The following is a 57,671-nucleotide window of genomic DNA, read 5'->3' on the forward strand; positions in this document are numbered from 1 at the left end:
ACGGCACTGGCCGGCGGCGCTGCCGGTCCGTGGGTGACGGGCATCCTGCATGACATCTGCGGCGACTACACCATCGCCTTCGTCATCGGCATCGCCGTCAGCGCGCTGTCAGCGGCAGGGATCTGGCTTGCGGCGCCCCGCAATGTCCGCGCCGTCGCCGGGCAGATGCACCGGATTCCGAAGCCAGCGTGAGCCCATACTTCCATCGTCAGTCGAGCCCGATCTGCACCGGATAACCTTCGCGCAGCGCGTTGACGATCGACGGCGGCGTCAGCAGCTTTGCATCGGCAAGACTGGCGGAGGCACGGGTGTAACCCGCGAACGACCACAGCCACGCCTCTCCCCTCGCAATCAGATAACTCTCGCCGCCGGACGTGATCATCGCGCCATCGGGCAATTTCAGCGGCGGCGTGTGTAACGCATGCAGCCTTTTCACCCGGCCATCGAGACGCTCACTGTGCAACACGGCGTCCATTTCTGTCGCATACGGCTTGTCGCGCCGGTTGCCTTTGGCCCACGCATCGCGGAACGCCGTTGCATCCTCGCGGCGGCAATAGAAGCAAGGCCGATGCCCCGCCGCGAAGGATGTCGCTTCGTCGAGAAAGAACAATTCGGTCCAGCTTCGCCGGCTCATCACCTTGCGCTTGCGCCCGCGAAACTCGCAGACGCAGGTGATCCAGGCCTTCGAGGACCATCGCCGGTTCAGCAGCGTCCGCGTCGCCGGATCGTGGATGATGCCGCGATTGCCGGTGAAGCGCCCGCGATGCGCGGTCGCGACAATCTCGCCGAACGGCGACACGCGGTTTTGCAGGGGCATGAGTTAGTTCAGCACATCCTGATTGATAACGTTCTCGCGGATCGGCTTGCCGTCGAGCGCGCTTAGCATGTTCTTCGCGGTCTGAAGGCTCATGCGGTCCAGCGCCTCGCGCGTCACGCCCGCCACATGCGGCGCCATGATGACGTTGTCCAGTGCGAACAGCGGATGATCCGGACGCGGCGGCTCCTGCGCGAACACGTCGATGCCCGCGCCCGCGATCTTGCCCGAGGTCAGCGCGGCATAAAGCGCGGCCTCATCGACGATGCCGCCGCGCGCGGTGTTGATGAGATACGCCGTCGGCTTCATCAGCTGCAATTGCGCCGTGCTGAACATGTTGACGGTTTCCGGCGCCTTGGGGCAATGGATCGAAACAAAATCCGCGCGCGGCAGCGCGGTTGCGAGATCGGTCACGCGTTCCGCGCCGACGGCCTCGATCTCGGCCGCGGTCTTGAACGGATCATAGACCAGCACGTTCATTTCCATCGCCACCAGCCGCTTCACCAGCCGCACCCCGATGCGGCCCATGCCGACCACCAGCGCGGTCTTACCCAGCAGGTCGAACGGGATCGCACCAAGACGCTTGGTCCAGTTGCCGCTCTTGACCAGCTTGTCGAGTTCGGCGGCGCGCTTCGCCAGCGCCAGCATCATGAACAGCGCGCATTCGGCGACCGAGGGCGAGTTCGCGATGCCCGTCGTCATCAGCGGAATCTTGTTGGCGCTCAGCGCCTTCACATCGACCGCGTCGTAACCGACGCCGATACGCGTGACGACCATCATTTCGCCCGACGAGACGATCTCGTTCGCGCCGAACGCGGTGCCGCCCAGCGCCACGCCGTTGACCGGCGCATGTTGACGCAACATCTCGTTGAAATCGGGGGCGGAAATCGTATTGGGGAATTCGATGGCCTCGATGTCGCTGCGCTCCCGAAGCAGCGCCCAGCCGCCGGGCGACAGGGTTTCCACGATCAGCAGTTTCTTCTTGTTGGTCGCCATATCATCCCCTGACGTTTTGTTGGTCTTGAAGCGCGCCCATCATCGCCTTGATTCAGCCCGCACCGCAAGCGGGGCCAAGCATACATGAGGCATACGTCCTGATACTTGCCGCCGTCGCAATGCGCAGGCAAACTCGCCAGACGCAGCCGGTCCGGCTCGAACGGCCAACAGAACAACTGGAGATCAACCCGTGACAAATCCCGTTTCCGCGCCCCATCCCGCATCGCTGCTCGAGGCGCTGGCCCGCTGGGACACGCCGACCATCTGCAACGCGCTGGAAGTCGTGGCGCCCGAGCGGCGCCTTACCGGCTTCACCACAAAACCGCTGGTCTGCCCGTTTCCGGACCTGCCTCCGATGGTGGGTTACGCCCGCACCGCAACAATCCGCGCCACGTCGGCCTCCAGCCTGTCGGCGGCGGATGCGCGCGCGCAACGCGTGGCGTATTACGAATATTGCGGCACCGGACACGGCCCGCGCATCAGCGTTATTCAGGATCTCGACGGCGCGAACATCGGCTTCGGCGCGTTCTGGGGCGAGGTCAACAGTTCGGTCCACAAGGCGCTCGGCTGCCTCGGTGTGGTCACTGACGGATCGATCCGCGACATCCCGGCGTGGGCGCCGGGCTTTCAGGCGCTGGCCGGAAGCGTCGGGCCTTCGCACGCCTACGTTCATCTCGACGGCTTTGGCGACGACGTGTGCGTGGCCGGCATGACGGTGCGTTCGGATGATCTCATCCATGCGGACCGCCACGGCGCGGTCGTGATTCCGGCCAATGTTGCCGCGAAACTGCCCGATGCAGCAAAGCTCTGCGAACGCCGCGAGGAGCCTATCCTCGGCATCGCGCGCAGCCCCTCGTTCACGCTGGACAAGCTGAAAGAGGCATTGGCCAAGTCCGCGGAGATTCACTAACGCGCGCAAAAGGCGTAAGCCGGTGCCGTCGATTCACAACGAAAGGTTCGCCGCATGAAAGTCGTTCTCGGTATCATCGTCGGCGTGGTAATCGGCTTCCTCGCCATGACATACTTCAAGACCGGCCATCTGCCGTTCTGATGGTTTTGCAAGGCGATTCGGACTCCTGATGCCTGTCTCTCCCCGCTATCGCGCCTCCACCAGCCATGCAGCGCTGGGTCCGGAGTTCTTCGACGTCGTCGCGGCAGCGGCGTTTCCCGATCACATCCTGCGCTACCGCAACCGGCGCGCGGCGAAGACGGTGGGACTCGACACGCTCACCGACGAGGAATGGATCGCGCATTTCGGACGCTTCGCGCCGCTGGCGGAGAGTTTCACTGAGCCGCTGGCGCTGCGTTATCACGGCCACCAGTTCCGCACCTACAATCCGGAGCTTGGCGACGGACGCGGTTTCCTGTTCGCGCAACTTTACGACGACAAAGGCCGCCTGCTCGACCTCGCCACCAAAGGCAGCGGCAAGACGCCTTGGTCGCGCACTGCCGATGGACGGCTCACGCTCAAGGGCGGCGTACGCGAGGTTCTCGCCACATCGATGCTGGAAGCGTTGGGCGTCGATACGTCCAAGACGTTCAGCCTGATCGAGACCGGCGAAGCGCTGGAGCGCGGCGACGAGCCGTCGCCGACGCGGTCGTCGGTGATGGTGCGGCTCAGCCATTCGCATATCCGCATCGGCTCCTTCCAGCGTCAGGCGTTTCACCGCAACATCGAAAATATCCAGAAGCTGCTCGACTACACCATCAAGACCTACATGCCTGACGTTTGGCGCGACGACGCCCCTGCTCGCGCTGTGGCGTTCCTTGAAGAGGTCTGCCGCCGCGTCGCGCGGGTCGGCGCGCAATGGATGGCCGCGGGATTCGTCCACGGCGTGCTGAACACCGACAACATCAACGTCACCGGCGAAAGTTTCGATTACGGCCCATGGCGCTTCCTGCCGGTGCTTGATCAGTCGTTCACCGCCGCCTACTTCGACGAGACCGGTCTCTACGCCTTCGGCCGGCAGCCCGACGCGCTGTTCTGGAATGTCACGCGGCTGGCGGAATGCCTGTTGCCGATTGCCGACCAGCCGTCACTCGAAAAGGCGCTCGGCGCATTCGAGCCGGCGCTGCGCGCGGAATTCACAAGCGCGATGCTGAGGCGTCTCGGCGTCGCATCGCAGGGCGTCGAGCGCGATGCCGAGTTGACGCGCGCGCTGTGGATCTTCCTGTCGGATAGCAAGGCGCCGTTCGAGCAAACCTTCTTCGACTGGTTCGGCGGGCTGGCCAGCGCGGAGCGCGCCGCCAGAAGCCCGTCAAAAGATCATTACGCAAGCGAGGCGTTCAATCCCGTGCGGCAGGCGCTGAAGGACTTCGCGGCTTTGCCCCACGTCGATCTCAATCGGCCGTTCTTTCAGAACACCGTGGCCTGCACCATGCTGATCGAAGAGGTCGAGGCGATCTGGAAACCGATCGCGGAAAATGACGACTGGTCGGTGTTTCAGGCCAAGCTCGACGCCATTGACGCGATGCGCGAGGCGTATGGGCTGGCGTGAGGACATCCCACACGTCATTCCGGACAGCCCGCGCAGCGGGCTGATCCGGAATCCAGACGAGTTCATCGAAAACAATTCCGGGATTCCGGGTTCGCTCGCGAGTGCTCGCGCCCCGGAATGACCGGCAGTCTTACGCCACCTTCTTGCGCGGCTCGGTCACCGTGTAGGTGCCGTCGAGGAATCCCGCCAGGCGCTTGCGGATAATGAACTCCGCATCCGCCATGATGCGGTCGATCAGTTCCTTGCAGGTCGGGATATCGTTGATCAGGCCGACCATCATGCCGCAGCTCCAGGCGCCCGCGTCCATGTCGCCTTCAAGCATCACCTTCGGGTAGACGCCTGCGACCTGATCCATGATGTCCTGAATCTTCAGGTCCTTGCCCTTTTCATTCTCGATCTCGATCAGCTTCTCGACGTTCTTGTTGTTGAGAACGCGCTCGGTGTTGCGCAGCGCGCGCATCACGAGGCGGGTATCGAGTTCGGTCGCCTTGAGCAGCGCCTGCTTTACGTTGTCATGCACCGGCGCTTCCTTGGTGGCGATGAAGCGCGTGCCCATGTTCATGCCCTGCGCGCCCATGGCGAGCGCTGCAACGAGACTGCGTGCGTCGGCCATGCCGCCCGACGCCACGAATGGAATTCTCAATTCCTCTTCCGCGCGCGGCAGCAGGATCATGTTCGGCATGTCGTCTTCGCCGGGATGACCGCCGCATTCGAAGCCGTCGACGCTGACCGCATCGCAACCGATCGCCTCGGCCTTCAGCGAATGGCGCACCGAGGTGCACTTGTGAATGACCTTGATGCCCGCTGCCTTGAGCGCAGGCATATATTGCTCGGGGCTGCGGCCAGCGGTTTCCACCGCCTTGATGCCAGCTTCCTTGATGGCCGCGATATATTCGGGATACGGAGGCGCCGCGAAGGTCGGCAGGAACGTGAGGTTCACGCCGAACGGCTTGTCGGTCATGTCCTGGCACTTCTTGATTTCCTTCGCCAGCAGTTCGGGCGTCTTCTGCGTGAGACCCGTGATGATACCGAGGCCGCCCGCGTTGGAAACGGCGGACGCAAGTTCCGCGAAGCCAACAAAGTGCATGCCGCCCTGGATGATCGGGTGCTGGATGCCGAACAGTTCCGTAATCGCCGTTTTCATGTGTTCCCTCTCCTGTGTTCTGTCACACCGTTACCGCAGGCTGGCGACGCCCGACAATGGCCGAGCAAGTCATCGCTGCCATGCTATAAGTTCTAAAATAGAACGTATCAGGTTGATTCAAGCCGTCAACCGGTGGCCAAATGCGGAGGCACCGTGTATCAGAGCGGCGATAACTCCATTGTCTCACAACGGAATTTCGCTTGAGCCAGCCGCAGCCAGTTAAACCGTTTCTTGAAGTTCTTGCGGGAAGCCGCCAGCCGGTGCCGCCGGTCTGGATGATGCGGCAGGCCGGGCGCTACTTGCCGGAATATCGCGACTTGCGCGCGAAGGCCGGCGGATTTCTCGATCTTTGCTTCAATCCGGAATGGGCCGCCGAGGTGACGTTGCAGCCGATACGGCGCTTCGGCTTCGATGCCGCGATCATCTTTTCGGACATTCTGGTGATCCCGCACGCCCTCGGGCGTTCCGTGCGTTTCGAGGTGGGCGAAGGTCCCCGCCTCGATCCGCTCGACACGCCTGAGAAGATCAAGACGCTGGCAACAGCCGCCGACTTTTCAAAGCTCGAGCCTGTCTATGAAGCGCTGCGCCGGGTCCGCAGCGCGCTCGATCCGAAGGTGACGCTGATCGGCTTCTGCGGCGCGCCGTGGACGGTGGCGACCTACATGGTCGCGGGCCAAGGGACGCCGGATCAAGCGCCTGCGCGGATGCTTGCCTATCGGGAGCCAGAAGCGTTCGCGAAAATCATCGACGTGCTGGTGGAGAACTCAATTGAATATCTGCTCGGCCAGCTGAAAGCCGGCGCGGATGTCCTGCAGATTTTCGACACCTGGGCGGGCGTATTGCCGCCGCGCGAATTCCAGCGCTGGTCCGTCGAGCCGACGCGACGCATTGTTGAGGGCGTGCGCGCGAAAGCGCCCGGTGCGAAGATCATCGGATTCCCGCGCGGTGCGGGCGCGCAACTTCCGCTGTATGTCGGACGCACCGGCGTGGATGGCGTCAGCATCGACTGGGCGGCTGAGCCGACGCTGATCCGCGAGCGCGTGCAAAGCCATGTCGCCGTGCAGGGTAATCTCGATCCACTGGCGCTAATCGCGGGCGGCGCGGCGCTCGACCGCGCGGTGGATGATGTGCTGGCGAATTACGCGAGCGGCCGGTTCATCTTCAATCTCGGCCATGGCATCCAGCCGGAAACGCCGGTCGCCCATGTCGAGCAGATGCTCAAACGCGTGCGGGCGTATAAAGGCTAGACCGGCCGCGACCGCTCAATAATCTCCGCAGCGCCCTTTGCCAGAAGATCGAACGCCACGGCGCGACCCAGCTCGCGCGGCTTGTCCGCCGGACCGCTGCGCGTGGCTTCCAGCAACTGACCGCCTTCGAGATCGAGCACCGACGCGGTCAGCGTCATGTCGCGGCCGTCGATCGTCGAGAAGCCCGCGATCGGCGAATTGCAATGGCCGTTGAGCACCCACAACACCTCGCGCTCCGCATCGGCGGACAGATGCGCGGCGGGATCATCGATCAGCGACAGATAACGCCGCGTCTGCCAGTCGTTCGCGGCGCATTCCACCGCCACGATGCCCTGTCCTGCCGCCGGCAACATCTCGCGCGTTGTGAACTCATGGGCGACGCGCGCGCCGAGCCCGACGCGCTCCAAACCCGTCCGCGCCATGATCAGCGCATCCGCCGGACCGGCCGCACCGCCATCCGGCAGCCGCTGCAACTCGCCATTGTCGAGTTTGCGCACCCGCGTGTCGGCTGCGCCGCGAAAATGAATCACCTCGATCTCGGGAAACAACCTGCGCACATAAGCCGCACGCCGCACCGCATTGGTGCCGATCTTGAAGCCTTTGCCCTTGGTCCGCTTCAGATCCTCGAACGTCACGCCCGCGCGCAACACCAGCGCATCGGTCGGCGGGTCGCGTTTCAGCGTCGCGCCGATCACAAGACCCGGCGTGTCCTCATTCCCCGGCATATCCTTCAGCGAATGCATCGCCGCTTGCAGATCGCCTGCGGTTATAGCGCTGCGAATCTGATCGACGAACGCCCCGCCCTTGCCGCCGTGCGTCAGCAAAAGACCGGTCTGGTCCGAGTCGCCGCGCGTCTCGAACTTGACGATCTCGACATCCAGATCGGAAACGGCGGCGGACAGCTGGCGCGCGATTTCCCCGGTCTGCACCAGCGCCATCGTGCTTTTGCGCGTGCCGATCCGCATTGAAGTTTTTGCCACGTCCGCTCCGTTGACCGTCATTCGGCGGCACCATACGGCGAGCGGTCCCCGGAATGCAAACGCATTGGAAACGGCGGGAATTAAGGAAAATCAGGTCAAATCTGCCAGAGCGCCCGTGACGTCGGCAGGCTGACCTCGGCCAGACGCGCCGCGTCCTCGTTCTGGTCGAGGGCAACATACTCCCCCTGCCAATAGGTCAGCGCGCCCTTGCCCGACGACACCCGCAAATCGAGCACCCGCCCGATCACGATGGCATGGGAATGGCGCTCGAGGACATGCTCGACCTCGCAGTCGAACGCCGCCAGCGCGCCGGCCAGCAGCGGCACGCCGGATGCGAGACTGATCCACTCGGCGCCGGCGAATCGCGCAGCGCCCTTCAGGCCGCCGATGCCGGAAAACCGTTCGGCGACGTCCACTTGGTCAGCGCCGAGAATGTTGACGCCGAATACGCCATGCTTCTGAAGCAGCGGCCACGACGACGACTGGCGGTTGACGCTGACGATCAGTGTCGCCGGCTCCACCGACAGCGACGACACCGACGTCACGGTCATGCCGGACAGATCGTTGCCCCGCCCGACCGTGATAACGCTCACACCACCCGCAAGCGAGCGCATGGCATTGCGAAAACTGTCGGCCGACGCCGAAGCGTCGATCTTGGTCTCGCGGATGTTCCGGACCAGCGAATTCATGTCAGCCTCACGCGCCAGCGGCTTCGCCGGTCTCTTTCAGCAGTTCGCGCAAAATGGTGCCTTCCAGCGCCGCGAGGTCCGCGGAGCCACGCTGGCGCGGGCGCGCCAGATCGACATTGATATCGTGGGCGATGCGGCCGTCTTCAATGACCAGCACGCGATCCGCCAGGGCCACCGCTTCGGCCACGTCGTGGGTCACCAGAATCGCGGTAAAGCCCTGGTCGTGCCAGACGCTTTCCAGCAGACGCTGCATCGAAATGCGCGTCAGCGCATCGAGCGCACCAAGCGGCTCGTCAAACGCCAGCACGCGCGGATGGCTGACCAGCGCGCGCGCCAGCGCGACGCGCTGCTTCTGTCCGCCCGACAATACCGCGGGCCACTGGTCCCGCTTTTCGTCAAGGCCGACCTCCTTCAACGCATCGTCGGCGCGAATTTTCGCATCCGGCGAATTGCGGTCGCGGCCGAGACCGACTTCGACATTCGACAGCACCCGCGCCCACGGCAGCAGCCGCGGCTCCTGAAACATGACGCGGACGTGGTCACTCGGGCGGCCCTCATGGTCGCCGAACTCGATGGTCCCCGCGCTCGGCTCGTCCAGCCCGCCGATCAGGCGCAGCAGCGTGCTCTTGCCGCAGCCCGATTTGCCGACGATGGCGACGGACTGCCCCGCCGGAATATGAAGATCGATGCCGCGCAGTACTTCATTGTCGCCGAACGATTTGCGAAGGCCGCGAATGGTCAGCGACAGCGCGCGCGAGGAATCGCGCGTTCCGTCCCGCGCCACCTGCGCCTCACGGATCAGATCGGTGGCAGCGTCCAGCACTTTTGCGTCGGCCGGAGCGAATCGAAATGCCTGCGTCATGTTCATTCCCGTTATTTCTGAAAGGCCGGATGCCAGGACAGCGTGAACCGCTCCAGCACGCGCGCGGTGCTATCGGCTAGCTTGCCGAGCAGCGCATAGATCAGGATGCTGAGCACGACGACGTCGATCAGCATGAATTCGCGCGCCTGCATCGCCATGTAGCCGAGGCCCGACGAGGCCGCGATGGTTTCCGCCACGATCAGCGTCAGCCACATGATGCCGAGTGCGAAGCGCAGCCCCACGAAAATCGACGGCAGCGCGCCGGGGAAGATCACGCGGCGAAACAACTCGCTGTTGGTCATGCCGTAGATGCGGCCCATTTCGATCAGCTGCGGGTCCACGGTTTTGATTCCGTGCAGCGTGTTGAGATAGATCGGGAAGAACACGCCGAGCGCCACCAGGAACAGCTTGGCCGACTCGTCGATGCCGAACCACAGGATCACCAGCGGGATCAGCGCCAGATGCGGCACGTTGCGCACCATCTGCAAGGTCGTGTCGGTGAGCTTATTGCTGATCTGCGACAACCCGTTGGCCAGACCGAACGCGGAACCGATCGCGCCGCCGATCAGAAAGCCGACGCTCGCGCGCCAGAAGCTGACCCAGATATTCTTCGCAAGCTCGCCGGACAACGCCAGCTTCCAGCCCGCCACCGCGACGTCGCTCGGCGCAGGCAACACCCGCGCCGACACGAAGCCGGTGACACAGGCGATCTGCCAAACCAGAAGGATGACCAGCGGCACGATCCACTGGGTCAGGCCGTCGGCGCGCGGAATGCGAAACCCGCGCGCGCGGGGCTGCGATACGGTGTCAGCGAGACTCATGACGACGATGCCTGCTTCTGGGGACGATAGTCGTTGCCGATGGTCTCCCCGAACGGGCCGGTGTTGACGCGCAACGGCGCCACATTGGACTGATTGAGGTTGAGCAGCGGGAACACCAGTTCGGCGAAGCGATAAGCTTCCTCGAGATGCGGATAACCCGACATGATGAAAGTATCGACGCCGACGTCCTGATATTCCTTGATGCGCGCCGCAACCGTCTGCGGATCACCGACCAGCGCCGTCCCCGCGCCGCCGCGCACCAGACCGACGCCGGCCCAGAGGTTCGGGCTGATCTCGAGCTTGTCGCGCCGGCCGCCGTGCAATTGCGCCATGCGCTGCTGGCCGACCGAATCCATGCGCGAGAAAATCTTCTGCGCCTGCGCGATGGTGTCGTCGGTGACGTATTGAATCAGTTCGTCCGCCGCGCGCCACGCCGCTTCATTGGTTTCGCGCACGATCACATGCAGACGGATGCCGAAGGAGAGCTTGCGGCCCTTCTTGGCGGCCGCGGCCTTCACGCGCGCGACCTTCTCTGCCACCTGCGCCGGGGGCTCGCCCCATGTCAGATACTTGTCGACCGTATCGACTGCGACATCGATGCCGGCATCCGACGAACCGCCGAAATACAGCGGCGGGCGCGGCGATTGCACTGGCGGAAACAGCAGGCGGCCGTCCTCGATCGAGATGTGCTTGCCCTGCACGTTCACGGTCTTGCCCGAGAGCAGATCGCTGTAGACGTTCAGAAACTCGCGCGTCACGGCATAGCGTTCGTCATGATCGAGGAAAATACCGTCGCCCTTGTTCTCGACGGGATCGCCGCCGGTCACGACGTTGATCAGCAGACGTCCGTTGGACACGCGATCCAGCGTCGCGGTCATGCGTGCGGCAACGCTTGGCGATTGCAACCCGGGACGCACCGCCACGAGATAACGCAGCCGTTCGGTCCATGGCGCCACGGCGGAGGCGACCACCCATGAATCCTCGCAGCTTCGCCCGGTCGGCAGCAGCACACCGAAATAGCCGAGTTGGTCCGCAGCCTGCGCGATCTGCCGCAGGTAGTTGAAGTTCACCTCGCGTCCGCCGGTGGTGGTGCCGAGATAGCGGCTGTCACCGTGTGTCGGCAAAAACCAGAGAACGTTGGCTGGAGTATTCGCGCTCATGATCCGGACTTTCTTGCAACGTCGGAAATCCTGATCGCCTTCGGGATCAGACCGAGCGAAAAGAACGTGTCCGCGACCTGCTGCTGTTCGGCGATCACCGTGTCGTTGATCGGCTTGATGCCGTAAGACTGACGCTTCAGAGCGAGTTCGAGTACCGGCACCGGCAATCCGACCGACGGGCTGAGCTGTTCGGCGACGGCCTTGATGTCTCCCTTCGCCCAGTCGTCAACCTCGCTCAGCTGCGCCAGCACCAGATCGACGATCTTCGGATCGGCGCCCAGAAACTTCTGCGACGAGAAATAGAACTGATAGTTCGACACGATGCCGGTGCCGTCCGCCAGCGTGCGCGCCTCTGTCGCCACTTCGGCCGCCGCCTGGAACGGATCCCAGATCACCCACGCATCGACCGCGCCTTTCTCGAACGCCGCGCGCGCATCGGCGGGCGCAAGGAACACCGGCGTGATCTCGGAATATTTGACACCCGCCTTCTCCAGCGCCTTCACCAAAAGATAGTGAACGTTGGAGCCTTTGTTCAGCGCGACCTTCTTGCCTTTCAGGTCGGCGACGGTCGCGAGCTTGCTGTCTTTCGGGACAAGGATCGCCTCACCTTTCGGCGCGGGCGGCTCGTAGGCGACATATTGAATCGGCGCACCGGCGGCCTGCGCGAAGATCGGCGGGGCTTCGCCCGTGTTGCCGAAGTCGATCGCGCCGACGTTGAGCGCTTCGAGCAGCGGCGGCCCCGACGGAAATTCGGTCCAGACCACGCTGTAACCCAGCGCTTTTAGTTTCGGCTCCAGCGAGCCCTTGCTCTTGAGCAGCACCAGCTTGCCGTATTTCTGGAAGCCGATGCGGACCACTTTCTCCTGCGCCTGCGCTGGAATGATCGATGAAAGCGTCAGCGCCGCTACGGCGGTGATCGCGAACGTGGTCAATGTGCGACGTGTGTGCATGAACGTACCTTTTGATGAAACGGAATAATGAGAATGATGAAGGCATCAGGACTGCGCGGACTTCCAGACGATGTCGCGGACCACGATCTGTCTCGGGATCAGCCCAAGCTTGTGGAAGCGGTCGGCGACGCCCTGCTGGGTCTCGATGATCCCGTCGGTCACGGGACCGATTGCGAACGAGGCGCGGCTCGCGGCCAGCGTCTGAATGTCGAGCGGCACGCCGGTGATCTCATGCAGCGACTTCGCAACCGCGTCGCGGTTGGCTTCCGCCCACGCCGCTGCGGTGGCGAGGCCCGCGATCACTTCGCGCAGCGGCCCCGGCTTCTGGGCGGCGAAATCGCGATTGGCGATGAAGAAGGCGTTGGTCTTCGCAACCTCATGGGCATTGATGAGAATGCGCGCGTTCTGCTTCTTCTCGCCGATGGCGAAATACGGGTCCCACACTGCCCAGGCGTCGATGCTGCCGTTGGCGAAAGCAGGGCCTGCGTCCGGCGGCGTCAGATAGACCGGCGTGATGTCATTATAAGTGAGCCCGGCTTTCTCCAGCGTCTGCACGACAATGTTGTGCGCGCTCGATCCCTTGGTGAAGCCGACGCGCTTGCCCTTCAAGTCTGCGATGCTCTTGATGGATGAACCGGGCGGCACGAGAATGCCCTGCCCGTTGCTGATCGGCGATGCCGCCGCATAAACGATATTGGCATTCGCGGCCTGCGCGAAGATCGGCGGCGAATCCCCAACCGCGCCGAAATCCGCGGCGCCAGTGCTGATGGCTTCCAGCAGCGGCGGGCCGGACGTGAACTCCAACCACTTCACCGACGTGCCGCTCGCCGCGAACCGCTTTTCGATGGTGCCCTGCTGGCGCGCGATCACAAGCACGCCGGTCTTCTGATAACCGATGCGGACTTCCTTCGCGACCGCCTGCGCGCGCGACGCGCCCGACGACGCCGCGACAGCGATGGCCGCCGTGGACAGTTTCAGAAATTCCCGGCGCTTCATGCCATTCTCCTGCAAATCGATCACGCAAACTGATTGCGTTGGTGATTGGAATGATGGCCACGCTCTTCCTGAGTGTCGAGTGCTCCGCAAAAATAGCGATGCCCGCACTGTCACGATGCATACGCTCAACAGGAATGTTTCAGAAAGCGCGCCGATTGCAGGTCGATTTTCTGCACACGTTTTGATCACACCGACGTCAACGATCAAGAATATCGATCTTGGATTCTCGTTCGCTCACGGGCGCGTGAAGCGCAAAGACTCACCATCACGCATTCATTTCGCGTTGTGTCCTGAAATGAGAACAAAGTACGCGCGGGCTATCGGAACTTTGGCAACTCATTATCCGGCTTGTTTCATAGAGTCCGCGCCGAACCGCCGCCAAAGGACAACGACACATGACTCGACACGCCAGACCCATCGCCGGACTGTTCGCCGCCGCATCACTGCTGCTTGCGGCGACGGCATCGTTCGCACAAAGTGACAAGCCGGCCGATCAGATCCGCATCGGATTGCAGAAATCATCGACACTGATCGCCGTGCTGCGCGCCAATGGCGAACTGGACAAGGCCCTCGCCCCGCTCGGCGTGAAGGTGTCGTGGCATGAATTCTCCAGCGGGCTTCCGCTGCTGGAATCGCTTGGCGTCGGCAATCTCGATTTCGGCGCGGACGTCGCCGACACCGTGCCGATCTTCGCGCAGGCCGCCGGTTCCAAACTCGCCTATGTCGCGGAAGAAAGCGCCTCGCCTGCGGCGCAAGCCATTCTCGTTCCGACAAACTCGCCGATCAAGACGCTGGCCGATCTCAAGGGCAAGAAGGTCGCGGTGACCAAGGGCGCGGGCAGTCATTACTTGTTGCTCGCAGCCCTCGGCAAGTCCGGGCTGAACTTCAAGGAGATTTCGCCGGCCTACCTCGCGCCCGCCGATGGCCGCGCCGCGTTCGTCAGCAACAATGTCGACGCCTGGGTGGCGTGGGACCCGTTCCTCACCAGCGCGCAGCGCCAGTCCGGCGCGAAGATTCTGAGCGACGGCAGCGGCGGGCTCGCAAGCTACAAGCGCTACTATCTCGCCTCGGAAACCTTTACCGAGCGCCGCAGCGACGTGCTGAACATCGTGTTCGCCAAATTGCGCGAGACCGGCAAGTGGGTTAAAGCCAATCCGAAGGATGCCGCCACGTTGCTCGCCGGCCTCTGGGGCATCGACGCCGCAACCGTCGAGGAAGCCAACAGCCACCGCAGCTATGGCGTCGGCGCGGTCACGCCCGCGGGTCTCACCGAACAGCAGAAGATCGCCGATGCGTTTCTCGGCGAAGGCCTGATCCCGAAAAAACTGGACACCGCCGCTGTCAAGATCTGGACGCCGAACGCGCCATAAGGTCTTGATGGGTTCATGATCCAGACGGACCGCTCCGCTGCCGGCGATCTTCCGACAATTGTCATTGTCGGCGGCGGGTTCTCGGGCGCGGTGCTGGCGTGGCATCTGCATCGCGCAGCGCCCGGCAGACACAACATCGTCATTGTCGAGCCGCGCGACGAGATCGGGCGCGGCCTCGCCTATGACAGTTTCGATCCGGCGCACCGCATCAACGTGCCCGCGCTGAAGATGAATCTCGATTACGACGAGGAAGGCCATTTCGAGCAATGGCTAGTCGCGTCGGGATACCCGGCGCGCGATCCGGCGGCGCAGTTGCCCGGCGCGCTGTTTCCGACCCGCGCGGCATTCGGCGATTATGTCAACGCGCACGTCAGGCAACTCGGCAGCGCTGTCACGCATCGGAAGACGACCGCGCGCGCCATTGTTCCGCAACCGGGCGGCTACCGCGTCATTACCGATGACGGCGGCGAGATCGACGCCGACGCCGTGGTGCTGGCGGTCTGCCACACGCCGCCGCAGGTGCCATCGTCTCTCGCGCCGCTTCAGGACGATCCGCGATTCATCGCCAATCCGTGGCAGCGCGATGTGTTGCGCGGCATCGCGCCGGACCATCGCGTGCTGATCGTCGGCACCGGCCTCACCATGGCGGACATCGTCGCCTCGCTCGACCGGCAGGGTCATCGCGGGCGCATCCTCGCGGTGTCGCGGCGCGGACGGCGCTCGCAGCCGCACGCCACCGAACAGATGGAGCCGTTCGGAGAGTTCGCGGAGAATCCCGAACGCACCACGCTGTCGCTGCTGCGCCGCGTCCGCCGCGCCATCGCGGAAGCCGCGCGCGAAGGGCTGTCGTGGCATCCGGTGCTGGATCAGTTGCGCCTGCAAGGCGTCGAGATCTGGCGCGCGCTGCCGCTGCACGAACGCGCGCGACTCATTCATCATCTGCGCCCGTTCTGGGACACCTATCGCTTTCGCATCGCGCCGCAGGTCGACGACGTGATCAAACGCCGGATCGCAGACGGCACGTTCGCAATCCAGGCCGGATCGATCCGCGCCAGCGCGGCGCAGGATCGTGACCTTGCTGTCGATCTGCGTCCGCGCCGCAGCCACGCGTGGGAGCACCATGCGTTCGATGCTGTCGTGATCGCGACCGGTCCCGCACACGGCACGGTGTTCGCAAGCAACGCGCTGCTCGGACAGATCGGCGGCGCGGGTCTCGCCCGCCCCGATCCGCTGGGTCTCGGCATCGACGTCGACCTGCAGGGCCGCGCCATCGACCGCGACGGCGCAGCCGCGCAGGCGTTGTTCGTGGCGGGTCCATTGGCGCGCGGCACCTTCGGCGAATTGATGGGCGCGCCCGATCTGGCCCGGCACGCGCGCAATATCGCGGAGACCATTGCGCGCGAACATATCCGCGCGTCACGGTTGCCTCCGCGTCCCGTCCCGGCCTAAAACACGTCAACATGCCGGCCATCGCGGCCGCCCATCAGACAGCCGGAGAAGCCGTCAATGACGCCCGCCCTCGCGCGCATCAGTTTCCTTGCGCCCCTGTTCGTTCCCGCCAACCGTCCCGAGCGCTATCACAAGGCCGCCAATTCCGGCGCGGATGGCGTCATCATCGATCTCGAGGACGCCGTTGCGCCGGGCGACAAGGATGCCGCGCGCGCAACGCTGCTCGGAGCCTCCATTCCGGTCAATTCCATCGTCCGCATCAACGCGGCGGGCACGCGCTGGTACGACGACGATGTGCAGGCTGCGAAGAAGCTCGCCGTCGGCGTCATGCTGCCGAAAGCGGAATCCGCGGACCAGGTGAAAAGCCTGCGCGAAACGCTCGGCGATCGTCCACTCATCGCCCTGATCGAGTCCGCGCAAGGCATTGCGAACGTGCGCGCAATCGCTCACCACGCCGACCGGCTCGCGTTCGGCTATATCGACTTCAGCGCGGATCTTGGTTGCAGCATGGAGCGCGACGCATTGTTGACGGCGCGCGCGGAAATCGTGCTCGCGTCACGGCTCGCGCAAATTCTCCCGGCCCTTGAAGGCGTGACACCATCGTTCGACGACGCGGCTTTGGTGGAAGACGATGCACGCTATGCCGCGTCGATGGGCTTCAGCGGCAAGCTCTGCATTCATCCGAAACAGATCGCCCCGACATTGAAGGGCTTCCGCCCCGCGCAGGCCGACATCGAATGGGCGACAAAGATCGCCAATTCAGGCGACGGCGCGGTTGCCCTTGATGGAATCATGGTCGATGCACCGGTGCGGCTGCGCGCGCAGCGCATTCTCGCGGCAGCTAAAGCCAGCGACGCGGCGGGCGGTTAACCCGCCGCGACCGGCGGCCAGGTCGTCAAAACCATCTCGACGATTTTCTTGAGATCCGCCCGCGTGGTGCCGCCCACGGCCTGCACCGCGATCCCCTGCATCATGGTGGCGAGATAGCGCGCCAGCACCGTGGCATCCGCGCCGGCGGGCAAGTCGCCTTCGGCCTTTGCCCGCTCCAGACGCTGGCGCAGGTTCTCTTCCCATGTCGCGCGGCGCGCCATCAGTTCCTGCTTGATGGATTCAGCGGTGACACCGCCCGTCAGCGCGCCGTTGATGGAGAGACATCCCGCCGGACATTCCGGGTCCGTCACCGCATCGACTTCGCCATAAAGAAGTTTTTCCACAACGCTGCGCGCTGTCGGCTGCTGGAGCGCGAGCTTGGCGTAGCCGGCGGGACCATCGACATAAGAGTCGAACGCCTTGCGGAAAAGTTCTTCCTTGTTGCCGAACGCGGCATAGAGCGACGGCTTGGTGATGCCCATCGCCTCCGTCAGGTCGGCCATCGACGCGCCCTCGTATCCCTTCTCCCAGAAAACGTGCAGCGCGTTTTCCAGAGCCTGATCAAGATCGAATTCCCGGGGTCGCCCGATAGCCACAGTGAGAACCTTTCTGAATTTGTACCTTTCGGTAGATATGGCCCTTGACGGTGAAAGTCCAAGTCCCATTTATACCGAACGTTACAGTTGCGGTGCAGCAATAAAACACTGCGACGCGGGGAAGTTTGGAACTTTTATTCTCTCGTCTCGAGACCATCCCCAGCAACGTATTGAAATAACTGCATTTAGTGCCTGAGCGCAAAATGCAAAAACGGGGCCTTGCGATGAGAAATCTTTCCAAAAGAACAAGCCTGATCGGAGCCGGTGTCGGCGTGGCGCTGCTGGCTGCCGCGGGCACCCTGGTCTTCACGACCTCGAACAACCGCGCCAAGGCCGATGCCGCAGCAGCGCCTCCCCCGGCCACGCCGGTCACGGTGGCCAGCGTCAATGAGCGGGAAACCGCGATCTGGGACGAATTTTCGGGCCGCCTTGAAGCCGTCGAGCAGGTGGAAGTCCGCTCGCGCGTCGCAGGCGCCATTCAGGACATCCGGTTTCGCGAAGGCGCGCTGGTTCAGAAAAACGACGTGCTTGTCGTGATCGACCCCGCGCTCTATGCCGCCGATGTCGCCCGCGCCGAAGCCCAGGTGTCCGCCGCGCAGGCAAAACTCGTCTTCACCAAAAGCGACTACGAGCGCGGCCAGCAACTGAGCGGATCGCAGACGATCTCGCAGCGCGATCAGGACAACCGCATCAACGCCTATCGTGAAGCGGAAGCCAATCTGAAGGCCGCTCAGGCCGCGCTGCAAACCGCGCAACTCAATCTCAGCTACACCGAAGTCCGCGCGCCGGTAACGGGCCGCGTCGGCAAGCGCGAGATCACGGTCGGAAACCTGATCGCTGCGGGTCCCGGCTCGCCGTTGCTGACGACCATCGTCTCGACGACGCCGATCTACGCCAGCTTCAACGCCGACGAGCAGGTGGTGCTGCGCGCGCTCAACTCCCTCGGAGACGACGCCGCGGCATCGAAGACCGGCCGCATTCCCGTGAAGATGGGCACCGCGACCAGCAACGGCCTGCCGTTCGAAGGCCACATGCAGTTGATCGACAATCAGGTTGATCCGCGCAGCGGCACGGTGCGGGTCCGCGCCATCTTCGACAACAAGGACGGCCGCCTGCTTCCCGGACAGTTCGTCCGCCTCGCGATGGGTCAGCCCAAGACCGAGCGCGCCATGATGATCAATGAGCGCGCCGTCGGCACCGACCAGAACAAGAAATACGTGATGGTCATCAACAAGGACAACAAGGCCGAGTACCGCGAGGTTTCGCTCGGCGTCTCTGTCGATGGCCTGCGCATCGTGACCGCCGGCCTGAAGGACGGCGAACAGGTCGTGGTCAAGGGACTGCAACGCATTCGGCCCGGTGCGTCCGTTGCGCCGGAAGTCGTGGCGATGGACGCGAACTGACGCCCCTCGCCTTCCTCAAGCAACGTCATTGCGAGCGAAGCGAAGCAATCCATCGCTGAAAAGAAAAGATGGATCGCTTCGTCGCTACCTCCTCGCAATGACGACATCGGACAGACGACTGCAACAAGACCAATAATGAGATGACGTCATGAATATCTCGAGATTTTTCATCGACCGGCCGATTTTCGCCGGCGTGCTGTCCGCCCTGATTTTCCTCGCGGGCCTGCTCTCGCTTCCAGCACTTCCGATCTCCGAATATCCGGAAGTCGCCCCGCCGGTGGTCACGGTGCGGGCGCTGTATCCCGGCGCCAATCCGAAGGTGATCGCCGAGTCGGTCGCGACCCCGATCGAAGAGCAGATCAACGGCGTCGAGAACATGCTCTACATGAGCAGCCAGGCGACCTCCGACGGCCAGTTGACGCTGAACGTCACATTCCGCCTCGGCACCAATCCCGACCTCGCACAGCAGATGGTGCAGAACCGCGTCTCGCAGGCCGAGCCGCGTCTGCCCGCGGTGACGCGCCAGCTCGGTATCACCACGGTGAAGAGCTCGCCTGACATCACGCTGGTCGTGCATCTGCTCTCGCCGAACGACCGGTATGACATGACGTACTTGCGCAACTACGCCCTGATCAACGTCAAGGATCGCCTCGCGCGCATCCAGGGTGTTGGTCAGGTGCAGATGTGGGGCGCAGGCGACTATTCGATGCGCATCTGGCTCGATCCGCAGAAGGTTGCCGAACGCGGCCTGTCGCCGGGCGACGTGGTGCGGGAAATCCAGGCGCAGAACGTCGAGGCCGCGACCGGCACCGTCGGCGCGTCGCCAAGCCTGCCCGACGTCGAATTGCAGATTCCGGTGAATGCACAGGGCCGCCTCAACACCGAGGAGCAATTCGGCGACATCGTCGTAAAAACGGGCCAGAACGGCGAAATCACCCGTCTGCGTGACATCGCCCGCATCGAACTCGGTTCGTCGGAATACGCGCTGCGCGCGTTGCTCGACAACAAATCCGCGGTCGGCATCGGCATCTTCCAGTCTCCCGGCTCCAACGCGCTGAACATCGCACGTGACGTGCATGCGGCGATGGCGGAGATCAAACAGAACATGCCGGACGGCGTGGACTACCGCATCGCCTATGATCCGACGCGGTTCGTCCGCGCCTCGATCGAGGCCGTGGTGCATACGCTTCTGGAAGCCATCGCGCTGGTGGTGCTCGTGGTCATCCTGTTCCTGCAGACATGGCGGGCGTCAATCATCCCGCTGGTGGCGGTGCCGGTCTCCGTGGTCGGCACCTTCGCGGTGATGTTCCTGCTCGGCTCCTCGATCAACGCGCTCAGCCTGTTCGGCCTCGTGCTGGCCATCGGTATCGTGGTGGACGACGCCATCGTCGTGGTCGAGAACGTCGAGCGCAACATCGAACAGGGACTGACGCCGCGCGAGGCGACCTATCGCGCCATGCGCGAGGTGTCCGGACCCATCGTTGCGATCGCGCTGGTGCTGCTGGCGGTGTTCGTGCCGCTGGCCTTCATCAGTGGCCTCACCGGCCAGTTCTACAAGCAGTTCGCGATGACCATCGCGATCTCGACCGTGATCTCCGCCATCAACTCGCTGACACTGTCGCCCGCGCTCGCCGCCCTGCTGCTGAAGGGCCACGATCAGCCGAAGGACGCGCTCAGCCGCTGGATGGACAAGGCGTTCGGCTGGTTCTTCCGGCGCTTCAACAAGGTGTTCAACCGCGGATCGGATGCCTATAGCGGTGGCGTCAAGCGCGTGATCTCGCGCAAGGCCATTGTCATGGGTGTCTATGTCGCGCTGCTGGCGACGACATTCGGTTTGTTCAAGACCGTGCCCGGCGGCTTCGTGCCCGGTCAGGACAAGCAATATCTGATCGGCTTCGCTCAGCTTCAGGACGGCGCAACGCTGGACCGCACCGAAGACGTGATCCGGCGCATGTCGGAGATCGCGAAGAAAACACCCGGCGTCGAAAACGCCGTGGCGTTCCCGGGCCTGTCGATCAACGGCTTCACCAACTCGTCGAGCGCGGGCATCGTGTTCTCGGTGCTCAAGCCGTTCGAGGAGCGCAAGGACCCTTCACTCAGCGCGGTCGCTATCGCGGCCGAGTTGAACAAGAAATATTCCGCCGAGATCCAGGATGCCTTCGTGGCCATGCTGCCGCCGCCGCCGGTCAACGGCCTCGGCACCACAGGCGGCTTCAAGCTCGAACTCGAAGATCGTGCGGGCCTCGGCTACGAGGCATTGGACGACGCCAAGAAGGCGTTCATGGCAAAGGCCGCCGAGGCGCCCGAGATCATGGGTCTGTTCTCGAGTTATCAGATCAACGTGCCGCAGCTTTACGCCGACATCGACCGCACGCGCGCGCGGCAACTCGACGTACCGATCACCAGCATCTTCGAGACGATGCAGGTCTATCTCGGCTCGCTCTATGTCAACGACTTCAACAAGTTCGGCCGCACCTATTCGGTGCGCGTGCAGGCGGACGCGAAATATCGCGCGCGCTCGGACGATATCGGCCAGTTGAAGGTGCGCTCCAACTCGGGCGAGATGATTCCGCTCTCGGTGCTGCTCAAGGTGAAAACCAGCGCGGGGCCGGAAAGCGCGATGCGCTACAACGGCTTCCTCGCCGCCGACATCAACGGCAATACCAAGCCGGGATTCTCGACCGGACAATCGCAGGCCGCAGTCGCGCGTATCGCCAAGGAGACGCTGCCGAAAGGCATCGACTACGAATGGACGGACCTCACCTATCAGGAGATCATCGCGGGCAACACCTCGCTCTACGTGTTCCCGATCGTGATCCTGCTGGTGTTCCTTGTGCTCGCGGCGCAATACGAAAGCCTGACGCTGCCGCTGGCCATCATCATGATCGTGCCGATGAGCTTGCTGGCCGCCATGTTCGGCGTCTGGATCACCGGCAGCGACAACAACGTGTTCACGCAGATAGGCCTGTTCGTGCTGGTGGGACTATCGGCGAAGAACGCCATTCTGATCGTGGAGTTCGCGCGCGAACTTGAGTTCGCGGGCCGCACGCCGATCGCGGCGGCCATCGAAGCCAGCCGGCTGCGGCTGCGGCCGATCCTGATGACGTCGCTTGCCTTCATCATGGGCGTGGTGCCGCTGGTGACATCCACCGGCGCGGGCGCGGAAATGCGTCATGCCATGGGCGTCGCGGTGTTCTCCGGCATGATCGGCGTCACGGCGTTCGGCATCTTCTTCACGCCGGTGTTCTACGTGCTGCTGCGCGCCCTCACCGGCAACCGGCCGCTGATCCAGCACGGCGAGAGTTCGATCGTCGAGGCTCATCCCGTCCCCGCCGAACAGCACTTCAAGGCGGCCGCGGAGTAACCCGACCGCAGGAATGGCGCAGCGCTGAATGCCCGTGACGCGACGCGCCCGCGACGAAGCAACCCGGTCATTGCCCCTCCAAGAGCCGGGTTGCTTCGCTCGCAACTTTCAAATGCAAAAGAAAATGGCCGGGATTTTCCCGGCCATTTTTGATTCAGATGACGCAGAATTCACCCCAGCGACTTCGCCAGCGCGCGGAATTTCTCAAGCTGGTCGGCCTTGAGCGCGCGGGCCTCGTCGCGCCCGACGAACACCTTGAACATCACGCCGCCATCGACATTGAGAAACGCCGCGAACGCCGACGACTTGCCCATGAACGGCCGCTCGACGAAGGCGATGCCGCCGCAGCGCTCATGGCGCAGATGGCCGTGCATGCCCTTCGGCTTCATGATGTTGTAATAGCCGCGGCCGATCTCGCCGCCGCCGACCGGCTCGGTGACCTCGAAGATACCATCCTCGGTATGGATGATCAGCGTCACCTCGCCCCATGTCGCGATGTCCTGCATCGCGGCCACGAACGCCGATCCTGGCGCGAAGGAACGCATCTCGTCCGGCAACGCCTCGATCACGGCGCGCGCCGTGACGTTCTTCTCGCGCGCGACGTCCTCGATGACGCCGCCCGGATTCTCCGCCATGTGCTTCTTGAGATCGGCGAGATCGGTGCTCAGCATAACTAATCCTTCTCAGGCGGCTGCGCTGGTCTTGCGCTCGGTCTGGATCACCTCGAAGCCCTCGAACTTCGGATGGCCGAGATAGAGGCTCTCGCCGGTCTGGTTGTCGGCACGCGCATGCGCCTTGCGGAACTGCTCCGACTTGGTCCATGCCTCGAACGCCGCCTTGTCGACCCACGTCGTGTGCGTCGAATACAGCGTGTGGTCGTCGGCCTTCGGGCCGCGCAGCAGGTGAAACTCCACGAAGCCCGCGAGTTCGCCGAGATACGACTCGCGCGTCGCCCACACCGTTTCGAACGCCTGTTCCGAGCCGGTCTTCACCTGAAATCTGTTCATTGCGATAAACATTGATCTTCTCCTGTTTGTTTCATTGTAGGCCCACATGGCCGCTTGTTAAAGGGCCGCTGTATCTGCGCTGCGTCAGCAAACGCATCGAGCCGCGCAGAAAAGCTCTGCGCGGCGATTGAAAGCGAAAACTGTTTGTCGTCGTGCCTGTCAGACTCCTCCAAATCGGACCTTGAGACTTGCCTTGTAAACCCGCCCCGGCGCAGATCCCGCCAGCGCGGTATCGGTGCCGTCCGTTCCGCGAAGCGTCGCGAACGGGATGTAGTACCGGTCCAGCAGGTTATCGATTCCGAAGCTTGCGACGATGTCAGGCGTCGGCTGATAGGCGAAGTAGAGATTGACCAGATCGTAGTTCGTCGCCGGATTGTAGAGTGTGCTCAGGCCGGACTGGGAGGTCACCGAGGCCCAGCGCACCGAGGCCGTCAGTTTCTGATCGAAGAAGCGCGCACCGAGCGTCGTGACGATCTTCTGGCCCGGAACGCTCTGCAAATGCTCGCCGGTCGACACGTTGATGCCCTCCATCCACGACCCGGCCACACCCGCGAACCAGAGGCCTGAATCGTAGGTCGATTCCAGTTCGACACCATCGATGCGCGCATTCGCGATGTTCTGGTACTGGACCAGCGAGGTTGTCGTGAACGCGACCGGAAGCCACGGGATCGGAAAGGGACAAAATCCGGGAGGTCCGGGGCAGATCGAAACCATCGCTTGCGGCGGACCGAACGAGACGAGGTCGATATAGTCATCAACGTCGTTGCGGAACACGTTGATCTTCGCACGGATCTTGTCGCCCGCCGAGAACACGTCGTTGAACCGCAGGTTCAAACCGGCTTCCTTGGTCTTTCCGACCTCTGGTTTCAGGGCAAGATTGGGCAGAAGCGTAAACAGCGATCCATACAGGGTTGAGCCCGTGCTGACTCCGACACCCGGGTGAATACCGGAGACGAGCGTTTCGGTCACCGATGGCGCACGGTAGCCTTCGGCATAAGTCGCATACCCGGTCACCCATGGCGCAGGCGTGATGCCGATGGTCGACTTCGGCGAAAAGCGATTACCGCTGGTCTCGAAGCTGCCGCTGTTCAGCGCGTATTCGTCGAACCGCACGGCATTGATGAATTCGAGCATCGCGTAGTTGCTCTTCACCTGGACGAATGCACCGTCCACCCGCCGGTCGCCGTTTGGCGTGGTGTAGGCGGACGCGCCGCCAGGATCGCTTACCTTGACCTTGTCCGAGAAATAATCGCCGCCGTAGGTGATGGCGTGCGCGACCGGACCCGTATCGATGCGCGACGTGTTGTAGATGTCGAAGCCGACGGTATCGACCGTGAACGAGCGCTTGTCGCCAATCTGGCCGGTAATCGGATTTCCCGCGCCGGCATTCTTGATCTGGTCGGTGTCGGTGCCGTTGAAATAGACGCTCGCCTTGTAGTCGAACAGGCGATCTTCCGGCCTCTGGTATTTCCAGCTCAGTGTCGCCGTCTGGTTGCTGGTATTGGTGGCGTAACCCGACGTATTCGGAATCGACGGCTGGCCGGTGTTGTAACGCGCATCGTAGCCGACAAAGCCGAGCTTGACCTCGTGACCGTCAGCGGGCCGGAACGTCAGCTTGGCGAGTCCGGACTGGGTGTCCGACGCGGTATTCGGGACCGTGACGCCGTTACCGTTCTTGTAGTCGGATTGTGCGCGATAGGATCCGCCGACAATAGCCTCGACGGTTCCGTTCTGGTTCTTGCCAGCCGCGAATGTCGAGAAATTCGTCCGCCAGTTGTTGGACCCGACGCCCATTTCGCTGAGAACGCCCCAGCGTTCGCCGATACGCACGATGTCCTCGACGTCCTTGGTGCGGAACGACACCACGCCGCCGATGGCGCCGGAGCCGTAGATATTGGCCACCGGACCACGCACGACATCCACGTCGCCGATCATCGCCGGATCGATGTAGAAGTAGCCGTTGGCGTTGTGGCCGGTGCGCTGGAAATTCTGGCGCGCACCGTCGATGACCACCGCGACACGTCCGAAATCCTGCAAGCCGCGCACAGCAATGGCGCTGCCCGGCTCGTCGCCGCGCTCCTGGAACGAGACGCCCGGCGTGTTGATGAAAATGTCGGACGTTCGTTTCGGCCCGACCTGATCGATCTCGGCCTGATTGATTCTGCTCACTCCGGCCAGCGCATCGATGGTCCGCCCTTCGGTCTTCGTCGCGGCGACGCTGATCTCGTCGAGAGTCGTACCCTGCGCAACCTGCGCGCGGGCATCAAGCGCCTGTGCGGAAGGCGCCTGAGGCGGCGCGGCCGCGTGCTTTTTCTTGGCCTGTTTGGGCTTTGCGATCGGAGCCGCCGCCGGATCGGCGGTTTGAGCATGCGACACGCCGGCAGCCCCCAGCGCAACAACAGACACAGATACGAGAAGCGCGCACGCGCGCGCGTTCAGCCCCAACATGACAGCCCCAACTCTTCATTATGCTTTGATGCGGCTGGCGGGCATCGCCTTGAGAAGGCGGCTGGCTGGCTAGTTGTGAATTACGCCGGTCTTTCACCAACGTGCTGACGCTTTTCGTAAAAACGCGCCGCCGGGTCAATCGTGGATCAGCGAGTTTACATCTATTGTAAATTTGAGCATTGGCGTTTGCGCAACAGCAAAATTAAAGAAGAGCAACACTTTCTCGAATTGAACGCGCAAGACGGATGAGCACTGACCAACGTGAACCTGCCAACAATCCGGAGAAGCAGTCTGGAACGACTCTAATTGAGCGCTCCGTTCCGTTGATGGATAACCGCATCAACAGCCGCGACCTGTTTGCCGCCACGCGGGAAATCCTGATCGCTCATGGCGACGAGACCTATCGCCTGCGGCTGACCGCGCAGAACAAGCTGATCCTGACGAAATGACAATACAGATGACCTTCCGCCGGACATTCGGCGTCACCCTTGGTGTCACGCTCGGCCTTGCCGCAAGCCTTTATATTAGTGCGATCCCGCTGGCGGCCGCCCGTGCCGAAGGTACCGTGATCCATGATGCGCGCGGCCGCGATGTCGAGATCGGCAATACCGACCGCATCGTCTCGATCGGCGGCGCTGTCACCGAGATCCTGTACGCGCTCGGTCTCGGCGACAGGATCGTCGGCGTCGACACCACGAGCCTCTACCCGCCGAAGGCGCTCGCTGAAAAACCAAACGTCGGCTACATGCGCCAACTGTCCGCCGAGGGCGTTCTCGGCCTCAATCCGCAATTGATCCTGGCCATCGAAGGGTCCGGCCCAAAGGAGACGCTCGACGTGCTCGACGCGGCGAAGATTCCGTTCGTGTCGTTTCCCGAAACATATTCCGAGCAGGGCCTGCGCGATAAGATCAAGCTCGTCGCCCACGCGATGGGCGCCGATTCGCGAGGCGCGTGCCTCACCACCGCTGTCGACAAGGATCTCGCCGAACTCAGGAAGCTACGCGACAGCGTCAAGCGGCCGGCGCGCGTGATGTTCGTGATGTCGTTCCTCAACGGCCGGGCGATGGTGGCCGGGCAGAAGACGGCGGCGAACGAAATCATCAAGCTGGCCGGCGGCGTCAACGCCATCGACGGATTCGAGGGCTACAAGCCCGTCAACGACGAGGCGATCGTCGCGGCCAAACCCGACGTTGTGCTGACCATGGCGCGCGGACACGAGCAACTGGACGCGGCGACCGTATTCGCCAATCCGTCCTTCGCGCTGACGCCCGCAGCTGCGAAAAAATTCTTCGTCGCAATGGACGGGCTGTACCTGCTGGGCTTCGGGCCGCGCACCGCCGCCGCCGCGCGCGATCTCGCCGTGTCGCTCTATCCCGATCTCAACGAGAAGGCCGCAGCCTGGAAACCGGCCACGCTGTCCGTCGACTGCCATCAATGACACCGGCCGATGCAGCAACTTCCCACGCGGCTCACCCCCGCGTGTCGTCCATGAGGCCGTCCGCGATTGTCGTTTACGCCGTCCTGATCGCGGGCGTGTTCGCCGTCGCGTTGCTCGCAACCACCGTCGGCGCCGCCGGCATTCCGCTGCCGCGTCTGGCCGCAGCACTGGGGTTGAACATCGCGAATGCCGATCCCGCCATGCTGGCACGGGACGAACTCGTGCTGTGGTCGATCCGGATTCCGCGCATCGCCATCGCGGGCATGATCGGCGGTCTGCTCGCATTGTCGGGCGCGATCATGCAGGGGCTGTTCCGCAATCCTCTCGCCGATCCCGCGCTGGTCGGCGTCTCCAGCGGCGGCGCGTTCGCAGCGGCCTCGGCCATCGTGATTTCCGACAGCGCATGGGGCGCGAGCTTTCGCTTTATGCAACTGGAGCTGCTACCGATTGCCGCCTTTGCCGGTTCGCTGCTGACCACAACGCTGCTTTACAAGATCGCGAGCCGCGAGGGCCGCACCTCAGTGGCGATCTTCCTGCTCGCGGGTCTTGCCATCGCCGCCATCGCCAATGCGGGCATCGGGCTTCTGGTGTTCGTCGCGGATGACCGGCAGTTGCGCGACATTACGTTCTGGCTGCTGGGCTCACTCAGCGGCGCGACCTGGCCGAAAGCCGGGATCGTTGCGCCGGTGGCACTACTGGCTCTGCTGGCGATACCGCTGATCGCGCGCGGGCTCGACGTGCTGGTGCTGGGAGAAGCAGAAGCCTTTCACACCGGCGTCGATGTCGAGCGCTTGAAGAAAATCTCGATCGTGCTGATTTCGGCGATGACCGGCGTCGCGGTGTCGATCTGCGGCGTAGTCGGTTTCGTCGGCATCGTGGTCCCTCACCTGCTGCGCATGGTGATCGGCCCCGGCCATCGCATGCTGCTGCCCGCCTCGGTGTGTCTCGGCGCGATCCTGCTCATTCTCGCCGATACCATTGCGCGGGTGCTGGCCGCGCCCGCCGAAGTGCCGATCGGAATTCTGACCGCGGCGCTCGGCGCGCCGTTTTTCCTGTTCATCCTGTTGCGGCAACGAAAGCTGATCGCGTCGTGACATCGCCTCGCCCCGCACTGATCGAAGCCGATGCGGTCTGCATGAAAGTGCGGCACGCGACGCTGCTCGACAATGTCAGCGTGCAGCTTCATGGCGGCGAGACCGTCGCCATTGTCGGACCGAACGGCGCGGGCAAATCCACGCTGCTGCGATTGCTGTCCGGCGATCTGCGTTGCAGCGGCGGCGGCGTCCGGCTGAAAGGCCGCGACCTCGGATCATACGCGTCGCGCGAACTTGCGAAACATCGCGTCATGTTATCGCAGCACGTCAGCGTCAGCTTTCAGTTCACGGTCGAGGAGATCGTCGCGATGGGCGCCGGAGATCGTCCGCGCATGGCCGCGAAACCGCTGGTCGACGCCGCCATCGCCGAACTCGAACTGGAGCCGTTCCGGCACCGCGAATTGCCGACATTGTCCGGCGGCGAACAGCAGCGCGCGCATTTCGCCCGTGTTCTCGTTCAACTGGCGTGCGGCGAAGCCGATCACGGCCCCGGCGTGCTGCTGCTCGACGAGCCGACATCCAGCCTTGACCTGCGCTACCAGATCAATCTCGTGGAAATCGCCAAGCGCCGCGCCCGCGCCGGCACGGCCGTGGTCGCGGTGCTGCACGATCTCAACCTCGCCGTCCGTTTCGCCGACCGCATCATCGTGCTGCGCAAGGGCTCGGTCGCCGCCGACGGCTCGCCCACCGAAACCATCACCGACCGCATGATCAGCGATGTGTTCGACGTCGCCACCAGCATCGGCTCCGAGGACGGGCAGCCTTATGTTCTGTTGCAGCGGATGCAGTAACGCGGACGATTGCTGGGCCGCTTGTATGCCAGACACCGATGCTGCGCCGCGCTGTTTTTCAGTTGCTTCCCCTGCTCGCGGATGCGAGATTGAGTTTCTTCCTGCAATGCACCAGAAGAACATCCGATGTTTAACATCGGATGTTTTGTGGCGGCCCGCACATGCGCGTGCTAGCTTGGCAGTCAGTCGCTCAAACTCAATCGAATTGAAATGAAATCTCCCGCCCGCTCCCGCCTCAAAACCAACGGCAAGCTCGTCAAGCCAGGACGCATTCAGTCCGTGCTCCGAACACTCGGCAGCGAGATCGCGCAGGACCTCATTCCGGTCGGCGCGACGCTGCCGCCCGAGCACGATCTTGAAAGCCGATTCGGCGTCGGCCGCGGCGTGGTGCGCGAGGCGATCAAGACGCTTGCGGCGAAAGGCCTCGTCACCGTGCGGCCCCGCCACGGCACCCATGTCCGCCCGCGCGGCGACTGGAGCCTGCTCGACCGCGACGTGCTGAGCTGGCTGGTGGAAACGGATGAGCCCAATCGCGCGCTGCTGCTCGCGCTTCAGGAAGTGCGCCTCATCATCGAGCCCGCCGCCGCAGCCCTTGCCGCAGAGCGCGCCACCGCGAAGGACCGCAAGCGCATCAACACCGCGCTCGCCGCGATGGAAGCCTCGCACGACGTGCCGACCGCCATCGTCGCCGACAAGGCGTTTCATCTGGCGATCATCGACGCCACTCACAATCCGGTGCTGCAAGGCTTTCGCGGCGCCATCGACACCATTCTAAGCGCGGTTTTCATGGTGGCCACCGGCAGCCCCGGCTGGTTCAACGAGAACCTGCCGAACCACGCGCTCGCCGCGCACGCCATCACCGAAGGCAACGCCGAGAAGGCTCGCGCCGCGATGCAGCAGGTGCTCGGCTATACCCAGTTCAAGCTGTCGAAAAAGAAATATGGGCGCGCCGCGAAGGCGTCGTCTGGCGAACAAAAGCCGAAGCGCAAACGCCGCGCCGCGTAAGGCTTTTCGGACCGGCAGCCAACTGGATACGTGCGGCTTTTCGTCTTCCGCTACCGTTTCGCAAGCGCGTCATGGACGAGGCCGAAAAGCGCCCGTAAGCTGCGAACAGTTTCACCGATGCCCGGCAAACGGGTGCGGACACAAGCCGGCTTCGACCGGATACTCGGGAGGGAATACATGAAGAGCTTCAAGCGCTTTACGCGATCGTTTGGGATGCTGACGGCCTGCTCCGCCGCTGTTCTGGCGCTGACCGGCCCGTCATCGGCCCAGGACTCGTTCAAGGTTGGAATCGTCACCTTCCTGTCAGGTCCGGCAGCGGAGAGCTTCGGCGTTCCCGCCGGCAAGGCCGCGGAATTCGTCATCGGCGAATTGAACAAGGGCGCCGGCCCCGCGCCCTATAATAAAGTCGGCTTCGGCGGCATGAAGATCGAGCCCGTCATCATCGACGAGAACGGCGGCGCGACCAAGCAGGTGCAGGAACTGCGCAACCTCTATCAGCGCGACAATGTCGACGCGGTCATCGGCTACATCGGCTCCGGGGACTGCCTCGCGGTCGCCCCCATCGCGGAAGAGTTGAAGAAGCCGCTGTTCCTGTTCGACTGCGGCACGCCGCGCATCTTCGAGGAAGCCAAATACAATTACGTCTTCCGCACCTCGGCCCACGCCACCCAGGATAACGTCGGGCTGATCCGCTACATGAAGCTAAAGAACATCAAGATGGATACGTTCTCGGCCATCAACCAGGATTACGCCTGGGGCCAGGACAGCCGGGCGGACTTCGTCGCAGCGGCCGGCCAGTTGTATCCGAACGCCAAGCTCGGCGCGGATCTGTTGCCGAAGTTCGGCGCGGGCCAGTACGGCACCGAAGTCTCGGCGCTGGTCTCGGCGGGTTCGGACGTCGTTTATTCGAGCCTCTGGGGCGGCGACCTGCAGGCCTTCATCCTGCAATCGGTGCCACGCGGGCTTGCCAAGCGCAGCCAGCTTGTGCTCAGCGCCGCCGACCACGTGCTGCCGCCGCTCGGCGACAAGATGCCCGACGGCGTCATCATCGGCGCGCGCGGCGCTTACGGCCTGATGTCGCCGAAGACCCCGCTCAACGAGTGGTTCTTCACCGGCTACGAGAAGGCCAACGGTGTTTATCCCGTGCAGGCCGCCTACCGCGTCACGCAGTCGATCCTCGGCGTGAAGAACGCAGTCGAAAAAGCCATGACCAAGAACGGCGGCAAGAAGCCGACCACCGACGAACTGGTCGCGGCCATGACCGGCTCCGAGTGGGAGAGCCCCGGCGGACTGATCCAGATGAAGAACGGCGACGGCCATCAGGCCATCCAGCCGATCGCGTTCAGCCGCACCAGGTACAACGCGGAAAAGAAGCGCGTCGATCTGGTCGACATCGTCAACTTCGAAGCCGAATGCGTGAACCCTCCTCCGGGAGTGAAGGCAATCGACTGGATCAAGGGCGGAATGAAGAACGACAAGTGCAAGTAATCTTCTGCGCTTGACGGCCACCGGGCGGCGCGACGATGTGAATCTTGCGCCGCCTATCTCTTCGCGACAACTCCGGCCTGAATCCGTTCATGAACACGCTTCTCACGGTCATACTCGACGGCCTGATTCAGGCGTCGTGGCTTTTCATTGTGGCGCTGGGCCTGACGCTCGTTTTCGGCGTGCTCAAGATTCTCAACATCGCCCACGGCGGCTTCTACGCGCTCGGCGCCTATCTCGCGGCGACGGCCGTCACGCTGGCGGCGGCGCATAAGGTCCCCCCCGCACTTGGCTTCATCCTGATGCTGCTGGCGGTCGCCTTGATCGCCGCGGTGATCGGCCTCCTGATGGAGCGCGGGCTGATCAAGCTGTTTTACGGCCGCGATGAAGTCGTGCTGCTGCTGGTGACCTACGCGGTGTTTCTCATCCTCGAAGACGCCACCAAGCTGATCTGGGGCGTCAATCCGATCTACGCCAACCAGCCCTACGAACTGTTCGGCAATGTCGAGTTCGCCGGGCTGTTCTATGTCGGCTACGACCTCATGCTGATCCCGCTCTCGGCGGCGATCGGGTTCGCGGTCTGGTTCGGACTCAACCGCACGACCTCCGGCAAGATCGTCTCCGCCGTGATCCACAACGCCGAAATAAGCGCGAGCATGGGCGTGAAGATCAATCGCGTCTACGCGCTGGCGTTTGCCTTCGGCGTCATGCTGGCCGCGATTGCCGGCGGCCTCACCGCGCCGAAAATATCGGTGCAGCCGGGATTGAGCTCCGAAATCATCATCCTGAGTTTCGCCATCGTGGTGATCGGGGGACTCGGCAGCGTCGAAGGCGCGGCCATCGGCGCGATCCTGGTCGGCATGGCGCGCGCGGCATCGGTGCACCTGCTGCCGCAGGCCGAACTGTTCATGATCTATCTCATCATGGCCGCCGTGCTGATGTTCAAGCCCGAAGGCCTGTTCCGCCGCGAAACCGCGAGGCGGATCTGATGAAGCACGCAACCAATCCCGTCGTTCTTCTCGGCCTCGTCGTGCTGGCCGTGCTGTTCGGCCGCATCATTCCGGCATGGACCTTGTCGCTGGCGACGGTCGCGGCATCCAAGGCGCTGGTCGCGCTCGGCATCGTCGTGCTGGCGCGCACCGGCAACGTCTCGTTCGGACAGGGCCTGTTCTATGCCGGTGGCGGCTATGGCGTGGCGCTGATCGCGCACAACTGGGGCCTGACCGACGCCGTCGCGCAGGTACTGATCGGCGCGGTGTTTGGCGGCCTGCTCGGCCTTGTCATCGGTCCACTGATCGCCCGCTACAGCGGCATCTTCTTCGGCATGCTGACGCTGGCGCTGTCGATGGTGCTCTACGGCGCGCTGGTCAAGACCACCATTCTCGGCGGCTCCGACGGTTTCAACGTAGGCCGCCCGACCCTGTTCGGCGCGGTGTTCAACGATCCGCGCGAGGCGGACTTCATGCTGTATGCGGTGTCTGTGGTCGCCACCGGCATCGCGGGCATCGTTGCGACCATCCTGTTCCGCTCCGAATTCGGCCTGACGAGTCTCGCCGTGCGCGAGAACAACCTGCGCGTCGAATATCTCGGCACCTCCGCGAACCGCGTCGTCACCATCAACTTCGTGATCGCCGCGATCTTCGCCGGGGCCAGCGGCGCGCTCGCGCTGATGGCGCAGCGGCACATCGATCCCGAATTCGCCTACTGGACGACCTCCGGTGAGTTCGTCTTCATCGCCGTGCTCGCGGGCACGCAAAGCGTCGGAGCCGTGTTCATTTCAGCGCTGGTGCTCGAACTCGTGCGCTCGTTCTCCAATCTCTACCTTCCGAACACATGGCAACTCGTGCTCGGACTGTTCCTGCTGGCGGTGATCCTGTTCCTGCCGCGCGGCATCGGCTCGCTCTGGAGCGGAAGAAGGCGGAAGACTTCCGAACCACCGCCGGAACCGGCTGTCGCCGAAAAAGGATCGGCATCATGACGCCCGTCCTTTCCGTGCGCGGACTGCAAAAGCGCTTCGGCGCCGTCGTCGCCGCCGACAACATCAGCATCGATATTCCGGCGGGCCAGAAGATCAGCCTGATCGGCGCCAACGGCGCGGGCAAGACCACCTTCGTCAACATGGTGACGGGCTACATGAAGCCCGACAGCGGCGAAATCGACCTCGACGGTTCACCGATCGGGCGGCGCTCTCCCCGCGATGTCGCAAAACTGGGAATCTCGCGCTCGTTCCAGATTCCACAGTTATTCATCGAACTCACCGCCGTCGAGAATCTCACCGTCGCCGTCTCCAGCGCGACAGGCGGGCCGTTGTCTCCGACGCAGCCTGCGGAAGCCGGCGACCGCCGCGATAAGGCCCTCGCGCTGCTCGACCGCTTCGGTCTCGCCCACCACGCGGAACGGCCCATTGCCGAACTCGCCGGCGGCGTGCGCAAGCTTGTTGACATCGCCATGGCGCTGGCACGGCGGCCCAAGCTGCTGCTGCTCGATGAGCCCACCTCCGGCGTCTCGGCGGAAGAAAAATTCGCCACCATGGACCGCGTCATTCACGCCGTCTCCGCCGAGGCCGCGACCATCGTCTTTGTGGAACACGACATGGACATCGTCAGCAAATACGCCGACCGCGTCGTCGCGTTCTACAATGGCCGGATTCTCGCCGACGGCGAGCCCGCGCATGTGCTGAAAGACGCCGAAGTCCGCCGTTACGTGACGGGAGGCGCACGATGACCGCCGCTCGTCCGCTGCTCGACATCGAAAATCTCGCGGTTGAAATCCAGTCGATGCCCGCGCTGCGCGGCTTCACCATGCAACTGACCGAGGGCGCCATGGTCAGCCTGGTGGGCCGCAACGGCGCCGGAAAAACCACGCTGATGCGCTCGATCATGGGGCATCTTGCACCCAAACGGGGCACCATGCGTTTTGCCGGCGACGATCTGGCGGCGTTGCCGCGCCACGCCCGCGCCGGTCTCGGCATCGGCTACATGCCGGAAGACCGCGGGCTGGTGCCGCAACTGACCGTTGAAGAAAATATCCTGCTACCGCTGTGGGTGGCAAGGAACGTCGACCAGAAGGCACGGCTCGCCTTTGTTTATGACGTGATCGGCGAACTCGCCACCATGCGCGACCGCAAGGCCTTATTATTGAGCGGTGGGCAGCAAAAGCTGGTGGCGCTGGGGCGCGCGCTCGGTATCGGCACCAGATGCCTGCTGCTCGATGAGCCATTCGAAGGGATCGCACCTGCCCTGTCGGAGCGGATTTCAGATGTTCTTGCATCGCTCAAGGGCAAGGGTTTAACTGTATTGATGTCGCAATCGGATTTGAATCATTCTCATACTTTGTTCGACGCCGAATTCGTGATCGAGCGCGGCGCCAATCTTTCAACCTGATACCAGATATCAGGACAGGGCTATTTATGGACTGGTCGCAATATCCGATTCCGCCGATGCGGATGGAAACCCGCTTCGGCGATCGCATCGTCCCGGCATTCGAGAACCGCCCCGCCAGCATCTGGGCCATGGTCGCCGATGCCGCCTCGACCAACCCTGACGGCGAGGCGCTGGTCTGCGGCGACGAACGAATGACATGGCGCGAGGTCGCGCAAAAATCCGCGCAGATCGCCGCCGGCTTCAAGGAAATCGGATTGCTGCCCGGCGACCGCATCGCGCTGCTGCTCGGCAATCGCATCGAGTTCGTGCTCGCGCTGTTTGGCGCGGCGCATCTCGGCGTTGTCAGCGTGATGTTCAGCACCCGGCAGCAGAAACCCGAGATCGCCTACATGCTGGCGGACTCCGGCGCGAAGCTCATCATTCACGAAGACGCGCTGGCCGAACGTATCCCCGACTCCGTCGAGATCCCCACTCTGCTTCAACGCGTCTCGATCGGTGCGGTCGATGGATCGCTGGCGTTCGCCGACTTGATTGCGACCGAGACCACGCAGACGCCCATGGCGGTCGCCGAGCAAGACATCGCCATGATCCTCTACACCTCGGGGACCACGGGCAAGCCCAAGGGCGCGATGCTGGCGCATTGCAACCTGATCCATTCGGCGATGATCTACGAAATCTGTCTCGAGATGACGCGCGACGACCGTTCGGTTGCCGCCGTGCCGCTCGCGCATGTCACGGGCATCGCCGCCAATATCATGACCATCGCGCGCTGCGCCGGCACGCTCATCATCGTCCCGGAATTCAAGGCGACGGATTACCTCAAGCTCGCCGCGCGCGAACGCATCACCCAGACCGTGATGGTGCCGGCGATGTACAACCTTTGCCTGCTGCAAGCCGATTTTGAGTCCTACGATCTTTCGGCCTGGCGCATCGGCGGATACGGCGGCGCGCCGATGCCGGTCGCGACTATCGAACGGCTCGCCGAGAAACTTCCCGGGCTGAAACTCGTCAACGCCTATGGATCGACGGAAACATCGTCGCCCTCGACGATCATGCCGCCGCAGTTCACCAAGACTCACAGCGACAGCGTCGGACTGCCATGTCCGGGCGCACATATCATTGTCGTGGACTCGAACGGACACGAACTGCCTCGCGGCGAGATCGGCGAACTCTGGATTCACGGCGGATCGGTCATCAAGGGTTACTGGAATAATCCCCTTGCGACCTCGGAAGGTTTCACCGGCGGCTACTGGCATTCCGGCGACCTCGGGTCGATCGATCAGGAGAATTTCGTCCGCGTGCTCGACCGCCAGAAGGACATGATCAATCGCGGCGGCCTCAAGATTTATTCCGCGGAGGTCGAGTCGGTTCTGGCCAGTCATCCCGCTGTCATCGAGAGCGCTGTCGTCGCACGGCCGTGTCCGGTGCTGGGCGAGCGCGTTCACGCCGTCGTCGTTGTCCGCAGCGAGATCGACTCACCCGCGCTGCGCTCATGGTGTGCCGAGCGGCTGTCGGATTATAAAGTGCCCGAGACGATGACCGTCGGCACCGATCCGCTGCCGCGCAACGCCAATGGCAAGGTCATGAAGAAAAACCTGCGCGAAACGCTGGTGGATTCCTGAGCGAGACGCCGTGATTCCTGCGTGATCCGCCTTCATTCTTGCGTGATGCGCCCGGACACCATTTCGCCCTTTGTATCCAGGTCCGCCGCCATTTCGCCTTTTGAAAAGCGCGAGTTTAGGACCGCGCGCGCACCCGCCGCGCCTTGAGCTGGTCCTTGATCTGATCCTTGGACTCGTCAGCCTCCGGCGGGTTCTCAGCTATGGTCTTGATCCGCGCCTTTATCTCAACGAGGGTCTCAAACGTTGATTCGATTGCGGTTTTAGGAATATCGCGCAGCACATCGGTCGCAATCGCATCCCGCAAGCTGTCGAGATCGTCGACCAGTTGCCGCCCCTTGCCGGTCAGGAACAGCCGGTTGGCCCGGCGGTCGGTCGGATCGGGCTTTCGTTCAAGCAATTTGGCCTCGACCAGCCGGTCAAGCAGCCGCACCAGAGAAATCGGCTGAAGTTCGAGCACATCTGCGAGATCGACCTGCGACAGCCCTTCCTGCTGCCGTAATCGAAACAGCACAATCCACTGCGCGCGCGTGGTCCCGCGACCCTTCGCCCGCTGATCGATGTGATTGCGCAGGAGACGAGACGTCTCAACGAGTTGCGCGATCACCTGGCGTTTCAGATCAAGCGACATGCGGATTAGGTCCGAACCTTTCCAAGAATTAATAATGCGCCTGCATACTAAGTGCTGGCTCATTAGTTATAAGCTATACGGGATCGCCACCCTGAAGCAATTGAGATCGGTATGACAAAGCGTCGCATTCCTGGCTGGGCTTGTTTCATCGCCGCACTGCTCCTGATCGGAGGCGGGTATTTCGGATGGCCACGGCATCAGTTGCCGAAGGTCTCGGACAGCAAATCCGCCGCAGCCGTTCCGGTCACCGTGGCTGCGGTCACGAAAGAGGATTTCCCGATCTATCTGACCGGGCTTGGAACGGTTCAGGGTTTCAACACCGTCACGGTGCGTACGCGCGTCGACGGCCAGATCAACCAGATCGCCTTCAAGGAAGGCCAGATGGTCAAGGAAGGCGACCTGATCGCGCAAATCGATCCGCGTCCTTTTCAGGCCGCGCTCGATCAGGCCAACGCAAAGAAAAGCCAGGATGAAGCGGGTCTGGCCAACGCCCAGCGGGATCTTCAGCGTTCCACCAAGCTCGGCGATTTCGCCACCAAGCAAACCGTCGATACGCAAACCGCGAATGTTCAGCAACTGACCGCGCAGATTGCCGCCGATCAGGCCGCGATTTTCAATGCACAGACGCAACTCGACTACGCCAGCATCCGCGCGCCCATTTCCGGTGTCGCCGGCATCCGGCAGGTCGATGTCGGCAATATCGTCAATTCAGCGACACAAACCGGCATCGTCACCATCGCGCAGATCGAGCCGATTTCGGTGATCTTCACCGCGCCCGAACAACAGCTTCCAGCGATCGCCAATGCTCTTCACCAGCATGAGACGACAGTTACCGCCCTCACATCCGACGGGCGCAAGGTGCTGTCCGAAGGCGTCCTTTCGCTGATGAACAATCAGGTCGATACCACGAGCGGAACCATCCGCCTCAAGGCGACGTTCGACAACAAGGATCATGCGCTGTGGCCGGGCTTGTCGGTGGCCACGCGCCTTCTTGTCGATACAACGAAGGATGCGACCGTGATGCCCGACGACGCCATCCAGCATGGCGCCGACGGACTTTATGCTTTCGCCGTGACCACTGGCGACAAAGCCGAACTGCGCAAGATCATGGTCGGCCCCTCCACCGACGGCAAGACGCTGATTGAAAGCGGTTTGGTCGCGGGCGAACGAGTCGTGACCCGCGGGCAATACCGCGTCCAGCCCGGCTCGCTGCTGACGGTCAATGTGGCAAGCTCAGGACAATCACCCTCGGCGAAGGCTGACTGACATGAGCGAGGGCATCTCCGGTCCGTTCATTCGCTATCCCATCGCGACGTCGTTGCTGATGGCCGGCATTCTTTTTGTGGGCCTCGTTGCCTATCCGCTATTGCCGGTCGCGCCGCTACCGCAGGTGGATTTCCCGACCATTCAGGTTTCCGCAAGTCTTCCCGGCGCAAGTCCCGAAACCATGGCGTCATCGGTCGCGCAGCCGCTCGAACGGCAGTTCGCGCAGGTTCCCGGCGTGGCGCAAATGACCTCGACGAGTTCGCTGGGGTCAACGTCGATCACGATCCAGTTCGACCTCAACCGCAGCATCGACGGCGCGGCTAACGATATCCAGGGCGCGATCAACGCAGCCGGCGGCCAGCTTCCGAAAACCCTCCCGAGTCCGCCGACCTATCGCAAGGTCAATCCGGCGGATTCGCCGATCCTGCTGCTCTCGGTCACATCCGACACGCTGCCGCTGATCGACGTCAACGACTACGCCGATACGCAGATGGCGCAGCAGATCAGCCAGATTTCCGGCGTCGCGCAAGTGACCATCGGCGGCCAGCAGAAACCGGCGATCCGCATTCAGATCGATCCGGCAAAACTCGTGGCCAAAGGCCTGCAACTCGAGGACGTGCGCAGCCAGATCGCCATCACCACCGTCGACAGCCCCAAAGGCAATATCGACGGCAAAACGCGCAGTTTCACGATCTACGCCAACGACCAGTTGCCGAAATCGAAAGACTGGAACGACGTGATCGTCGCCTACCGCAACGGCGGGCCGCTGCGGATTCGCGACATCGGTCAGGCGGTGTCCGGGCCGGAGGATGCCAAGCAGGCCGCATGGGCCAACGGCAAGCGCGGTGTATTCCTTGTCGTCTTCAAGCAACCCGGCGCCAACGTCATCGACACCGTCGACAAGATCAAGGCGCAGTTGCCGCGCCTGGTCGCGGCCATCCCGCCATCGATCAATGTGTCGGTGCTGAGCGATCGCACGCAAACCATCCGTGCGGCGGTGGAAGACGTCCAGTTCACGTTGCTGCTCACTATCGCCCTCGTGGTCATGGTGATTTTCATCTTCCTGCGAAGCCTTTGGGCCACGATCATTCCCAGCGTCACCGTCCCGCTCGCGTTGCTCGGCGCATGTGCGCTGATGTGGGCATTCGGCTACACACTGGACAACCTGTCGCTGATGGCGCTGACCATCTCGGTCGGGTTCGTGGTCGACGACGCCATCGTCATGCTGGAGAACATCAGCCGGTATATCGAGGAAGGCGAACAACCATTCGCAGCCGCGCTGAAGGGCGCCAGCGAAATCGGCTTTACCATTGTCTCGATCAGCATCTCGCTGGTCGCCGTTCTGATTCCCCTCCTGCTGATGGGCGGCATCATCGGCCGCCTGTTCCGCGAGTTCGCCATCACGCTTGCGATGACGATTTTCGTCTCGCTTGTGGTCTCTCTGACCCTGACACCGATGATGGCGTCGCGCTTCCTGAAGGCGCACAGCGCCGAAACCCAGCACGGCAAGCTCTATCAACTCAGTGAACGCTTCTTCGACGGGATGCTGCGCGGATATGAATGGGGGCTGAACCTCGTCCTTCGCTGGCGTTTGACCACACTGTGCGTCTTCTTCGTTACCGTTTTCCTGTCGGGTTACCTGTTTGTCGTCATCCCCAAGGGCTTCTTTCCGCAACAGGACATCGGCCTCATTACGGGAATCACCGAGGGCGGACAGGACATCTCATTTGCTGAAATGTCGCGCCTTCAGTCGCAGATCGGCGGAATCATTCAAAAAGATCCCGCGGTCGCAAATATCGCCATGTCGATCGGTGGCGGCGGCAGCGCGCTGAACAACGGGCGCATGTACATCACGCTGAAGCCGCGCGATGAGCGGGACGTCAGCGCGCAGCAGATCATTGCGCGGCTGCGACCGCAATTCGACAAGCTCGAAGGCGCGCGCGTGTACCTCCAGGCTTCGCAGGACGTCCGTCTCGGAGGACGCGCCACACGAACGCAGTTTGAATATACATTGCAGGATGCGAACCTCGACGAGTTGAACAGTTGGGCTCCGAAGATTCTCGAAAAACTGAAAACCCTGCCGGAATTGCGCGACGTCGCCACCGACCAGCAAACCGCCGGCACGACACTGACCCTGACCATCGACCGTGACACGGCCTCGCGCTTCGGCATCCAGCCGCAGCTGATCGACGACACGCTGTCGGATGCGTTCGGGCAACGGCAGGTCGCCCAGTATTTCACGCAGGTCAACAGCTACCACGTCATTCTGGAAATTCTGCCCGAGCTGCAGGGCTCGGTGGATACGCTGAGCAAGATTTACATCAAGTCGCCCACGACCGGAGATCAGGTGCCGCTGTCCGCGTTCGCGCGCTGGACGACCGTGCCGGTGCGTCCGCTGTCGATCAGCCATCAGGGCCAATTCCCCGCGACCACAATCAGCTTCAACCTCGCACAGGGAACGGCGCTGGGTCAGGCGACGGATGCCATCCAGAACGCGGTGGCGCAGCTCAATGTCCCGCCCACGGTCAACGGCAGCTTCCAGGGCACCGCGCAAGCGTTTCAGCAATCGCTCGGCACGGTTCCGCTGCTGATTCTGGCCGCGCTTATCGTTGTCTACCTGATCCTCGGTATCCTGTACGAGAGTTACATCCACCCGCTCACGATCATTTCCACCCTGCCCTCGGCCGGTGTCGGTGCGCTGGCGATCTTGATGATGTTCGGGTTCGATTTCAGCTTGATTGCACTGATCGGCATCGTGCTTCTGATCGGCATCGTGAAAAAGAACGGCATCATGCTGGTGGACTTCGCCATCGCTGCCGAGCGCGACGAAGGCCTCGCTCCTGAAGAGGCGATCCGCAAGGCTGCGCTGATCCGCTTCCGCCCGATCATGATGACGACCATGGCGGCGCTGCTTGGCGGCGTCCCGCTGATGCTGGGAACGGGAACCGGCTCCGAGATACGGCAGCCGCTGGGCTACGCGATGGTGGGCGGCCTTGTGGTCAGTCAGGCGCTGACGCTGTTCACGACGCCGGTGGTCTACCTGTACCTCGACAAGCTGTCGAACATGTTCTCGCGCGTCGGCCGATCGAACAGGAAGACTCCATCCGTGAGACCGACGAACAAGGTTTCGGAAGCCGCCGAATAGCGTGCTCTCCAGCTTTAATGGCTGATCATCCAGGGCCGAGCGGTCGGAAAGCTTTTCGCACCGCTGCGGGTTTTGGTGACCAGCCGGGACGGTTTCGTCGAACAGCATCCGCAGCCCGGCTTGTGTGACGCCTTGTACTCGCCAAGCGTCTTCGGGGCGTTGGCGCTGCGCTCATTGATCGCGTGCGACTTCCTCTTGTCCGCCGGCATGCAGGAAAAATGCGGCGCGGTGAGAATGACCCGCGGTGCTTCCACCGCACAATGCGGGCAGTCCTGCGGCTCATCGCACTCGGCCATCGGCTTCATGTCCGTGAATGGACCGCAGTCGTTGCAAAGATATTCGTAAACCGGCACAGCCCGTCTCCCTCGGTTGGTCCTGTTGTCCTGGGATCGCCGCGGGAAGGCAGAGGCGGCAGAGTACGCGCCGCCTCCGCGCTCCTTCGCGGGACTATTTGTCCTGAGACAGCGGCATATCGATGCCGCCCTTGATGTGTTTGATCGGTCCCGCCGACGACGGCATGATGTCGAAGTCGAAGATTTCCGTCGGCAGCCACAGCGTGGCGCAGGCGTTCGGAACGTCCACGACACCCGAGATATGCCCCTGCACCGGCGCCGTTCCGAGAATGGAATAGGCCTGTGCGCCGGAATATCCGAATTTCTTCAGATACTCGATAGCGTTGAGACAGGCCTGACGATAGGCAACCGTCACATCGAGGTAATGCTGCTTGCCGGCCTCGTCGACCGAGATACCTTCGAAGATCAGGTAGTCCTTGTAGTTCGGCGTCATCGGCGATGGCTTGAACACGGGATTCTTGATCCCGTACTTCGCCATGCCATCCTTGATGACATCGACCTTGATATGCAGCCAGCCAGCCATCTCGATGGCGCCGCAGAAGGTGATTTCGCCATCGCCCTGGCTGAAATGCAGATCGCCCATCGAGAGACCTGCGCCCGAAACGTAGACCGGGAAGTAAATCTTCGAGCCGCGCGACAGATCCTTGATGTCGCAGTTACCGCCATGTTCGCGCGGCGGAACGGTGCGCGCGCCTTCGGCGGCGGCTTTCGCCTTGGCGTCGCCCTTGAGGCGCCCCATATGCGCGGTCGGACCGAACGGCGGATTGGCGAGACCCGGGACGCGGGTTGGATCTGTCGCGATCAGCGCGGTCTCGCGTTCGTTCCACATCGACAGCATCTTCGGATCGGGCAGACAGCCGATCAGGCCGGGATGAATCAGCCCCGCGAAGTTGACGCCGGGAATATGCCGCGACGACGTGTACATGCCCTTGAAGTCCCAGATCGACTTCTGCGCCAGGGGGAAGTGGTCGGTCAGAAAGCCACCGCCGTTCTGCTTGGAGAAGAAGCCGTTGAAGCCCCACAGGCTCTCCTTCATCGGCCCGACATCGAGCAGATCGACCACCAGAAGATCGCCCGGCTCCGCACCCTTGACGCCGATCGGCCCCGACAGGAAGTGCACGATCGACAGATCGATATCGCGAACGTCGTCGGCCGAATCGTTGTTCTTGATGAAGCCGCCGGTCCAGTCGTAGGTCTCGATGATGAAATCGTCGCCCGGACTGACCCACTCCACCATCGGGATATCCGGATGCCAGCGGTTATGAACCTTGTCGTTGTCGTAGGCCGACTGGTTGAGATCGACCTTAATCAGTGTATCTGGCATTTGAGATGCTCCCCTGGTTACATCGGCTTCGTTAAACTGAAAGATATTTCGCGACCTGCGCAGCATCGATGCCGTCGCGCTTTTCATCGCGGACGATCTCGCCGTTTTCGATGACGAGAACACGGTCGGCGACATCCAGCGCGAAACTGAGAACCTGCTCGGACACGATGATTGAAAGCCCGCGCTCGTCGCGGATACGCTTCAGCGTGCGTGCCATTTCACGGATAATCGACGGCTGAATGCCTTCGGTGGGTTCATCGAGCAAAAGAACCTTCGGCTTGGTCGCAAGCGCGCGCGCGATGGCTAACTGCTGCTGCTGGCCGCCCGAAAGATTTCCTCCGCGCCGGCCCTTCATCTCAAGCAACACCGGGAACAATTCATAAATGTCGCCAGGGACGTCCCTTTCGCCCGACGCGACCAGCCCGGTTTCGATGTTTTCCTTCACCGTCATGGTCGAGAAGATCATCCGGCCCTGCGGGACATAAGCGAGGCCCTTTGCGACGCGTTCATAACTTTTGAGCGCGCTGAGTTCGCTGCCCTCCATGGTGACGGAGCCGCTCTTGGTCGGAACGATGCCCATCAGCGACTTCATCAGCGTGGTCTTGCCCATGCCGTTGCGGCCCATGATCGCGACGATCTCGTTGGGCGCGACGGAGACATTGAGGCCGTGCAGGACTTCGCTCTGTCCGTATGCAACGTGGAGATCCGAGATCGCGAGCATGGTATCTTCCTTAATGGCCCAGATAGACTTCGATAACTTTCGGGTCGTTCTGGACCGCCTCCATCGAACCTTCCGACAGGATTTTCCCCTGATGCAGCACGGTCACCTTGTGCGCGATGTCCTCGACGAATTTCATGTCGTGCTCGATCACCAGCACCGAACGATCCTTGATGATGCGGTTGAGCAATTCGGCGGTCTTGATCCGCTCGCTGACACTCATTCCTGCCACCGGCTCGTCGAGCATCAGCAGGTCCGGGTCCTGGATCAGCAACATGCCGATCTCTAGCCACTGTTTCTGGCCGTGGCTCAGCAATTCCGCACTCATGGCGAGACGATCCTTGAGAAAGATCATCTCAGCGACTTCCTCGACACGATCGCGCACCGTCGCATCGCGTTGGAACGTCAGCGCGCCGAACACCGTTCGCCCGCGCGGATAGGAGATTTCGAGATTTTCGAAAACGGTTAGATCGTCGTAGATCGACGGCGTCTGGAACTTGCGGCCGACGCCGGCCTGGACGATCTGGTTTTCCTTCATTTTGGTCAGTTCCTGATTGCGGAACTGAATCGAGCCGGATGTGGCCTTGGTTTTTCCGCAGATCAGATCGAGCACGGTGGTTTTGCCCGCGCCGTTCGGGCCGATGATGACGCGGATTTCGTTCTCGTCGACGTAGAACGACAGGTCGTTGACGGCCTTGAAGCCATCGAACGACACCGTCAAGGCCTCGACCGCGAGCAGGAATTCCTTGGGTTGATGACCGACAAGCATGATGTTCTCCCTACTCCGCAGGTGCGCCGTCAGCGACAGAACCGCTGGTCCAGCCGCTCTTCCCGCCCGCCTTCGGCTTGCGAGATGAAATCAGGCGATCGATGCGGCTCTGAATGTGATCGCGCCAGATCCCGGCAAGACCGTTCGGGAACGCCAGCACCACTGCGATGAACAACGCACCAAGGCCGAACAGCCACAGTTCAGGAAACGATTCCGACAGGCCGGTCTTGGCGAAATTGACCAGCAGCGTGCCGTAGATCGCGCCCAGGATGGACAGGCGGCCGCCCACCGCCGCATAGATCACCATTTCGATCGACGGAACGATGCCGACGAAGGACGGCGACATGAAACCGACCTGGAGAGCGAACATCGCACCCCCGATGGCTGCAAACACCGCCGCCGCGCAGAAAGCAAATATCTTGAAGTTGGCGACGCTGTAGCCTGAGAACCGGACGCGATCCTCCTTCTCGCGCATCGCAACCAGAATTCGCCCGAGCTTCGAATGACGGATGAATTGTGCGACGCCGATGCAGCCGAACAAGCAGGCAACTTCCACGAAATAGAGGATAAACTTGGCGTTGTCGGTGCGGATATCCCAGCCCTTCAGCGTGCGCAGATCGGTGATGCCGTTAACGCCCCCGGTGTAGCCCTGCTGGCCGATAATAAGGATGGTCAGGATCGCTGCGATGGCCTGAGTGATGATGGCGAAGTACGTGCCGCCGACGCGGCGCTTGAACATGGCAGCGCCGATGATGAAGGCGAAGATCGCCGGCACCACAACGATTGCAATAATTGTTAATGTCAGACTGTGAAACGGCTTCCAGAATAACGGCAGCTGCGTGATCTGATTCCAGTCCATGAAATCAGGAATGCCGGGCGTCGACTGGATCTTGGTGTTCGCGACACTGGATGCTTCCAGCTTGAGAAACATCGCCATGCAGTAGCCACCGAGGCCGAAGAATACACCCTGCCCGAGGCTGAGAATTCCGCCGTATCCCCAGCAAATCACCAGTCCGATCGCCACGAAGGCGTAGGTCAGATACTTCGCGACCAGGTTAAGCCGGAAGTTGTCGAGGGTCAGCGGCAGGATGACGACCAGCAGTACCGCCAACACCAGAATGCCGAAAAGTTCGGAGCGATTTGCGAAGCGTGGGTTGTCGTTGACGGCTTTGGCGACAGTTTGCTCGGCGACTTTCTTGGACATTTCCTGGCCTTTTCACTTCCGGACCTTGAGAGCGAACAGTCCCTGCGGCCGCAGCATGAGGATGCCGACAACCGCAAGCAGCGTGAGAACCTTGGCCATCGATCCGGACAGGAAAAACTCCATGGTGGACTGCGCCTGGGAGATGGTGAATGCCGATGCGATGGTGCCAAGCAGGCTGGCCGCGCCCCCGAACACGACCACAAGAAATGTATCGACGATGTAGAGCTGGCCGGAGGTCGGGCTGGTCGAGCCGATCATGGTGAAAGCCGAGCCTGCGATGCCCGCGATGCCGCAGCCGAGGCCGAAGGTGTAACGATCGACCTTCTCGGTATTGATGCCGACCGCGCCGGCCATCACGCGGTTCTGCACCACGGCGCGGACCTGACGACCCCAGCGGGATTTATACATGATGTAGGCCACAGCGATGGTGATCAGCACGGTCAGGCACATCACGAAGATGCCGTTGATGGGCACTTCGATGGTGTCGGTGATCTGCTTCGATCCCAGCATCCACTGCGGGAGCTCGACGCCGACTTCGCGCGCACCGAAGATCGAGCGATAGGCTTGCTGCAAGATCAGGCTCAAGCCCCATGTCGCAAGCAGCGTATCCAGCGGCCGCTTGTAGAGGTGCCGTATCAGCGCCCATTCCACCAGCATTCCGAGTGATCCGGACGCTATGAAAGCCAACGCCATCGCGAGAAAGAAGTAGCCGCTGAACAGTGAGGGAAGATAGGCCTGAAAGAAATTCGACGTCATCCACGTGACGTAGGCACCGAGGATCATGAATTCGCCGTGCGCCATGTTGATGACGCCCATCTGGCCGAAGATGATCGCAAGCCCGAGCGCCATCAGAACGTAAACGGAGAAGAGGATGAGACCCGCGAAGCCCTGCATCGCAAAGATCGCGCCGAGGTCGCCAATCGAATAGTCGCCGAACATTTCAATTCTCCGCGGAGAGTAAGTCTCGCGCCGCGAACGAATTCGCGGCGCGAGGGCTGCGGACGTGGACCGAAAAATCCACGCCAGGGAGCTCAGCTTTCGGAAGGACGCTTACCGGCGGCGCTTTTACTGGTAGCCCTTGGGGAACGGATCGGGCTCGATCAGATTCGGCGTCTCGTAAACCACCTTGAACTGACCATCGAGACCGGCGAGACCGACGCGGGTCTTGGACCAAAGATGGTGGTTCTTATGGATCTTGACGTAGCCTTCCGGCGCCTTGGTGAACTCGATGTCGGTAGAGGCTTCAGCGATCTTGTCGACGTCGAAGCTGCCCGCCTTTTCAACCGTCATCTTCCACAACCACGGGCCAAGATAGGCAGCCTGTGTGACGTCTCCGATCACGGTCTTCTCGCCCCACATCTTCTTGAAGGCGGCGACGAATTCCTTGTTGTTCGGATTGTCGAGCGACTGGAAGTACTTCATGCAGGCGAAGGCGCCCGCGATGTTTTCGCCGCCGATGCCGTCGATCTCGTCTTCGGTCACGGAGATGGTGAGCAGCGTCTGCTTGGAGAGATCGATACCCGCCGCCTTGAGCTGCTTGTAGAATGCGACATTCGAACCGCCGACGATGATGGCGTAGATCACGTCCGGCTTGGTCAGCTTGATCTTGTTGATGACCGAGTTGAACTGCGTGTGGCCGAGCGGGAAGTATTCCTCGCCGACAACCTTCGCGCCCTGCAGGTGGCCTTCGATGTGCTTGCGCGCGATCTTGTTTGAGGTACGCGGCCAGATGTAATCCGAACCGAGCAGATAGAAGGACTTCGCACCCTTGGTCTTGTTGACCCAGTCGAGACCGGCGATGATCTGCTGGGTCGCTTCCTGGCCGGTATAGATGACATTCTTCGATTGCTCGAGGCCTTCGTAGAAGGTCGGATAATAGAGCATGCCGTTGTATTGTTCGAACACCGGCAGCACTGCCTTGCGCGAGGCCGACGTCCAGCAGCCCATGACCGACGCGCACTTGTCGTTGACGAGCAGCTTCTTGGCTTTTTCAGCGAAGGTCGGCCAGTCAGATGCGCCGTCTTCCTGAATGAACTTGATCTTGCGGCCGAGCACGCCGCCCGAGGCGTTGATCTGCTCGATGGCCAGCTTTTCGGCCTGCACCGATCCCGTTTCGGAGATCGCCATGGTGCCGGTAACCGAGTGCAGGATTCCGACTGTGACTTCGGTATCGGTCACCGCCAGTCCCGTGGTGTTGACCACGGATGTGGCAGGCCCTGCACCGAATGACGGCCCCGGAAGCAGCGACATGGCAGGCAACGCCGCCATTCCCATCAACAATTTGCGCCGGAAAGCGGACTGCAAACCCTGTTTTTTCTCGTCTGACATGGCCTTCCCCTTTTTTGAATAACGCCCTGATGGGGGAAAACATGGCCCGGTTTGTGCAACGCACAGATACGCGAAATCGCGCATACTTCACCGCAAAAGCGCGACGTAGATTTTGCGGGACCGGGATCAGGACGCGTAACGCGTGACGATGGAGATCAAAGTGGCCGGACGTCAGCGGATAGACCGCGTCAGACGCCAGTACAATCAATGGGTTGCGAACCAAACGCTGGAAGACTACGCACTTCGCTTCACGGCCAAGAGCGCGCGCCGCTGGTCGGCCGCGCGGGTGGCCAATACCGCTTTGGGCGCGATTTCCTTCCTCGCGCTGGAGGCCATCGGCGGCACCATCACCCTGAACTACGGCGTGACCAACGCCACCGCCGCCATCCTGATCGTGAGCGTCATTATTTTCTGCTGCGGGCTGCCGATTGCCTATTACGCAGCGAGATATGGCGTCGATATCGACCTTCTCACCCGGGGCGCGGGCTTCGGCTACATCGGCTCGACGATCACGTCGCTGATCTACGCCTCCTTCACCTTTATCTTCTTCGCCATCGAAGCCGTGATTCTCGCGATGGCCCTGGAACTGTGCTTCGGCATACCCCGCCCGATCGGCTATCTCATCAGCGCGATCGTCATCATTCCACTCGTCACCCACGGCATCACGCTCATCAGCCGCTTCCAGTTATGGACGCAGCCGTTCTGGATCTTGCTTCACATCCTCCCGTTCGCGGCCATCGCGATCAAAAGCCCCGGCTCGTTTGCGGAGTGGCGGGCCTTTCCGGGAGATCACGGAAATCCCGACGGGCATCTCGATCTGCTGCTGTTTGGAACCGCAGCATCGGTTGTGTTTGCGCTGGTGGCCCAGATCGGCGAACAGGTCGACTTCCTGCGATTTCTTCCGCGCGACCGGCGCACCTCGAAGCGCGCGTGGTGGATCGCCATGGTCAGCGCCGGCCCCGGCTGGATCGTCCCCGGCGCCATCAAAATGCTGGCCGGCTCGTTCCTCGCATTCTTCGCGATCAAACATGGCGTGGTGGCTGAATACGCCGCCGAACCTTCGCACATGTATCTCGAAGCGTTTCGCTATGTGCTCTCGCAACCGGATCTCGCACTGGCGCTGACGGGCACCTTCGTCATCCTCTCGCAGCTCAAGATCAACGTCACCAACGCCTATGCCGGCTCGATCGCATGGTCGAATTTCTTCTCGCGATTGACGCACAGTCATCCGGGCCGGGTCGTGTGGCTCGTGTTCAACGTGCTGGTCGCGTTGCTGTTGATGGAGATCGGTGTCTACAAGGCGCTGGAGCAGACGCTCGCGCTCTATTCCAACGTGGCGATCGCCTGGGTCGGTGCGCTGGTCGCCGACCTCATCATCAACAAGCCGCTCGGCTTGCGGCCTCCGCATATGGAATTCAAGCGCGCGCATCTCTACGATATCAATCCGGTCGGCGTCGGCGCAATGACGATTGCCACGATTGTATCGATCACGGCGTTCTATGGCTTTTTCGGAACAACCGCAAAAGCGCTCGCGCCGTTTGTCGCGCTCGCGGTGGCCTTCGTTACGGCGCCCGTCATCGCGTGGGCCACCGGCGGAAAGTACTATATCGCGCGCAAGCCGAAGCGAAGCTGGCAGAATCTCGAAACCATCAAGTGCTGCATCTGTGAACATGCGTTCGAGCCGGAAGACATGGCCTCCTGCCCCGCCTATGCCGGCCCGATCTGTTCGCTATGCTGCTCGCTGGACGCGCGCTGTCACGATCTGTGCAAACCGCATGCACGGGTGCAGGCGCAGTTCTCGGACGTCCTCGGCAAGGTTCTCCCGCAATTCATCTATGCCCGCATCAATTCGCAACTGGGACACTATCTCGGCGTCTTCGCTTTGTCGGCCGGCCTGGTCGGACTGACGCTTGGCTTGATCTATCTGCAAACGGCGACCGCGATCCGTTTCGATCAGATTCAGCTGTCCGACGTGCTGTGGAAAGTCTTCTTCGCGCTCTCGATCATCATCGGCGTGGTGGCGTGGCTATTCGTGCTGGCGCGGCAAAGCCGTCAGGCCGCTGAAGCGGAGACGAAACGGCAGACCGCGCTGCTGATGCAGGAAATCGACGCCCACCGGCAAACCGACATGGAGCTTCAGCGTGCGAAGGAAGTGGCCGAATCGGCCAACCTCGCCAAGAGCCGGTATGTGGTGGGACTGAGCCACGAATTGCGCTCGCCGCTCAATGCCATCAGCGGCTACGCCCAATTGCTCGAACAGGACGCCACCATCCTGCCGAAGCCGCGCGATCAGGTCCGCGTCGTTCGCCGCAGCGCCGACCATCTGTCGGGGTTGATCGACGGCCTATTGGATATTTCCAAGATCGAGGCCGGACGGCTTCACCTGTCGCGCGACGAGGTTCGCCTTCACGCCTTCCTCGATCAGCTTGTCGGCATGTTCCGGCTGCAAGCCGCCGCGAAGAACGTCGAGTTCGTGTTTCAGCGCCCGGAAACGCTGCCTCCTGTCGTCTACGCCGACGAGAAGCGGCTGCGGCAGATCCTGATCAACCTGTTGTCGAACGCCATCAAGTTCACCCAACGCGGGAGCGTCCATTTCATCGTGCATTATCGCAGCCCCGTCGCTGAATTCGAAGTCCGCGATACCGGCCCCGGCATCCAGGCCGAGGATCTGGAGCGCATCTTCGCGCCGTTCGAGCGGGGCGCGCTCGGCATCTCGCAACCCCAGACCGGCACGGGTCTGGGTCTCACCATTTCCAAATTGCTCGCGGGCGTAATGGGCGGCGACATTCGGGTCACCAGCACCGTCGGCCATGGCAGCACGTTTCAGGTGAAGATGCTGCTGTCCGAGGTGACCAATCCCACGCGCATCAAGGCGATCAATGCGCCGATCTACGGCTATCACGGTCCGCGCCGGACGATCCTGATCACCGACGATGATCCCACCCACCGCGATCTGCTGCGCGAGGTCCTCGCCCCGCTCGGCTTTATCATCCTGAGCGCGCCTGACGGCGCGACATGCCTCAATCTGGCGCAGCACTGTCAGCCGGACATGTTCCTGCTCGACATCTCCATGGCAGGCATCGACGGCTGGTCGGTCGCGGAAACCCTTCGCGCCAACGGCCACCATCACGCCCGCATCCTGATGATTTCAGCGAGCGCGCTCGAAGCCCACGGCGCGCCGCTGGCGCAGCCGTTCCACGATGGCTATCTGATGAAGCCGATCGACGTGCCGCGTCTGGTGGAGTTGGTCGGCCAGTTGCTCAAGATCGAATGGTCGTATGAACCGGGCGCCATTCAACCCGACGAGCCCCCTGCCCCGGCATGGAATCTGAACGATGATCCGCGCCCGCCTGTTCAATATGTCGACGAATTGATCGATCTGGGACAGATCGGCTATGTCACCGCCATCCATCTGAAACTCGATCAGATCGACAAGGATCATCCGGAACACGCCGGGTTCGTGTCGCAGATGAGATCGCTGGTGGAACGGTTCGATCTCGGGCAATACATGGCAACTCTCAAGTCTGTGCAGCGCCATGATCACTGAAGCCAAATCACGCGATACGGTCCTCATCGTCGACGATTCGCCGGAAACGCTGCGTATGCTCACCGACGCACTGGATGGCGCCGGCATGACCGTGATGGTCGCGCTCGACGGGACATCGGCGCTGCGTATCGGCGAGCAGATCGTTCCGGATGTTATTCTGCTCGACGCCGTGATGCCGGGAATGGACGGCTTCGAGACCTGCCGCCGCCTGAAGCGCGAGACCACACTCGCCGGTGTGCCGGTGATCTTCATGACGGGACTGGCCGAAACCGAGCATATCGTGCAAGGTCTGGAAGCCGGCGGCGTCGATTACGTGGCCAAGCCAATTGTGATCAAGGAAATGCTGGCCCGCATCAAGGTTCACTTGGCAAATGCACGGCTCACACAGAGCGCACGGGCCGCGCTCGACGTGTCGGGGCGCTACCTGTTCGCCGTCGATCACCGCGGGCGCATCATCTGGGCCACGCCGCAGGCGGAGAAGCTCGCGCGCGATCGCGCGACAAGCGAAAAACTCGAACTCCCCGAGCCATGGCTCGACTGGCTCGGCCAGATGCACCAGGGGATGGCTGAATCCAAATCGCCGCCTGCGATGTCGTTTCGCGACGAGAAGCTGCGCCTGCAATACATGGGCAGACTGGGTGCGAACGAGTTTTTGCTGCGGCTGGCGCGGGACACCAGTTCGGATTCACCGGCGGAGTTCAGCAAGGAACTCGGACTCACCAGCCGGGAGGGAGAAGTGCTGTCATGGCTCAGCAAGGGCAAGACGAACCGCGACATCGCGCAGATTCTCGGCCTCAGCCCGCGCACCGTCGACAAGCATCTTGAGCAGATCTATGCGAAGCTCGGTGTGGAAAACCGGACCGCCGCGGCGGCCGTCGCGAGCAACGCGAGCCGCCAGCGCATGTGATCAGCGTTCCGCGAACGCCTTCTCGACGACGAAGTCCGCCGGTTCGCCGTGATTGCCTTCGACGAAGCCGCGATCGAGCAACAGCGTCTTGGTGTCCGCAAGCAGCGCCGGGCTGCCGCACATCATGACGCGGTCCTGGCTGGCGTCGAGTTGAGGCAATGCAATGTCATCGAACAGCTTGCCCGACGTAATGAGGTCGGTAATGCGGCCGCGGTTGCGGAACGGGTCGCGCGTCACGGTCGGATAGTAGATCAGCTGGGCGCGCACCATGTCGCCGATCAGATCGTCCTGCGGCAGCTTCTCGGTGATCAGTTCGCCGTAAGCCAGTTCCTTGACATGGCGGCAGCCGTGCAAAAGCACGACCTTCTCGAAACGCTCGTAAGTTTCGGGATCCTTGATGACACTGAGGAACGGCGCGAGGCCGGTACCCGTGCCGATCAGGTAAAGATTGCGGCCGTCGGTCAGATTGTCGATTACCAGCGTGCCGGTGGCCTTGCGGCTGACGATGATCTCGTCGCCTTCCTTCAGGTGCTGGAGGCGCGAGGTCAGCGGACCGTCAGCAACCTTGATCGAGAAGAATTCGAGGTTCTCTTCATAGTTCGCGCTCGCGACGCTGTAGGCGCGCAGCAGCGGCTTCTCGTTCACCTTGAGACCAATCATGGTGAACTCGCCATTCCGGAACCGGAACGATGAATCGCGTGTCGTCGTGAAGCTGAACAGATTGTCGGTCCAGTGATGGACACTCAGCACCGTTTCCTGATTGAAGTTGCTCATAACCAGACCCACGCTCTTGCAATTGGTGAGCGCACAATCGCCGGACTTGCGGGCGATCACGCCTCACGCAGAACTTCATTCGCCAATGAATTTTGCTGAATGGCCTGCATCGCAGGCGAAGACGGCGGCAGCATTCACGACGGGGGTGAAATAGCCGAATTCTCGTTTTCCGTCAATTACATACCGCGCCTGCGTCATGCCCTGAAGGCAGACCGGCGTTGCATTCTAAGATCCTGTTCCACAGGAGAAATTTCCTCCCGCACGGAGCCTGCCGGGAGGAAATTACACTCTATCCAGATCCGGGCCGTCGCGGGAACTGCCCCGACCCTGACAGCGATTCCTACTTCTTCACCATCGGGCAATTGCCCTCGCATCGCGCGCCGTAACATTCAACTCCTACTTCGCGAGAAATCCGATGGAAATCCACGGAAACGCAGCGACGATGATGAGCCCGATCAGCAGCGACAGCAGATAACCCCAGATCGGCCGGATGCCTTCCGCCGGATCGACCTTGCCGATCGCGCAGGCGGCATAATATCCGACGCCGAACGGCGGCGCGAACAGTCCGATGCCCATCGCGAGAATGACGATCATCGCATAGTGGACTTCGTGAACGCCGACAGCGTGGGCGATGGGAAACAGCAGCGGCCCGAACAGGACGATGGCGGGAATGCCTTCCAGCACGCTGCCCAGGATCATGAAAGCCACGATGGACACCGCGATGAAAATGGTCGGGCCACCGGGGAGCCCGGTCATGGCCGCCGCGAGCGAGCGGGAAAATCCGGACTGGGTCAGGCCCCACGCCATTCCGGTCGCGGTCCCAATGATCAGGAGAATGGCGCCTGACAATGACGCCGTTTCGATCAGCATCGGCATCAGGCGCGACCAGTCGAACTGACGATAGATCGCCAGACCCGCGAAGATCGTAAAGACGATGCCGATGGTCGAGACCTCTGTCGCGGTCGCAACGCCCTCGACCACCGCGGCGCGGATCACGAACGGCAATGCCAGTGCGGGGAGTGCAATGATGAATGTGCGCAAGATGTGCTTTCCGGTCGCACGCTCGACATGGCTCAAGTCTTCGCCGCGATAGCGCCACCACACCAGTCCCGACAGCGTGAGCGCCAGCACCAGGCCCGGCAGCAGACCGCCGGTGAAGAGTGCGGCGATGGACACGCCGGTCACGGAGCCGATGGTAATGAGGACGAGACTCGGCGGAATGGTTTCGGTCTGCGCGCCGGTCGCCGCAAGTAACGCGACCAGATCCCCCGGCTTCGCGCCCCGCGCTTTCATTTCCGGAAACAGCACAGGCGCGACGGCCGCCATGTCCGCTGCTTTCGCGCCGGAGATACCGGACACCAGATACATCGCGCCGATCAGCACGTAATGCAGACCACCGCGGACGTGACCGAGCAGGCTCGCAAGGAACGCGACCATGGCGCGCGCCATGCCTGTCATTTCGATCAGCAGTCCCAGAAACACGAACAGCGGCACGGCAAGCAGGATGAGATGGCTCATGCCCTCGTCCATCCGCCCGACCAGCACCATCGGCGGCGTATGCGTCGTCAGCACGAGATAGCCGAAGATCGAGAGGCCGAATGCAAAAGCGATCGGCACGCCAGCGAAGACGCAGAGCGCCACGACACCAATGAAGAAAATGACGAGGTTGAGATTGCCGAGCGGCCGCAGCACCGGCTGCGCGAACCAGAATGCGGCGACGATCGCGCTCACGGACAGCACCGCCACGAGGAGTTGCTTTTTGTCCGTGTGCCGCGCCAGCCGCAACAGCGCGAACACCACCATCAAACACACGCCGATGGGCAGCGCGGCAGCGCGCCACGAATTGGAAATCTGAAGCGCGGGTGTCGTGATGAAACTTTCCTCGTAGGCATATTCATAAGACGGCAGCGCAATCATCAGCAGAAAGGCCAGCGCCGCACAGGTGCCGCATATGTCGAGGAACACGCGCATCGACGGCTGGCATTTTGCCACCACCGCCGTCATGCGCATGTGTTCGGAGCGGCGGAAAGCCACCACCGCGCCGAACATGGCCAGCCACAGAAAGAGAATGGAGGCCAGCTCGTCGGACCATATCAACGGACTATGGAAAACGTAACGCGATACCACGCCCGCGAACAGGATGACGATTTCCGCGATGGCCAGCAGCGCGGCAGGAATTTCAACCAGCCGCCCGAGCATGACTTCGATCGACGAGAGCGCACTGCGCCCGGGCGCGGCAATGGCTGCCGCACCCGCAGTGCCAACCGGGGTCAAGGATACTGGCTCGTTCATGACCGTCGGTTACGTCAGCTTGCCGGCGTTCTTTTCCAGAATCGCCCAGGCCTCGTCGCCATACTTGGCCTTCCACTCCGCGTAGAATCCAGCCTGCTTGAGCTTCTCGCGGAACGGCGCGAGATCGGGCTGGTTGAACAGGAATCCCTTCCCCGCCAATTCCGCCTGCAGATTGGCGTTCAGCTTTTCGGTGTCCTCACGCGCCTTCAGTGCGGCGCCGTTGACGTTCTTGGCGACGATGGTGCGCACGTCGGGCGGCAACCGCTCCCACGCACGGCGGTTGGCGAGGAACCAGTAGCCGTCCCACATGTGGTTGGTCAGCGAGCAATACTTCTGCACTTCGTAAAGTTTCGCGGTCGAAATCAGCGCGAGCGGATTTTCCTGACCTTCGACGATCTTAGTCTGCAACGCTGAATAGACTTCGTTGAAATTGATCGACGCAGGCGATGCATCGAACGCCTTGAACATCGAGGTCCACAGCGGCGAGACCGGCACCCTGATCTTGAAGCCCTTGTAGTCCTCGGGAGTCTTGATCGGCTTGGTGGATGACGTGGTCTGCCGGAATCCGTTGTCCCAGATCTTGTCCAGCACCACGAGGTTGGCCTTGGTGATCTGCCCGCGAATGTATTCGCCGAGATCGCCGTCCATGGCTTTCCAGACCGCCGGGTAATCCGGGAAGGCAAAGCCGATGCCGTTGATGGACGCCGCCGGGACTAGCGTCGCCAGAATGAGACCAGACAGCGTGAAGAACTCCACGCCACCCGAACGAAGCTGGCTCAGCGTATCGGTGTCGGACCCAAGCTGGCTGCTCGGGAAAATCTGGATATCGACGCGGCCGTTGGTCTCCTGCTTGATGGCCGCGGACATTTCGCGGGATCGCACATTAATGGGGTGCGTATCCGGTAAGTTGTTGGCGAATTTATAGACAAATTCGGCCTGCTGCGCCCGGGCCACGAGCGGCGCGCCGACGCCGGCCATGACGGTGGCGGCTGCTGACGATTTGAGCAAAGCGCGGCGTGAGACGTTCATTGGTCTTCTCCCTAAGGGTGTTGTTTTTGTTGCTTCTTGATCGGAAGCCGACCGCGGCAGATCATCCATGTTGCGACAAAATGTCAAATCATCCGCGCCCACAAAACGCAGTGGCCGCGGGATTATTTTACATCCTCACGACGGAGCTGCCGTCATGCACGATCCGTTTCAAACACTTCAACGTGACGGTTCCCAGCTTTTGGCGCTGCAACATTACGTCAGGCGAGCGACGTTTCTGATCTCGCTGTTACCGGATCACCTCTTCCATGAACCGCTACATGAACTGTCGCTGCAATCATCCGATCTTTGCTTGACTTGATCTTGTCCCGGCGGGCAGTCTGTCGATGCAAATAAAAAGCACCGGACACGAATTCGGATGCATCAGGGAGAAACGTCATGAAGTCATTTCTCAACCTGCTCGCAACTGCGAGCATCTTAAGCGCCGGAGCGCTTCTCTCCACAACCCCGGCGTCAGCGCAGCAAGGCCCCATCAAGATCGGCGTTCCCACCTCGGTCCAGCTTCAGGTCGGACGCGATACGCAGAATGCCATTAAAATGGCGATCGAGGACATCAACAGCAAAGGCGGCCTCGTCGGTCGCAAACTTGAAATGGTGGCTGCGGATGAAACCGAAAACCCCGAACAGGGCATCGCGGCGATCAAGAAGCTCACAGCCGACGACAAGGTCGATGTGCTGATCGGCGGTTACACCAGCGGCGTGACGCTGGCCCAGTTGCCGCACATTTCCAATGCGAAGACGATCTACCTCGGCGTCGGCGCGGCCTCTCCAGCGATCACCGCGAAGGTGAAGGCCGACTACGAGAACTACAAGTATATCTTCCGGGTTTCCCCGATCCATGCCGGCCATCAGGCCCGCGCACTGGTCGACTTCATCAACGGCAAGCT

The 57,671-nt window shown here is 62.1% G+C and carries 50 protein-coding genes (2 of these 50 cut by a window edge); 25 read left to right on the plus strand and 25 right to left on the minus strand.

Annotated features, from left to right (window positions below; translation table 11 throughout):
- Positions 1 to 192, plus strand: the final stretch of a protein-coding gene (locus tag AC1RKJ_RS21285) for an MFS transporter (RefSeq protein ID WP_492793112.1). It extends 1,104 nt beyond the left edge of the window; 192 of the gene's 1,296 nt are visible here — the last part of the coding sequence; the start codon falls outside the window, past its left edge; it ends in the stop codon at positions 190 to 192.
- A 16-nt stretch (positions 193 to 208) separates the two neighbouring features.
- Here AC1RKJ_RS21285 and AC1RKJ_RS21290 read toward each other — a convergent pair whose 3' ends face one another.
- The gene (locus AC1RKJ_RS21290) at positions 209 to 817 is read right to left on the minus strand and encodes a hypothetical protein (RefSeq protein WP_492793113.1); all 609 of its coding nucleotides are present in this window, start codon (positions 815 to 817) and stop codon (positions 209 to 211) included.
- A gap of 3 nt (positions 818 to 820) precedes the next feature.
- Complete coding sequence (locus tag AC1RKJ_RS21295; protein ID WP_492793114.1) at positions 821 to 1,810, minus strand: hydroxyacid dehydrogenase; 990 nt, start codon at positions 1,808 to 1,810, stop codon at positions 821 to 823.
- Positions 1,811 to 2,000: 190 nt separating this feature from the next.
- On the opposite strand from AC1RKJ_RS21295, the gene AC1RKJ_RS21300 reads away from it, so the two are divergent.
- Positions 2,001 to 2,720 (plus strand): RraA family protein, encoded by a 720-nt coding sequence (locus tag AC1RKJ_RS21300; RefSeq protein WP_492793115.1) that lies wholly within the window; start codon positions 2,001 to 2,003, stop codon positions 2,718 to 2,720.
- A gap of 169 nt (positions 2,721 to 2,889) precedes the next feature.
- A complete protein-coding gene (locus AC1RKJ_RS21305; protein WP_492793116.1) occupies positions 2,890 to 4,308 on the plus strand; it encodes a protein adenylyltransferase SelO in 1,419 nt (472 codons plus the stop codon).
- Positions 4,309 to 4,438: 130 nt separating this feature from the next.
- Here AC1RKJ_RS21305 and AC1RKJ_RS21310 read toward each other — a convergent pair whose 3' ends face one another.
- On the minus strand, positions 4,439 to 5,452 hold the full coding sequence (locus tag AC1RKJ_RS21310; protein WP_492793117.1) for an NAD(P)H-dependent flavin oxidoreductase: 1,014 nt from the start codon (positions 5,450 to 5,452) through the stop codon (positions 4,439 to 4,441).
- Between the two features lie 275 nt (positions 5,453 to 5,727).
- On the opposite strand from AC1RKJ_RS21310, the gene hemE reads away from it, so the two are divergent.
- A complete protein-coding gene (gene hemE, locus AC1RKJ_RS21315; protein WP_492793252.1) occupies positions 5,728 to 6,699 on the plus strand; it encodes a uroporphyrinogen decarboxylase in 972 nt (323 codons plus the stop codon).
- On the opposite strand, the gene hemC is transcribed toward hemE, so the two are convergent.
- The 7 genes from hemC to AC1RKJ_RS21350 all read right to left on the minus strand — a co-directional run bounded on the left by hemC (position 6,696) and on the right by AC1RKJ_RS21350 (position 13,157).
- On the minus strand, positions 6,696 to 7,664 hold the full coding sequence (gene hemC, locus AC1RKJ_RS21320) for a hydroxymethylbilane synthase (RefSeq protein WP_492793253.1): 969 nt from the start codon (positions 7,662 to 7,664) through the stop codon (positions 6,696 to 6,698). The two genes, hemE and hemC, sit on opposite strands and share 4 nt — an antisense overlap.
- Positions 7,665 to 7,774: 110 nt before the next feature.
- Positions 7,775 to 8,368, minus strand: a complete 594-nt coding sequence (locus AC1RKJ_RS21325) for a flavin reductase family protein (protein ID WP_492793118.1) — start codon at positions 8,366 to 8,368, stop codon at positions 7,775 to 7,777.
- 7 nt (positions 8,369 to 8,375) lie between these two features.
- On the minus strand, positions 8,376 to 9,230 hold the full coding sequence (locus AC1RKJ_RS21330) for an ATP-binding cassette domain-containing protein (protein ID WP_492793119.1): 855 nt from the start codon (positions 9,228 to 9,230) through the stop codon (positions 8,376 to 8,378).
- 11 nt (positions 9,231 to 9,241) lie between these two features.
- Positions 9,242 to 10,051 (minus strand): ABC transporter permease subunit, encoded by an 810-nt coding sequence (locus AC1RKJ_RS21335; protein ID WP_492793120.1) that lies wholly within the window; start codon positions 10,049 to 10,051, stop codon positions 9,242 to 9,244.
- On the minus strand, positions 10,048 to 11,211 hold the full coding sequence (ssuD, locus tag AC1RKJ_RS21340) for an FMNH2-dependent alkanesulfonate monooxygenase (RefSeq protein WP_492793121.1): 1,164 nt from the start codon (positions 11,209 to 11,211) through the stop codon (positions 10,048 to 10,050). Before ssuD ends, AC1RKJ_RS21335 begins: the two co-directional genes overlap by 4 nt.
- The gene (locus tag AC1RKJ_RS21345; RefSeq protein ID WP_492793122.1) at positions 11,208 to 12,161 is read right to left on the minus strand and encodes a sulfonate ABC transporter substrate-binding protein; all 954 of its coding nucleotides are present in this window, start codon (positions 12,159 to 12,161) and stop codon (positions 11,208 to 11,210) included. The genes ssuD and AC1RKJ_RS21345 overlap by 4 nt, the downstream gene beginning before the upstream one ends.
- A 45-nt stretch (positions 12,162 to 12,206) precedes the next feature.
- Positions 12,207 to 13,157: an aliphatic sulfonate ABC transporter substrate-binding protein gene (locus AC1RKJ_RS21350; protein WP_492793123.1), complete on the minus strand. Its 951-nt coding sequence runs from the start codon at positions 13,155 to 13,157 to the stop codon at positions 12,207 to 12,209.
- Between the two features lie 395 nt (positions 13,158 to 13,552).
- On the opposite strand from AC1RKJ_RS21350, the gene AC1RKJ_RS21355 reads away from it, so the two are divergent.
- From AC1RKJ_RS21355 to AC1RKJ_RS21365, 3 genes are read left to right on the plus strand one after another with little or no spacing between them, the layout of a single operon-like run.
- Complete coding sequence (locus AC1RKJ_RS21355) at positions 13,553 to 14,527, plus strand: aliphatic sulfonate ABC transporter substrate-binding protein (protein WP_492793124.1); 975 nt, start codon at positions 13,553 to 13,555, stop codon at positions 14,525 to 14,527.
- Positions 14,528 to 14,542: 15 nt separating this feature from the next.
- Positions 14,543 to 15,976: an FAD/NAD(P)-binding protein gene (locus AC1RKJ_RS21360; protein ID WP_492793125.1), complete on the plus strand. Its 1,434-nt coding sequence runs from the start codon at positions 14,543 to 14,545 to the stop codon at positions 15,974 to 15,976.
- Between the two features lie 57 nt (positions 15,977 to 16,033).
- On the plus strand, positions 16,034 to 16,846 hold the full coding sequence (locus AC1RKJ_RS21365; RefSeq protein WP_492793126.1) for an HpcH/HpaI aldolase/citrate lyase family protein: 813 nt from the start codon (positions 16,034 to 16,036) through the stop codon (positions 16,844 to 16,846).
- Here the strand turns inward: AC1RKJ_RS21365 and AC1RKJ_RS21370 are convergent.
- Positions 16,843 to 17,442, minus strand: coding sequence for a TetR/AcrR family transcriptional regulator (locus AC1RKJ_RS21370; RefSeq protein ID WP_492793127.1), 600 nt, complete (start codon positions 17,440 to 17,442; stop codon positions 16,843 to 16,845). The two genes, AC1RKJ_RS21365 and AC1RKJ_RS21370, sit on opposite strands and share 4 nt — an antisense overlap.
- 224 nt (positions 17,443 to 17,666) lie before the next feature.
- Here AC1RKJ_RS21370 and AC1RKJ_RS21375 point away from each other — a divergent pair, with 224 nt between their 5' ends.
- Positions 17,667 to 18,845, plus strand: a complete 1,179-nt coding sequence (locus AC1RKJ_RS21375) for an efflux RND transporter periplasmic adaptor subunit (RefSeq protein ID WP_492793128.1) — start codon at positions 17,667 to 17,669, stop codon at positions 18,843 to 18,845.
- A 148-nt stretch (positions 18,846 to 18,993) separates the two neighbouring features.
- Positions 18,994 to 22,209 (plus strand): efflux RND transporter permease subunit, encoded by a 3,216-nt coding sequence (locus AC1RKJ_RS21380; RefSeq protein ID WP_492793129.1) that lies wholly within the window; start codon positions 18,994 to 18,996, stop codon positions 22,207 to 22,209.
- 170 nt (positions 22,210 to 22,379) lie between these two features.
- Here AC1RKJ_RS21380 and hutX read toward each other — a convergent pair whose 3' ends face one another.
- From hutX to AC1RKJ_RS21395, 3 genes are all read right to left on the minus strand, one after another.
- A complete protein-coding gene (gene hutX / locus AC1RKJ_RS21385) occupies positions 22,380 to 22,880 on the minus strand; it encodes a heme utilization cystosolic carrier protein HutX (RefSeq protein WP_492793130.1) in 501 nt (166 codons plus the stop codon).
- Between the two features lie 12 nt (positions 22,881 to 22,892).
- Positions 22,893 to 23,228, minus strand: coding sequence for a heme-degrading protein HmuQ (hmuQ, locus tag AC1RKJ_RS21390; protein ID WP_492793131.1), 336 nt, complete (start codon positions 23,226 to 23,228; stop codon positions 22,893 to 22,895).
- Positions 23,229 to 23,375: 147 nt separating this feature from the next.
- Entirely contained in the window at positions 23,376 to 25,592 is a 2,217-nt protein-coding gene (locus AC1RKJ_RS21395) for a TonB-dependent hemoglobin/transferrin/lactoferrin family receptor (RefSeq protein ID WP_492793132.1), read from the minus strand.
- Between the two features lie 317 nt (positions 25,593 to 25,909).
- Between AC1RKJ_RS21395 and AC1RKJ_RS21400 the strand changes: the two genes are divergently transcribed.
- The 11 genes from AC1RKJ_RS21400 to AC1RKJ_RS21450 all read left to right on the plus strand — a co-directional run bounded on the left by AC1RKJ_RS21400 (position 25,910) and on the right by AC1RKJ_RS21450 (position 36,482).
- Entirely contained in the window at positions 25,910 to 26,113 is a 204-nt protein-coding gene (locus AC1RKJ_RS21400) for a hemin uptake protein HemP (RefSeq protein ID WP_492793133.1), read from the plus strand.
- 8 nt (positions 26,114 to 26,121) lie between these two features.
- Positions 26,122 to 27,102 carry a heme/hemin ABC transporter substrate-binding protein gene (locus tag AC1RKJ_RS21405; RefSeq protein ID WP_492793254.1) on the plus strand — a complete coding sequence of 327 codons (981 nt, stop codon included), beginning with the start codon at positions 26,122 to 26,124 and terminating at the stop codon, positions 27,100 to 27,102.
- 50 nt (positions 27,103 to 27,152) lie between these two features.
- A complete protein-coding gene (locus tag AC1RKJ_RS21410) occupies positions 27,153 to 28,196 on the plus strand; it encodes a FecCD family ABC transporter permease (RefSeq protein WP_492793134.1) in 1,044 nt (347 codons plus the stop codon).
- On the plus strand, positions 28,193 to 28,987 hold the full coding sequence (locus tag AC1RKJ_RS21415) for a heme ABC transporter ATP-binding protein (protein WP_492793135.1): 795 nt from the start codon (positions 28,193 to 28,195) through the stop codon (positions 28,985 to 28,987). Before AC1RKJ_RS21410 ends, AC1RKJ_RS21415 begins: the two co-directional genes overlap by 4 nt.
- Positions 28,988 to 29,197: 210 nt before the next feature.
- Positions 29,198 to 29,992 (plus strand): FadR/GntR family transcriptional regulator, encoded by a 795-nt coding sequence (locus AC1RKJ_RS21420; RefSeq protein ID WP_492793136.1) that lies wholly within the window; start codon positions 29,198 to 29,200, stop codon positions 29,990 to 29,992.
- Positions 29,993 to 30,169: 177 nt separating this feature from the next.
- Positions 30,170 to 31,480: an ABC transporter substrate-binding protein gene (locus AC1RKJ_RS21425; RefSeq protein WP_492793137.1), complete on the plus strand. Its 1,311-nt coding sequence runs from the start codon at positions 30,170 to 30,172 to the stop codon at positions 31,478 to 31,480.
- 89 nt (positions 31,481 to 31,569) lie between these two features.
- Positions 31,570 to 32,466 (plus strand): branched-chain amino acid ABC transporter permease, encoded by an 897-nt coding sequence (locus AC1RKJ_RS21430; protein ID WP_492793139.1) that lies wholly within the window; start codon positions 31,570 to 31,572, stop codon positions 32,464 to 32,466.
- Positions 32,466 to 33,455: a branched-chain amino acid ABC transporter permease gene (locus tag AC1RKJ_RS21435; RefSeq protein ID WP_492793140.1), complete on the plus strand. Its 990-nt coding sequence runs from the start codon at positions 32,466 to 32,468 to the stop codon at positions 33,453 to 33,455. Before AC1RKJ_RS21430 ends, AC1RKJ_RS21435 begins: the two co-directional genes overlap by 1 nt.
- Complete coding sequence (locus AC1RKJ_RS21440) at positions 33,452 to 34,201, plus strand: ABC transporter ATP-binding protein (protein ID WP_492793141.1); 750 nt, start codon at positions 33,452 to 33,454, stop codon at positions 34,199 to 34,201. Before AC1RKJ_RS21435 ends, AC1RKJ_RS21440 begins: the two co-directional genes overlap by 4 nt.
- Complete coding sequence (locus AC1RKJ_RS21445) at positions 34,198 to 34,860, plus strand: ABC transporter ATP-binding protein (RefSeq protein WP_492793142.1); 663 nt, start codon at positions 34,198 to 34,200, stop codon at positions 34,858 to 34,860. The genes AC1RKJ_RS21440 and AC1RKJ_RS21445 overlap by 4 nt, the downstream gene beginning before the upstream one ends.
- A gap of 26 nt (positions 34,861 to 34,886) precedes the next feature.
- Entirely contained in the window at positions 34,887 to 36,482 is a 1,596-nt protein-coding gene (locus AC1RKJ_RS21450; RefSeq protein WP_492793143.1) for a class I adenylate-forming enzyme family protein, read from the plus strand.
- A 115-nt stretch (positions 36,483 to 36,597) separates the two neighbouring features.
- Here the strand turns inward: AC1RKJ_RS21450 and AC1RKJ_RS21455 are convergent, their stop codons facing one another.
- The gene (locus AC1RKJ_RS21455; RefSeq protein ID WP_492793144.1) at positions 36,598 to 37,110 is read right to left on the minus strand and encodes a MarR family winged helix-turn-helix transcriptional regulator; all 513 of its coding nucleotides are present in this window, start codon (positions 37,108 to 37,110) and stop codon (positions 36,598 to 36,600) included.
- Between the two features lie 111 nt (positions 37,111 to 37,221).
- Here AC1RKJ_RS21455 and AC1RKJ_RS21460 point away from each other — a divergent pair, with 111 nt between their 5' ends.
- Positions 37,222 to 38,376 carry an efflux RND transporter periplasmic adaptor subunit gene (locus tag AC1RKJ_RS21460; protein WP_492793145.1) on the plus strand — a complete coding sequence of 385 codons (1,155 nt, stop codon included), beginning with the start codon at positions 37,222 to 37,224 and terminating at the stop codon, positions 38,374 to 38,376.
- A gap of 1 nt (position 38,377) precedes the next feature.
- Complete coding sequence (locus AC1RKJ_RS21465) at positions 38,378 to 41,521, plus strand: multidrug efflux RND transporter permease subunit (protein WP_492793146.1); 3,144 nt, start codon at positions 38,378 to 38,380, stop codon at positions 41,519 to 41,521.
- A gap of 14 nt (positions 41,522 to 41,535) precedes the next feature.
- Here the strand turns inward: AC1RKJ_RS21465 and AC1RKJ_RS21470 are convergent, their stop codons facing one another.
- The 7 genes from AC1RKJ_RS21470 to urtA form a co-directional block, all read right to left on the minus strand.
- On the minus strand, positions 41,536 to 41,874 hold the full coding sequence (locus AC1RKJ_RS21470) for an FmdB family zinc ribbon protein (RefSeq protein WP_492793147.1): 339 nt from the start codon (positions 41,872 to 41,874) through the stop codon (positions 41,536 to 41,538).
- 94 nt (positions 41,875 to 41,968) lie between these two features.
- Positions 41,969 to 43,198 (minus strand): formamidase, encoded by a 1,230-nt coding sequence (gene fmdA, locus AC1RKJ_RS21475; protein WP_492793148.1) that lies wholly within the window; start codon positions 43,196 to 43,198, stop codon positions 41,969 to 41,971.
- 31 nt (positions 43,199 to 43,229) lie between these two features.
- The gene (urtE, locus tag AC1RKJ_RS21480; RefSeq protein ID WP_492793149.1) at positions 43,230 to 43,919 is read right to left on the minus strand and encodes an urea ABC transporter ATP-binding subunit UrtE; all 690 of its coding nucleotides are present in this window, start codon (positions 43,917 to 43,919) and stop codon (positions 43,230 to 43,232) included.
- A gap of 10 nt (positions 43,920 to 43,929) precedes the next feature.
- Complete coding sequence (gene urtD, locus AC1RKJ_RS21485) at positions 43,930 to 44,685, minus strand: urea ABC transporter ATP-binding protein UrtD (protein ID WP_492793150.1); 756 nt, start codon at positions 44,683 to 44,685, stop codon at positions 43,930 to 43,932.
- A gap of 10 nt (positions 44,686 to 44,695) precedes the next feature.
- Positions 44,696 to 45,889: an urea ABC transporter permease subunit UrtC gene (gene urtC, locus AC1RKJ_RS21490; RefSeq protein WP_492793151.1), complete on the minus strand. Its 1,194-nt coding sequence runs from the start codon at positions 45,887 to 45,889 to the stop codon at positions 44,696 to 44,698.
- A 12-nt stretch (positions 45,890 to 45,901) separates the two neighbouring features.
- A complete protein-coding gene (gene urtB, locus AC1RKJ_RS21495) occupies positions 45,902 to 46,828 on the minus strand; it encodes an urea ABC transporter permease subunit UrtB (protein ID WP_492793152.1) in 927 nt (308 codons plus the stop codon).
- A 126-nt stretch (positions 46,829 to 46,954) separates the two neighbouring features.
- Entirely contained in the window at positions 46,955 to 48,217 is a 1,263-nt protein-coding gene (gene urtA, locus AC1RKJ_RS21500) for an urea ABC transporter substrate-binding protein (RefSeq protein ID WP_492793153.1), read from the minus strand.
- 160 nt (positions 48,218 to 48,377) lie between these two features.
- Between urtA and AC1RKJ_RS21505 the strand changes: the two genes are divergently transcribed.
- Positions 48,378 to 51,764 (plus strand): hybrid sensor histidine kinase/response regulator, encoded by a 3,387-nt coding sequence (locus AC1RKJ_RS21505; protein ID WP_492793255.1) that lies wholly within the window; start codon positions 48,378 to 48,380, stop codon positions 51,762 to 51,764.
- Positions 51,754 to 52,671: a response regulator gene (locus AC1RKJ_RS21510; protein WP_492793154.1), complete on the plus strand. Its 918-nt coding sequence runs from the start codon at positions 51,754 to 51,756 to the stop codon at positions 52,669 to 52,671. Before AC1RKJ_RS21505 ends, AC1RKJ_RS21510 begins: the two co-directional genes overlap by 11 nt.
- Here AC1RKJ_RS21510 and AC1RKJ_RS21515 read toward each other — a convergent pair whose 3' ends face one another.
- From AC1RKJ_RS21515 to AC1RKJ_RS21525, 3 genes are all read right to left on the minus strand, one after another.
- Entirely contained in the window at positions 52,672 to 53,445 is a 774-nt protein-coding gene (locus AC1RKJ_RS21515; RefSeq protein WP_492793155.1) for a ferredoxin--NADP reductase, read from the minus strand.
- 396 nt (positions 53,446 to 53,841) lie between these two features.
- Complete coding sequence (locus AC1RKJ_RS21520; RefSeq protein ID WP_492793156.1) at positions 53,842 to 55,737, minus strand: TRAP transporter large permease; 1,896 nt, start codon at positions 55,735 to 55,737, stop codon at positions 53,842 to 53,844.
- Positions 55,738 to 55,746: 9 nt separating this feature from the next.
- Complete coding sequence (locus AC1RKJ_RS21525) at positions 55,747 to 56,766, minus strand: TRAP transporter substrate-binding protein (protein WP_492793157.1); 1,020 nt, start codon at positions 56,764 to 56,766, stop codon at positions 55,747 to 55,749.
- 396 nt (positions 56,767 to 57,162) lie between these two features.
- Between AC1RKJ_RS21525 and AC1RKJ_RS21530 the strand changes: the two genes are divergently transcribed.
- On the plus strand, positions 57,163 to 57,671 hold the 5' end (the start) of the coding sequence (locus AC1RKJ_RS21530; protein ID WP_492793158.1) for an ABC transporter substrate-binding protein. Its footprint extends 712 nt past the window's final position; only the first 509 of its 1,221 coding nucleotides appear in the window; its start codon is at positions 57,163 to 57,165; the stop codon falls past the right edge of the window.

The organism is Afipia sp. GW822-FHT04G07 (assembly GCF_058800765.1).

What these genes read in the sequence shown, in the direction of transcription:
- hemC (WP_492793253.1), bottom strand. Translation starts at nt 7,664, where the DNA reads ATGCGGATCGGCACGCGCAAAAGCACGATGGCGCTGGTGCAGACCGGG.
- AC1RKJ_RS21405 (WP_492793254.1), top strand. Translation starts at nt 26,122, where the DNA reads ATGACCTTCCGCCGGACATTCGGCGTCACCCTTGGTGTCACGCTCGGC.
- AC1RKJ_RS21455 (WP_492793144.1), bottom strand. Translation starts at nt 37,110, where the DNA reads ATGTCGCTTGATCTGAAACGCCAGGTGATCGCGCAACTCGTTGAGACG.
- AC1RKJ_RS21360 (WP_492793125.1), top strand. Translation starts at nt 14,543, where the DNA reads ATGATCCAGACGGACCGCTCCGCTGCCGGCGATCTTCCGACAATTGTC.
- AC1RKJ_RS21355 (WP_492793124.1), top strand. Translation starts at nt 13,553, where the DNA reads ATGACTCGACACGCCAGACCCATCGCCGGACTGTTCGCCGCCGCATCA.
- AC1RKJ_RS21510 (WP_492793154.1), top strand. Translation starts at nt 51,754, where the DNA reads ATGATCACTGAAGCCAAATCACGCGATACGGTCCTCATCGTCGACGAT.
- AC1RKJ_RS21410 (WP_492793134.1), top strand. Translation starts at nt 27,153, where the DNA reads ATGAGGCCGTCCGCGATTGTCGTTTACGCCGTCCTGATCGCGGGCGTG.
- urtD (WP_492793150.1), bottom strand. Translation starts at nt 44,685, where the DNA reads ATGCTTGTCGGTCATCAACCCAAGGAATTCCTGCTCGCGGTCGAGGCC.
- AC1RKJ_RS21515 (WP_492793155.1), bottom strand. Translation starts at nt 53,445, where the DNA reads ATGAGCAACTTCAATCAGGAAACGGTGCTGAGTGTCCATCACTGGACC.
- AC1RKJ_RS21430 (WP_492793139.1), top strand. Translation starts at nt 31,570, where the DNA reads ATGAACACGCTTCTCACGGTCATACTCGACGGCCTGATTCAGGCGTCG.
- AC1RKJ_RS21460 (WP_492793145.1), top strand. Translation starts at nt 37,222, where the DNA reads ATGACAAAGCGTCGCATTCCTGGCTGGGCTTGTTTCATCGCCGCACTG.
- AC1RKJ_RS21400 (WP_492793133.1), top strand. Translation starts at nt 25,910, where the DNA reads ATGAGCACTGACCAACGTGAACCTGCCAACAATCCGGAGAAGCAGTCT.
- AC1RKJ_RS21435 (WP_492793140.1), top strand. Translation starts at nt 32,466, where the DNA reads ATGAAGCACGCAACCAATCCCGTCGTTCTTCTCGGCCTCGTCGTGCTG.
- AC1RKJ_RS21310 (WP_492793117.1), bottom strand. Translation starts at nt 5,452, where the DNA reads ATGAAAACGGCGATTACGGAACTGTTCGGCATCCAGCACCCGATCATC.
- AC1RKJ_RS21420 (WP_492793136.1), top strand. Translation starts at nt 29,198, where the DNA reads ATGAAATCTCCCGCCCGCTCCCGCCTCAAAACCAACGGCAAGCTCGTC.
- AC1RKJ_RS21450 (WP_492793143.1), top strand. Translation starts at nt 34,887, where the DNA reads ATGGACTGGTCGCAATATCCGATTCCGCCGATGCGGATGGAAACCCGC.
- urtA (WP_492793153.1), bottom strand. Translation starts at nt 48,217, where the DNA reads ATGTCAGACGAGAAAAAACAGGGTTTGCAGTCCGCTTTCCGGCGCAAA.
- AC1RKJ_RS21330 (WP_492793119.1), bottom strand. Translation starts at nt 9,230, where the DNA reads ATGACGCAGGCATTTCGATTCGCTCCGGCCGACGCAAAAGTGCTGGAC.
- urtC (WP_492793151.1), bottom strand. Translation starts at nt 45,889, where the DNA reads ATGTCCAAGAAAGTCGCCGAGCAAACTGTCGCCAAAGCCGTCAACGAC.
- urtE (WP_492793149.1), bottom strand. Translation starts at nt 43,919, where the DNA reads ATGCTCGCGATCTCGGATCTCCACGTTGCATACGGACAGAGCGAAGTC.
- AC1RKJ_RS21290 (WP_492793113.1), bottom strand. Translation starts at nt 817, where the DNA reads ATGCCCCTGCAAAACCGCGTGTCGCCGTTCGGCGAGATTGTCGCGACC.
- AC1RKJ_RS21350 (WP_492793123.1), bottom strand. Translation starts at nt 13,157, where the DNA reads ATGAAGCGCCGGGAATTTCTGAAACTGTCCACGGCGGCCATCGCTGTC.
- AC1RKJ_RS21520 (WP_492793156.1), bottom strand. Translation starts at nt 55,737, where the DNA reads ATGAACGAGCCAGTATCCTTGACCCCGGTTGGCACTGCGGGTGCGGCA.
- AC1RKJ_RS21465 (WP_492793146.1), top strand. Translation starts at nt 38,378, where the DNA reads ATGAGCGAGGGCATCTCCGGTCCGTTCATTCGCTATCCCATCGCGACG.
- urtB (WP_492793152.1), bottom strand. Translation starts at nt 46,828, where the DNA reads ATGTTCGGCGACTATTCGATTGGCGACCTCGGCGCGATCTTTGCGATG.
- AC1RKJ_RS21305 (WP_492793116.1), top strand. Translation starts at nt 2,890, where the DNA reads ATGCCTGTCTCTCCCCGCTATCGCGCCTCCACCAGCCATGCAGCGCTG.
- AC1RKJ_RS21425 (WP_492793137.1), top strand. Translation starts at nt 30,170, where the DNA reads ATGAAGAGCTTCAAGCGCTTTACGCGATCGTTTGGGATGCTGACGGCC.
- AC1RKJ_RS21345 (WP_492793122.1), bottom strand. Translation starts at nt 12,161, where the DNA reads ATGCACACACGTCGCACATTGACCACGTTCGCGATCACCGCCGTAGCG.
- AC1RKJ_RS21445 (WP_492793142.1), top strand. Translation starts at nt 34,198, where the DNA reads ATGACCGCCGCTCGTCCGCTGCTCGACATCGAAAATCTCGCGGTTGAA.
- AC1RKJ_RS21440 (WP_492793141.1), top strand. Translation starts at nt 33,452, where the DNA reads ATGACGCCCGTCCTTTCCGTGCGCGGACTGCAAAAGCGCTTCGGCGCC.
- AC1RKJ_RS21295 (WP_492793114.1), bottom strand. Translation starts at nt 1,810, where the DNA reads ATGGCGACCAACAAGAAGAAACTGCTGATCGTGGAAACCCTGTCGCCC.
- hmuQ (WP_492793131.1), bottom strand. Translation starts at nt 23,228, where the DNA reads ATGTTTATCGCAATGAACAGATTTCAGGTGAAGACCGGCTCGGAACAG.
- hemE (WP_492793252.1), top strand. Translation starts at nt 5,728, where the DNA reads ATGATGCGGCAGGCCGGGCGCTACTTGCCGGAATATCGCGACTTGCGC.
- AC1RKJ_RS21380 (WP_492793129.1), top strand. Translation starts at nt 18,994, where the DNA reads ATGAATATCTCGAGATTTTTCATCGACCGGCCGATTTTCGCCGGCGTG.
- AC1RKJ_RS21525 (WP_492793157.1), bottom strand. Translation starts at nt 56,766, where the DNA reads ATGAACGTCTCACGCCGCGCTTTGCTCAAATCGTCAGCAGCCGCCACC.
- AC1RKJ_RS21375 (WP_492793128.1), top strand. Translation starts at nt 17,667, where the DNA reads ATGAGAAATCTTTCCAAAAGAACAAGCCTGATCGGAGCCGGTGTCGGC.
- AC1RKJ_RS21325 (WP_492793118.1), bottom strand. Translation starts at nt 8,368, where the DNA reads ATGAATTCGCTGGTCCGGAACATCCGCGAGACCAAGATCGACGCTTCG.
- AC1RKJ_RS21335 (WP_492793120.1), bottom strand. Translation starts at nt 10,051, where the DNA reads ATGAGTCTCGCTGACACCGTATCGCAGCCCCGCGCGCGCGGGTTTCGC.
- ssuD (WP_492793121.1), bottom strand. Translation starts at nt 11,211, where the DNA reads ATGAGCGCGAATACTCCAGCCAACGTTCTCTGGTTTTTGCCGACACAC.
- AC1RKJ_RS21365 (WP_492793126.1), top strand. Translation starts at nt 16,034, where the DNA reads ATGACGCCCGCCCTCGCGCGCATCAGTTTCCTTGCGCCCCTGTTCGTT.
- fmdA (WP_492793148.1), bottom strand. Translation starts at nt 43,198, where the DNA reads ATGCCAGATACACTGATTAAGGTCGATCTCAACCAGTCGGCCTACGAC.
- hutX (WP_492793130.1), bottom strand. Translation starts at nt 22,880, where the DNA reads ATGCTGAGCACCGATCTCGCCGATCTCAAGAAGCACATGGCGGAGAAT.